Annotated in this window: 58 protein-coding genes and 1 tRNA gene (1 of these 59 only partly in view); 40 read left to right on the forward strand and 19 right to left on the reverse strand. The window is 64.0% G+C overall.

Annotated elements, in window-relative coordinates; all coding sequences use genetic code 11:
• A partial coding sequence (locus RIA72_RS02615) for an NAD(P)(+) transhydrogenase (Re/Si-specific) subunit beta (protein ID WP_350030814.1) occupies positions 1 to 145 on the forward strand: 145 nt, incomplete at its 5' end.
• A 108-nt stretch (positions 146 to 253) separates the two neighbouring features.
• Positions 254 to 952 (forward strand): aspartate/glutamate racemase family protein, encoded by a 699-nt coding sequence (locus RIA72_RS02620; RefSeq protein ID WP_350030815.1) that lies wholly within the window; start codon positions 254 to 256, stop codon positions 950 to 952.
• A gap of 97 nt (positions 953 to 1,049) precedes the next feature.
• On the opposite strand, the gene RIA72_RS02625 is transcribed toward RIA72_RS02620, so the two are convergent.
• The gene (locus tag RIA72_RS02625) at positions 1,050 to 1,463 is read right to left on the reverse strand and encodes a DUF2147 domain-containing protein (protein WP_350030816.1); all 414 of its coding nucleotides are present in this window, start codon (positions 1,461 to 1,463) and stop codon (positions 1,050 to 1,052) included.
• 95 nt (positions 1,464 to 1,558) lie between these two features.
• On the opposite strand from RIA72_RS02625, the gene RIA72_RS02630 reads away from it, so the two are divergent.
• From RIA72_RS02630 to RIA72_RS02675, 10 genes are all read left to right on the forward strand, one after another.
• Positions 1,559 to 2,761, forward strand: coding sequence for a parallel beta-helix domain-containing protein (locus RIA72_RS02630; RefSeq protein ID WP_350030817.1), 1,203 nt, complete (start codon positions 1,559 to 1,561; stop codon positions 2,759 to 2,761).
• On the forward strand, positions 2,758 to 3,795 hold the full coding sequence (locus tag RIA72_RS02635; protein ID WP_350030818.1) for an SO2930 family diheme c-type cytochrome: 1,038 nt from the start codon (positions 2,758 to 2,760) through the stop codon (positions 3,793 to 3,795). The genes RIA72_RS02630 and RIA72_RS02635 overlap by 4 nt, the downstream gene beginning before the upstream one ends.
• Positions 3,796 to 3,862: 67 nt before the next feature.
• A complete protein-coding gene (gene maiA / locus RIA72_RS02640; RefSeq protein WP_350030819.1) occupies positions 3,863 to 4,495 on the forward strand; it encodes a maleylacetoacetate isomerase in 633 nt (210 codons plus the stop codon).
• Positions 4,492 to 6,531, forward strand: a complete 2,040-nt coding sequence (locus RIA72_RS02645; protein WP_350030820.1) for a TonB-dependent receptor — start codon at positions 4,492 to 4,494, stop codon at positions 6,529 to 6,531. Before maiA ends, RIA72_RS02645 begins: the two co-directional genes overlap by 4 nt.
• Positions 6,532 to 6,602: 71 nt before the next feature.
• Positions 6,603 to 7,049: a MarR family winged helix-turn-helix transcriptional regulator gene (locus RIA72_RS02650; protein ID WP_350030821.1), complete on the forward strand. Its 447-nt coding sequence runs from the start codon at positions 6,603 to 6,605 to the stop codon at positions 7,047 to 7,049.
• A complete protein-coding gene (locus RIA72_RS02655) occupies positions 7,042 to 7,323 on the forward strand; it encodes an HPr-rel-A system PqqD family peptide chaperone (protein ID WP_350030822.1) in 282 nt (93 codons plus the stop codon). The genes RIA72_RS02650 and RIA72_RS02655 overlap by 8 nt, the downstream gene beginning before the upstream one ends.
• Complete coding sequence (locus RIA72_RS02660; RefSeq protein ID WP_350030823.1) at positions 7,320 to 8,186, forward strand: HprK-related kinase A; 867 nt, start codon at positions 7,320 to 7,322, stop codon at positions 8,184 to 8,186. Before RIA72_RS02655 ends, RIA72_RS02660 begins: the two co-directional genes overlap by 4 nt.
• A complete protein-coding gene (locus RIA72_RS02665) occupies positions 8,183 to 9,214 on the forward strand; it encodes a nucleotidyltransferase domain-containing protein (protein WP_350030824.1) in 1,032 nt (343 codons plus the stop codon). The genes RIA72_RS02660 and RIA72_RS02665 overlap by 4 nt, the downstream gene beginning before the upstream one ends.
• A gap of 225 nt (positions 9,215 to 9,439) precedes the next feature.
• Positions 9,440 to 10,801 (forward strand): glycosyltransferase family 2 protein, encoded by a 1,362-nt coding sequence (locus RIA72_RS02670; protein WP_350030825.1) that lies wholly within the window; start codon positions 9,440 to 9,442, stop codon positions 10,799 to 10,801.
• Entirely contained in the window at positions 10,798 to 11,736 is a 939-nt protein-coding gene (locus tag RIA72_RS02675; RefSeq protein ID WP_350030826.1) for a hypothetical protein, read from the forward strand. The genes RIA72_RS02670 and RIA72_RS02675 overlap by 4 nt, the downstream gene beginning before the upstream one ends.
• Before the next feature lie 109 nt (positions 11,737 to 11,845).
• On the opposite strand, the gene RIA72_RS02680 is transcribed toward RIA72_RS02675, so the two are convergent.
• Positions 11,846 to 12,508: an HAD-IA family hydrolase gene (locus RIA72_RS02680; RefSeq protein ID WP_350030827.1), complete on the reverse strand. Its 663-nt coding sequence runs from the start codon at positions 12,506 to 12,508 to the stop codon at positions 11,846 to 11,848.
• A gap of 160 nt (positions 12,509 to 12,668) precedes the next feature.
• On the opposite strand from RIA72_RS02680, the gene glmU reads away from it, so the two are divergent.
• From glmU to RIA72_RS02715, 7 genes are all read left to right on the forward strand, one after another.
• Positions 12,669 to 14,036 (forward strand): bifunctional UDP-N-acetylglucosamine diphosphorylase/glucosamine-1-phosphate N-acetyltransferase GlmU, encoded by a 1,368-nt coding sequence (gene glmU, locus RIA72_RS02685; RefSeq protein WP_502957925.1) that lies wholly within the window; start codon positions 12,669 to 12,671, stop codon positions 14,034 to 14,036.
• Positions 14,033 to 14,341: a hypothetical protein gene (locus RIA72_RS02690; protein WP_350030829.1), complete on the forward strand. Its 309-nt coding sequence runs from the start codon at positions 14,033 to 14,035 to the stop codon at positions 14,339 to 14,341. The genes glmU and RIA72_RS02690 overlap by 4 nt, the downstream gene beginning before the upstream one ends.
• Positions 14,342 to 14,366: 25 nt before the next feature.
• Positions 14,367 to 14,612 carry a ribbon-helix-helix protein, CopG family gene (locus tag RIA72_RS02695; protein ID WP_350030830.1) on the forward strand — a complete coding sequence of 82 codons (246 nt, stop codon included), beginning with the start codon at positions 14,367 to 14,369 and terminating at the stop codon, positions 14,610 to 14,612.
• A 3-nt stretch (positions 14,613 to 14,615) separates the two neighbouring features.
• The gene (locus RIA72_RS02700) at positions 14,616 to 14,981 is read left to right on the forward strand and encodes a type II toxin-antitoxin system VapC family toxin (protein ID WP_350030831.1); all 366 of its coding nucleotides are present in this window, start codon (positions 14,616 to 14,618) and stop codon (positions 14,979 to 14,981) included.
• A gap of 18 nt (positions 14,982 to 14,999) precedes the next feature.
• Complete coding sequence (gene glmS, locus RIA72_RS02705; protein WP_350030832.1) at positions 15,000 to 16,823, forward strand: glutamine--fructose-6-phosphate transaminase (isomerizing); 1,824 nt, start codon at positions 15,000 to 15,002, stop codon at positions 16,821 to 16,823.
• Positions 16,820 to 17,485, forward strand: coding sequence for an HAD family hydrolase (locus RIA72_RS02710; RefSeq protein ID WP_350030833.1), 666 nt, complete (start codon positions 16,820 to 16,822; stop codon positions 17,483 to 17,485). Before glmS ends, RIA72_RS02710 begins: the two co-directional genes overlap by 4 nt.
• A gap of 162 nt (positions 17,486 to 17,647) precedes the next feature.
• Positions 17,648 to 18,514: a dienelactone hydrolase family protein gene (locus RIA72_RS02715; protein ID WP_350030834.1), complete on the forward strand. Its 867-nt coding sequence runs from the start codon at positions 17,648 to 17,650 to the stop codon at positions 18,512 to 18,514.
• Between the two features lie 19 nt (positions 18,515 to 18,533).
• Here RIA72_RS02715 and RIA72_RS02720 read toward each other — a convergent pair whose 3' ends face one another.
• The 8 genes from RIA72_RS02720 to RIA72_RS02755 form a co-directional block, all read right to left on the reverse strand.
• A complete protein-coding gene (locus RIA72_RS02720) occupies positions 18,534 to 19,385 on the reverse strand; it encodes an HpcH/HpaI aldolase/citrate lyase family protein (protein WP_350030835.1) in 852 nt (283 codons plus the stop codon).
• Entirely contained in the window at positions 19,385 to 19,837 is a 453-nt protein-coding gene (locus RIA72_RS02725; RefSeq protein WP_350031024.1) for a MaoC family dehydratase, read from the reverse strand. The genes RIA72_RS02720 and RIA72_RS02725 overlap by 1 nt, the downstream gene beginning before the upstream one ends.
• A 132-nt stretch (positions 19,838 to 19,969) precedes the next feature.
• The gene (locus RIA72_RS02730; protein ID WP_350030836.1) at positions 19,970 to 21,811 is read right to left on the reverse strand and encodes an acetyl/propionyl/methylcrotonyl-CoA carboxylase subunit alpha; all 1,842 of its coding nucleotides are present in this window, start codon (positions 21,809 to 21,811) and stop codon (positions 19,970 to 19,972) included.
• A complete protein-coding gene (locus RIA72_RS02735; RefSeq protein WP_350030837.1) occupies positions 21,808 to 22,647 on the reverse strand; it encodes a hypothetical protein in 840 nt (279 codons plus the stop codon). The genes RIA72_RS02730 and RIA72_RS02735 overlap by 4 nt, the downstream gene beginning before the upstream one ends.
• 6 nt (positions 22,648 to 22,653) lie before the next feature.
• Positions 22,654 to 24,270, reverse strand: coding sequence for a carboxyl transferase domain-containing protein (locus RIA72_RS02740; RefSeq protein WP_502957930.1), 1,617 nt, complete (start codon positions 24,268 to 24,270; stop codon positions 22,654 to 22,656).
• A gap of 60 nt (positions 24,271 to 24,330) precedes the next feature.
• Complete coding sequence (locus RIA72_RS02745) at positions 24,331 to 24,609, reverse strand: hypothetical protein (protein ID WP_350030839.1); 279 nt, start codon at positions 24,607 to 24,609, stop codon at positions 24,331 to 24,333.
• A complete protein-coding gene (locus tag RIA72_RS02750) occupies positions 24,606 to 24,953 on the reverse strand; it encodes a hypothetical protein (RefSeq protein WP_350030840.1) in 348 nt (115 codons plus the stop codon). The genes RIA72_RS02745 and RIA72_RS02750 overlap by 4 nt, the downstream gene beginning before the upstream one ends.
• The gene (locus tag RIA72_RS02755; protein WP_350030841.1) at positions 24,950 to 26,119 is read right to left on the reverse strand and encodes an isovaleryl-CoA dehydrogenase; all 1,170 of its coding nucleotides are present in this window, start codon (positions 26,117 to 26,119) and stop codon (positions 24,950 to 24,952) included. Before RIA72_RS02755 ends, RIA72_RS02750 begins: the two co-directional genes overlap by 4 nt.
• A gap of 100 nt (positions 26,120 to 26,219) precedes the next feature.
• Here RIA72_RS02755 and RIA72_RS02760 point away from each other — a divergent pair, with 100 nt between their 5' ends.
• From RIA72_RS02760 to RIA72_RS02775, 4 genes are all read left to right on the forward strand, one after another.
• Positions 26,220 to 27,122, forward strand: a complete 903-nt coding sequence (locus tag RIA72_RS02760; RefSeq protein WP_350030842.1) for a LysR family transcriptional regulator — start codon at positions 26,220 to 26,222, stop codon at positions 27,120 to 27,122.
• A 58-nt stretch (positions 27,123 to 27,180) separates the two neighbouring features.
• Positions 27,181 to 28,110, forward strand: a complete 930-nt coding sequence (gene cysD, locus RIA72_RS02765) for a sulfate adenylyltransferase subunit CysD (RefSeq protein ID WP_350030843.1) — start codon at positions 27,181 to 27,183, stop codon at positions 28,108 to 28,110.
• A 118-nt stretch (positions 28,111 to 28,228) separates the two neighbouring features.
• The gene (gene cysN, locus RIA72_RS02770) at positions 28,229 to 30,142 is read left to right on the forward strand and encodes a sulfate adenylyltransferase subunit CysN (RefSeq protein ID WP_350030844.1); all 1,914 of its coding nucleotides are present in this window, start codon (positions 28,229 to 28,231) and stop codon (positions 30,140 to 30,142) included.
• A 2-nt stretch (positions 30,143 to 30,144) separates the two neighbouring features.
• Entirely contained in the window at positions 30,145 to 30,891 is a 747-nt protein-coding gene (locus RIA72_RS02775; protein ID WP_350030845.1) for a 3'(2'),5'-bisphosphate nucleotidase CysQ, read from the forward strand.
• 193 nt (positions 30,892 to 31,084) lie between these two features.
• Here RIA72_RS02775 and RIA72_RS02780 read toward each other — a convergent pair whose 3' ends face one another.
• Positions 31,085 to 32,866: an ABC-F family ATP-binding cassette domain-containing protein gene (locus RIA72_RS02780; RefSeq protein WP_350030846.1), complete on the reverse strand. Its 1,782-nt coding sequence runs from the start codon at positions 32,864 to 32,866 to the stop codon at positions 31,085 to 31,087.
• Positions 32,867 to 33,001: 135 nt separating this feature from the next.
• On the opposite strand from RIA72_RS02780, the gene RIA72_RS02785 reads away from it, so the two are divergent.
• Positions 33,002 to 33,742, forward strand: a complete 741-nt coding sequence (locus RIA72_RS02785; protein ID WP_350030847.1) for an SIMPL domain-containing protein — start codon at positions 33,002 to 33,004, stop codon at positions 33,740 to 33,742.
• Positions 33,743 to 33,795: 53 nt separating this feature from the next.
• Here RIA72_RS02785 and RIA72_RS02790 read toward each other — a convergent pair whose 3' ends face one another.
• Positions 33,796 to 34,491: a prolyl hydroxylase family protein gene (locus tag RIA72_RS02790; RefSeq protein WP_350030848.1), complete on the reverse strand. Its 696-nt coding sequence runs from the start codon at positions 34,489 to 34,491 to the stop codon at positions 33,796 to 33,798.
• A 102-nt stretch (positions 34,492 to 34,593) separates the two neighbouring features.
• Between RIA72_RS02790 and RIA72_RS02795 the strand changes: the two genes are divergently transcribed.
• The 16 genes from RIA72_RS02795 to RIA72_RS02870 all read left to right on the forward strand — a co-directional run bounded on the left by RIA72_RS02795 (position 34,594) and on the right by RIA72_RS02870 (position 48,284).
• Positions 34,594 to 34,670, forward strand: a tRNA-His gene (locus RIA72_RS02795).
• A gap of 107 nt (positions 34,671 to 34,777) precedes the next feature.
• Positions 34,778 to 35,830 (forward strand): Glu/Leu/Phe/Val family dehydrogenase, encoded by a 1,053-nt coding sequence (locus RIA72_RS02800; RefSeq protein ID WP_350030849.1) that lies wholly within the window; start codon positions 34,778 to 34,780, stop codon positions 35,828 to 35,830.
• A gap of 51 nt (positions 35,831 to 35,881) precedes the next feature.
• A complete protein-coding gene (locus tag RIA72_RS02805) occupies positions 35,882 to 36,235 on the forward strand; it encodes a YbaN family protein (protein ID WP_350030850.1) in 354 nt (117 codons plus the stop codon).
• Between the two features lie 294 nt (positions 36,236 to 36,529).
• Positions 36,530 to 37,261 carry a heme ABC transporter permease CcmC gene (ccmC, locus tag RIA72_RS02810; protein ID WP_350030851.1) on the forward strand — a complete coding sequence of 244 codons (732 nt, stop codon included), beginning with the start codon at positions 36,530 to 36,532 and terminating at the stop codon, positions 37,259 to 37,261.
• Between the two features lie 3 nt (positions 37,262 to 37,264).
• On the forward strand, positions 37,265 to 37,420 hold the full coding sequence (locus tag RIA72_RS02815; protein ID WP_350030852.1) for a hypothetical protein: 156 nt from the start codon (positions 37,265 to 37,267) through the stop codon (positions 37,418 to 37,420).
• Complete coding sequence (ccmE, locus tag RIA72_RS02820) at positions 37,417 to 37,854, forward strand: cytochrome c maturation protein CcmE (protein ID WP_350030853.1); 438 nt, start codon at positions 37,417 to 37,419, stop codon at positions 37,852 to 37,854. Before RIA72_RS02815 ends, ccmE begins: the two co-directional genes overlap by 4 nt.
• Positions 37,855 to 37,997: 143 nt before the next feature.
• A complete protein-coding gene (locus RIA72_RS02825) occupies positions 37,998 to 39,968 on the forward strand; it encodes a heme lyase CcmF/NrfE family subunit (RefSeq protein WP_350030854.1) in 1,971 nt (656 codons plus the stop codon).
• Entirely contained in the window at positions 39,965 to 40,495 is a 531-nt protein-coding gene (locus RIA72_RS02830) for a DsbE family thiol:disulfide interchange protein (protein WP_350030855.1), read from the forward strand. Before RIA72_RS02825 ends, RIA72_RS02830 begins: the two co-directional genes overlap by 4 nt.
• Positions 40,492 to 40,923: a cytochrome c-type biogenesis protein gene (locus RIA72_RS02835; RefSeq protein WP_350030856.1), complete on the forward strand. Its 432-nt coding sequence runs from the start codon at positions 40,492 to 40,494 to the stop codon at positions 40,921 to 40,923. The genes RIA72_RS02830 and RIA72_RS02835 overlap by 4 nt, the downstream gene beginning before the upstream one ends.
• Complete coding sequence (locus RIA72_RS02840) at positions 40,920 to 41,582, forward strand: tetratricopeptide repeat protein (RefSeq protein WP_350030857.1); 663 nt, start codon at positions 40,920 to 40,922, stop codon at positions 41,580 to 41,582. Before RIA72_RS02835 ends, RIA72_RS02840 begins: the two co-directional genes overlap by 4 nt.
• Before the next feature lie 39 nt (positions 41,583 to 41,621).
• Positions 41,622 to 43,583 (forward strand): potassium transporter Kup, encoded by a 1,962-nt coding sequence (locus RIA72_RS02845; RefSeq protein WP_350030858.1) that lies wholly within the window; start codon positions 41,622 to 41,624, stop codon positions 43,581 to 43,583.
• A gap of 99 nt (positions 43,584 to 43,682) precedes the next feature.
• Positions 43,683 to 44,513: a hypothetical protein gene (locus RIA72_RS02850; RefSeq protein WP_350030859.1), complete on the forward strand. Its 831-nt coding sequence runs from the start codon at positions 43,683 to 43,685 to the stop codon at positions 44,511 to 44,513.
• A complete protein-coding gene (locus RIA72_RS02855; protein WP_350030860.1) occupies positions 44,513 to 45,022 on the forward strand; it encodes an AHH domain-containing protein in 510 nt (169 codons plus the stop codon). Before RIA72_RS02850 ends, RIA72_RS02855 begins: the two co-directional genes overlap by 1 nt.
• A gap of 79 nt (positions 45,023 to 45,101) precedes the next feature.
• Entirely contained in the window at positions 45,102 to 45,842 is a 741-nt protein-coding gene (locus RIA72_RS02860; RefSeq protein ID WP_350030861.1) for a gamma-glutamyl-gamma-aminobutyrate hydrolase family protein, read from the forward strand.
• A gap of 106 nt (positions 45,843 to 45,948) precedes the next feature.
• A complete protein-coding gene (locus RIA72_RS02865; RefSeq protein ID WP_350030862.1) occupies positions 45,949 to 47,322 on the forward strand; it encodes an aspartate aminotransferase family protein in 1,374 nt (457 codons plus the stop codon).
• Positions 47,323 to 47,342: 20 nt separating this feature from the next.
• A complete protein-coding gene (locus RIA72_RS02870) occupies positions 47,343 to 48,284 on the forward strand; it encodes a DUF808 domain-containing protein (RefSeq protein WP_350030863.1) in 942 nt (313 codons plus the stop codon).
• Positions 48,285 to 48,386: 102 nt separating this feature from the next.
• Here RIA72_RS02870 and RIA72_RS02875 read toward each other — a convergent pair whose 3' ends face one another.
• From RIA72_RS02875 to RIA72_RS02905, 7 genes are all read right to left on the reverse strand, one after another.
• Complete coding sequence (locus tag RIA72_RS02875) at positions 48,387 to 49,517, reverse strand: ABC transporter ATP-binding protein (protein WP_350030864.1); 1,131 nt, start codon at positions 49,515 to 49,517, stop codon at positions 48,387 to 48,389.
• Between the two features lie 2 nt (positions 49,518 to 49,519).
• Positions 49,520 to 50,362, reverse strand: coding sequence for an ABC transporter permease (locus tag RIA72_RS02880; protein WP_350030865.1), 843 nt, complete (start codon positions 50,360 to 50,362; stop codon positions 49,520 to 49,522).
• Positions 50,362 to 51,267: an ABC transporter permease gene (locus tag RIA72_RS02885; RefSeq protein ID WP_350030866.1), complete on the reverse strand. Its 906-nt coding sequence runs from the start codon at positions 51,265 to 51,267 to the stop codon at positions 50,362 to 50,364. Before RIA72_RS02885 ends, RIA72_RS02880 begins: the two co-directional genes overlap by 1 nt.
• A 161-nt stretch (positions 51,268 to 51,428) precedes the next feature.
• Positions 51,429 to 52,535 carry an ABC transporter substrate-binding protein gene (locus tag RIA72_RS02890; protein WP_350030867.1) on the reverse strand — a complete coding sequence of 369 codons (1,107 nt, stop codon included), beginning with the start codon at positions 52,533 to 52,535 and terminating at the stop codon, positions 51,429 to 51,431.
• 92 nt (positions 52,536 to 52,627) lie between these two features.
• The gene (locus RIA72_RS02895; RefSeq protein ID WP_350030868.1) at positions 52,628 to 54,019 is read right to left on the reverse strand and encodes a glutamine synthetase family protein; all 1,392 of its coding nucleotides are present in this window, start codon (positions 54,017 to 54,019) and stop codon (positions 52,628 to 52,630) included.
• A 12-nt stretch (positions 54,020 to 54,031) separates the two neighbouring features.
• Positions 54,032 to 55,300 carry an NAD(P)/FAD-dependent oxidoreductase gene (locus tag RIA72_RS02900; protein WP_350030869.1) on the reverse strand — a complete coding sequence of 423 codons (1,269 nt, stop codon included), beginning with the start codon at positions 55,298 to 55,300 and terminating at the stop codon, positions 54,032 to 54,034.
• A gap of 13 nt (positions 55,301 to 55,313) precedes the next feature.
• Positions 55,314 to 55,971, reverse strand: the 3' end of a protein-coding gene (locus tag RIA72_RS02905) for a glutamine synthetase family protein (protein WP_350030870.1). It continues 689 nt past the right edge of the window; the window shows 658 of its 1,347 coding nt (coding positions 690-1,347); its start codon lies beyond the right edge, outside the window; the stop codon is at positions 55,314 to 55,316.

Genomic DNA, 55,971 nt, shown 5'->3' on the forward strand with positions numbered 1-55,971 from the left:
GTTCGTGAAGCGTTCGATGGGCGGCGTCGGCTATGCCGGCGTCGACAATGACGTCTTCTACATGGATCAGACGATGATGCTGCTCGGCGACGCCAAGAAGATGGCCGACGACATCGTCAAGGCGCTGAGCGGCAGCGGGCACTAGACAAGAATCGTCGCCCCTGCGAAGGCAGGGGCCGCTGGCAGCCTCGCGCTACCTCGACAGCGGCCCCCGCCTTCGCGGGGGCGACGTGTTTTTGAGACAGGGAACCTTATGCGCAAAATCGGCCTGATCGGGGGGATGAGCTGGGCGTCGACCGAGCTATATTACCGCCACCTCAACAAAGGCGTGCAAAAGCGCCTCGGCACCGCCTGTTCGGCGCCGATCTTGATGGAGAGCCTGAACTATTGCGAGCTGTCGCGGATCACCACTGACGAGCAATGGGCCCATGCAAAGGATGTGCTGATCGAATCGGCCCGGCGGCTGGAGGGTGCGGGCGCGACCGCGCTGATGATCGCCGCAAACTCGATGCACAAGGTGGCCCAAGACGTCGCGGCTGCAATCACGATCCCGCTCCTCCATATCGTCGACGAAACGGGCGAGAAGATGAAGGCCGACGGGATCAAGTCCGCGGCGGTGATCGGCACACGCAACGTGATGACCGAACCCTGGTTTCGCCAGCGGCTTGTCCGCCACGGGCTGACGCTGGCCCCTTATGATGCGACCCGGGCCGAAGAGATCGACCGGATCATCTACGAAGAGCTGATGGTCGGCAAGGCGAACGAAGCGTCGCGCCGGACGATGAAGACCTTTATCACCGACATCGCGAAACAGGATATTCAGGCGATCGTCCTTGCCTGCACCGAACTGGTGATGCTCGTCGATCCCGATGCCAACCTGTTGCCGATCTATGACACCACGCGCATTCACGTCGCGGCGGGGGTCGACTGGATTTTGGGCGAGGGGGCTTAGATATCATCATGTCACCCCGTCGGAGGCCGGGATCTCGCCCTTGCGTCACGAAGCGCGAGCGAGACCCCGGCCTCCGCCGGGGTGACGGCATTTTGTATCACCCCACCCGCGTCCACGTCACCGTGCGGCAAAAGACCGCGACGCATCCCTTCATCGTCATCTTGTCGCCCTTCGCGCGAAGATACGCCTTGTAATAACGGCCATCCTCGGGACTATAGCCCTCGCCCTTCCAGCCATCGCCGTCGGGGGCCAGATCCCAATAGATGCGCAGCCCCGTCACCTGGCGGCCCCGTTTGGCCTTATCGGGGTTGCGTTCGTCGAGCTGGCCGCCCGCGGGCTGTTTGATGAGCAGCCGGTCGATGTGCCCGCACATCCTGGCGCCGCACGGGGTCATCATGACAATCCCCTTGCCGTCATCGGTTTTCCAGCGGCCCGCGATGGAGGCTGGCGCCGCGGCGAGCGACGGCGCGGCGACGCAGGCGACGAGCGCCCCGGCAAATCTGTAAAGCAATGCGACCTCTCCCCGATTAGCTACAAGCCTGTCAGTAACCGGCTTGGCATCGCGCCAGTCTTGCATCATGCTGTCAAAAAACAAGGGAGAGTCTGATGCGATTCCATCATCTCGTCGTGCCGTTTTGCGCCGCGCTGTCGGTCGCCGCGCCCGCGTCCGCCAAGACGATCAGCGTGACCGCCGACACCGCCGACGCTAACGAGAAGCTGCAGGAGGCGCTGATTCTGGCCGAACCCGGCGATGTCGTCGAACTGGGACCGGGGGTCTGGAAGCTGAGCGACGGGCTGTCGCTCGACGTCGACGGGGTGACGCTGCGCGGTGCGGGCACGGGTGAGGGGGGATCGATCCTCGACTTTTCGGGGCAGCAAGGCGCGGGCGAGGGGCTGCTCGTCACCAGCGACGATGTGCTGCTCACCAATTTCGCCGTACTCAATACCAAGGGCGACGGCATCAAGTCGAAGGGCGCCGATCGCATCGTCTATCACAAGCTGCGCGTCGAGTGGACCGCGGGACCCAAGGCGACCAACGGCGCCTATGGCATCTATCCGGTCGAAAGCACCGACGTGCTGGTCGACAGCGTCTACGTCCGCGGCGCGTCGGATGCGGGCATTTATGTCGGCCAGTCGAAAAATATCGTCGTGCGCGAATCGGTCGCGACCGAAAATGTCGCGGGGATCGAGATCGAGAACAGCTACGACGCCGACGTCCACGACAATATCGCCAACCGCAACACGGGCGGAATCCTGGTGTTCGACCTGCCTAGCCTGCCGATGCAGGGCGGGCATAATGTCCGCGTCTTTTCCAACATCGTCAGCGACAACAGCGTCCCCAATTTCGCGCCCGCGGGCAATATCGTCGCGAGCGTGCCGACGGGCACGGGCGTGCTGGTGATGGCGAACCGCAATGTCGAGATTTTCGACAATATCTTCGACCAGAACGGCACCGCCAATGTGATGATCGTCGGTTATCGCTACGAACATAAGGACGCGAATTACCAACCGTTGCCGCGCCAGATCGTCGTGCGCGATAACCAGCATGGCAAGGCGGGCTACGCCCCTGCCTTTCCCGGCGGCGCCGAGATCGCGGCGGCGATCGGCGGCGGCATTCCGCCGGTACTGTGGGACGGGTCGGGCGATGCGATCGTCAACGACGATGTCGGTGTGCTGTCGCTGAACCTGCCCGATATGGCGATGCCGCAAAGCGCGGCGAAGCCGTCATCCGCCGACCTTAAAGGCACGGCGCCCGCGCCGCTGCCGGGCATCACGCTGCCCGCGAGCATGGAGGCGAAGGTCCGGTGAGACGCGTTTTTGCTGCGTTGGCAACGGCATTGCTTTGCGTCAGCGGTAGTGCAACCGTGCCGTTGCCCGACGGCAAGCAAAGTGTCATCGAAAGCGATGCAATCCCGCAGAAACTATCGGTATTCGGGCTGTTCCCCTTCGGTCCGAAAGCGCCGCTGGTGAGTTTCGGCTACACGCTGCGCACAGCTCTGTTCAGCGATTATACCGACAAGCATCGCTTCGTTTCGATTCCCGACGGCAAGCGAGCAAAGATATTGTCCGACGGAACGATCGAGTTTCCGGTCGGGACCGTTCTGGTCAAGAGCTTCGGTTGGAGCGATGTGAACGGCGGCCGACCTGTCGAGACGCGCCTATTGATCCATCGCGCATCGGGCTGGGTGGCGCTGCCCTATATCTGGGACGACGACGGCAAGGATGCGACGCTGGCGCTCGGTGGTCGTCGCGTTCCGGCGAGTTTCAAGAGTCCTGACGGCGATGCTCACACGATCCGATATGCCGTGCCGAACAAGAATCAGTGCAAGGAATGCCATAGCTTGAATGGAGAGATCGTTCCCATCGGTCCGAAAGCGCGTAATTTCCTTCTCGAGCCTGAGGTCGCAAAAGCTGTGCGGTCGCTTTATTTCGAGAATCCGGAGGCGCTGAGGTCTGTGATGCCGCAATGGGACGATCCGGCGAGCGGCAGCGTCGTGGACCGCGCGCGCGCCTATCTCGACGTCAATTGCGCGCATTGCCACAATCCGGCGGGCAGCGCGTCGAACAGCGGGTTGTTCCTGCGCTGGACCGACGATCCCGCGGGCGTGAATTACGGCATCGGCAAGCGCCCGACCGCGGCGGGGCGCGGTAGCGGGGGGATGGATTTCGCGATTGCGCCCGGCAAACCCGACCACAGCTTTATGATCTACCGCCTCGAAAGCACCGATCCCGGCATTGCGATGCCCGAGGTGGGGCGCTCGACCGTGCACAAGGAAGGCGCGGCCCTGCTCCGGCAATGGATTGCGGAAATGCCCAAGGGTGGGCATGACACGCCCGACTGAACACCAACCAGCCGTCATCCCGGCCTGCGCCCGGATGACGGTGGAAAGAAGCGGCGCACCGACTCCCATGACCCAGCTCGTCCTCCACGATTATTTCCGCTCCTCGGCCAGCTTTCGCGTCCGTATCGCGCTCAATCTGAAGGGCCTCGATTACCAGCGCGTCGAGGTCAGCCTGATCGCGGGCGAACAGCGCAGCGATGCCTATCTGGAGCAGAATGCGCAGGGTTTCGTGCCGATGCTCGTCGTCGATGGCGAGCCGATCATCCAGAGCATGGCGATCATCGACTGGCTCGACCGCAGCTTCCCCGAACCGCGGCTGATTCCCGACGAGCCGATGCCGCGCGCGGTCGCGCTGGCGCGTGCGCAGGTGATCGCGAGCGACATCCACCCGCTCAACAATCTTCGCGTGCTCAAATATCTGAAGCGCGACCTGGGATTGAACGAACAGACCAAGGACCGCTGGTACCGCCACTGGATCGCACAGGGTTTCGACGCGCTGGAGGCGATGGCGGGCGAGGGCAAATTCCTCGGCGGCGACGCGCCGGGCATCGCCGACTGCTGCCTGGTGCCGCAGATGTACAACGCACGGCGGTTCGACACGCCGCTGGACGATTATCCGCGGCTGGTCGCGATCGACGCGGCGTGCATGGAACTGGACGCGTTCCAGAGGGCGCATCCCGACGCGGTCAAGCCCGCGTGATCCGGCTGCTGGTGGGGACCGCGCTGCTGGCGATGCCGGCGGCGGTGATGGCGCAGACCAAGCCCGAAAAAGAGATCATCATCCCCGCTAGGGTCGTTCCGCGCGAAGAAATCGTCGTATCGGGGAGCGGTCTGCTGCGTGAATCGGGAAGCGACCTCGCCCAATCCTACGATATATTGCCGGATGTAAGGCCGGGTTTCGGTACCCGCGTGGAGAACCGGCTGCGCGACGAGGCGGGCATCGTCCAGTTCCGCCGCAGCGACGGGCGCAGCGCGCATTCGACTAGCCAGGGCGTGACCTTGCGCGGGCTCGGCGGCAATGCGTCGAGCCGCGCGCTGGTGACATTGGACGGCGTGCCGCAGGCCGATCCCTTTGGCGGTTGGGTCGCATGGTCGGCCTATGACGCGATCAACCTCGGCGGCATCGTCGTGGCGCGCGGAGGCGGGAGCGGCGCCGATGGTTCCGGCGCGCTCGCGGGGACGATCGGGCTGCATTCGGAGATGACCGATGGCGTCGAGGCGAGCCTCGCCTATGGCAGCCGCAATGGTTGGGATGCGTCGGCGAGCGTTGGCGGAGCCGTCGGCGCCGGGCACGTTGCGGTCGACGCGCGTTACGGTCGCGGCGACGGTTTTGTCCCTGTGGTGAAGGCTCAGCGCGGTGCGGTCGATCGGGCCGCGCCCTATGAACAAGGCGGGCTCGGCCTGCGACTGCGCTTCGACGCGGGCGACGACAGCCGGATCGAGGCGAGCCTGCGGGGCTTTGCCGACCGCCGCGACCGCGGGACCGATTTCAGCGCGAGCAAGATCGACGGCGTCGACGCCAGCGTTCGATTCGTCCACGATCCCGGCGGCAGGGCGCAATGGCTCGCGCTCGCCTATGTCCAGCTTCGCGATTTCGAAAGCGGCTTTGCAAGCGTCGCGGCGGGACGCAACAGCGTCGCGCCGGCGCTTTTTCAGCGTATCCCGGCGACCGGCCTCGGCGCGCGTCTCGAGTTTCGCCCGGCGATCGGCGGGGCCAATCCGCTGCGTATGGGCATCGACTGGCGACGGACGAGCGGCCGCACCGAAGAAGATTTCTTCTTTGCCGGGGGCGTCCCCCGGCGCCATCGCACGGCGGGCGGCGAGAGCGACACGGCGGGGGCGTTCGCCGAATGGACGTCGGGTGACGCGAACGATGGCTTGCTCTGGACGCTGAGCGGCCGGATCGACCGCTGGTGGCTGGGGGCGGGTTATCGCCGCGAACGCAATATCGGCGGCGCGCCGATCAGTCATGCACGCTTTGCCGCGCGGCAGGGGTGGGAGGGCAGCGGGCGCGCCGGGGTGCGCTGGACGTCAGACGCCTTTGCGTTGCGCGCCGCCGCCTATCGCGGCTGGCGCCTGCCGACGCTCAACGAGCTTTACCGCCCGTTCCGCGTCGGCGCCGAGACGACGATGGCGAACGAGGCGCTGAAGCCCGAACGGCTGTGGGGAGGCGAGGTCGGGGCGGACTGGGAAAGCGGCGGGACCAGATTGTCGGCGACGCTGTTCACGAACCGCCTCACCAACGCGATCGCCAATGTCACGCTCGCGCCGAACCTCAACCAGCGGCAGAATCTCGAGGCGATCGACAGCAAGGGCGTCGAGGTCGCTGCCGAGCAGCGGATCGGGCCCGCGTCGCTGCGCGCGACCTATGCCTATACCGATGCCGATGTCGACGCATCGGGCGCGGCGGCGGTGCTCGACGGGCGGCGTCCGGCGCAGATCGCCCGGCATGGCGGCAGTGTCTCGCTGCGCAGCGCGGGCGACGGCCCGCTCGGCGGCTTTGCCACCTTGCGCTATATCGGGACGCAGAATGAGGACGATCTGGGGCTGCAGCGGCTGGGCGATGCGCTCACGCTCGACGCCGGCCTGTCGTGGCGCTTGGCGGGCGGGATCAGCGTCGAGGCGCGCGGCGAGAATCTGTTCGACGAACTGGTGCCCGCGGCCATATCGGCGTCGGGGATCGTCGAGCGCGCCACGCCGCGAACGCTGTGGATCGGCGCGCGGGTCGGTTTCTGACCTTCACAGCGCCGAAACAGGCGATAGGATACCGCGACCGGGTAGGACGAGGGGCATGGGACATATCTGGCATGGCAGCGAAGAAGCTTAATCTCGACAATTTCCTTCCCTATCGCCTGTCGATCGCGTCGAACGCGCTGTCGAGCCGGATCGCCGCCGAATATGAAAATCGCTTCGGGCTCAAAATTCCCGAATGGCGGTTGATGGCGGTGCTGGGTGAGGGGAAGCCCAAGACACAGCGCGAACTGGTGCAGGCGACGCGGATGGACAAGGTGACGGTGAACCGCGCCGCCAAAGGCCTGGCCGACCGTCAGCTGATCGCGCGGCAGGCGCATGAGGCCGACGGGCGTTCGCATCATCTGGCGCTCACCGAGACCGGCCGCTCGCTTTATGATGCCATCGTGCCCGCCGCGCTCGCGAGCGAGGCGCGGCTCGAAGCGAACCTCAGCGGCGACGAGCGCGCGGCGCTCATGGCGCTTCTCGCCAAGCTGATCGCCGCCGCCGAAACCTATGACTGACCGCGTTTTTCGCGCTGCGCCCGCAGACGCCCTGTGCATCGAGCCGCTGGGTGCGATCACCGCGATCTTCGACCGCCGGTCGATGCAGACGCATCTGGTCGCGCCGCCGCTCCCCGAAATGCTGGCGCTGATGGGCGAGGGGCCGTGCGATGCAGCGCTGCTCACGAAACGCCTGGAAGCCGCGTTCGACCTTGGCGATACGGGCGATGTCCGGGAGCGCGTGGCCGAACGCCTGGACGAGCTGGCGGCGATGGGGTTGGTGACCGCCGCGTGAGATATTGCGCGCGCATTGCCGTGGGGCCCGTGCAGTTTCGCGTGGGCAGCGACTGGCGCCGCCCGATCGCGGATCTCGACCGGCTCTATTCCGCCTACCCAAAAGACGAAGCGCGTCCAGCCGACGCCACGGTGCGGCTGTTCGCGGCGCGGCCATGGCGTCGCTGGCTGCGCCCTTCGGTGCATATCGGCGGCGATTTCGTCGTGCCCGACGCGCTGCCGCTGCCGTTGTCGATGGGGCTCCTCGCCGCCGAGATGGCGATGAACCTGCAGGTTGCGCTCGGCTGGCGGCGGCACCTGTTGCTCCACGCCAGCGCGGTCGCGCGGGACGGGCGCGCGCTGATCCTGTCGGGCGAGTCGGGGTCGGGCAAATCGACGCTCGCGGCGCTGCTGGGCGAGGGCGCGTGGCGGTTGATGGGCGACGAATTCACGCTGATCGAGCCCGTGCGTGGCGCAGCCTTCGCCTTTCCGCGCGCGGTGAGCCTGAAAAATCAGGCAATCGACGAAGTCGCCGCGCGCGTCGATGCCGCGCGGCTGGGGCCGCGGCTCACCGGCACGCCCAAGGGCGACATCCGCCACCTGATCCCACGAGCCGACGCGATCGCCGCGATGCACGAACCCGCGCGCCCGGCGCTTCTCCTCTTTCCGCGCTTCGGCGGCGAAGCGGCCATCGAGCCGATGGGCGAGGGCGAGGCCTTTGTGCGGCTGACAGAAGCCTCGACCAACTATGTCGCGCTCGGCGAGGCGGGGTTTTCGGCGCTGACGCGGCTGGTACGCGAGGTTCCGGCGTTCGGCGTGACCTATCCCGACAGCGCCACCGGCATCGCGCTGGCCGAGGATCTGTGGACCGAGGCGACGGCATGAGCCCGGCACAAACGCTCGTCGACCTGCTCGCCGGGCGATGCGAGCCCGGCGAGCTCCCACCCCGCGCGTGGGAGGGTGTGATCGGCGTCGCGCGGGCCGAGGCGATGCTGGCGACGCTGGCGCACCGGCTGGAGGGCGCTTCGCTGCCACCTTCGGTCGCGGCGCTTTTCGCCGACCAGCGCGCCGCGGCAAAGGTTGCAACCGCGCAGGCGCTTTGGGAAGCGGAGATGGCGCGCCGCGCGCTGGCGTCCGAGTGCATCGAGTTTGTGCTGCTGAAGGGCGCGGCCTATGCCGCCGCCGGCCTTTCGTGCAGCGCGGGGCGCCAGATCGGCGATCTCGACATATTGGTGCTCGCCGCGGACATTCGCCGCGCGGAGAATGAACTGCTCGAGGCGGGGTGGGAGTGGGTGAAGTCCGACCCCTATGACGACCATTATTATCGCGCGCATATGCACGAGCTGCCGCCGATGATTCACAAGACCCGCGACCGGATGATCGACGTGCACCACACCATTCTGCCGCGCACGCACCGGATCACGCCCGACGCGCTCGCGCTGGTCAGCGATGCGGTGACGACCGAAGGGGGGTTTGCGGTGCTTTGCCCCGCCGACATGACGGCGCATTGCGCGGCGCACATGCTCGCCGACGGCGATTTGCAGGGCGGCCTCAGGAACCTTTGGGATTTTCACTGCCTGACGCGCGATTTTGCCGCCGCCGACGCGGGCTTCTGGGGCAGGCTCGACGCGCGGGCGGAGCTCCATGGGCTGCGCGCTGCCGTTCGCCGGGCGGCGCGGCTGGCGCGCGACCTTTACGGCAGCGCGCTGCCACCGGGCTGGGACGAGCAAGTTGGCGGCGACGCCTGGTACCGCCGCCGCCTACTCGCGCGCGACGATTGGGGACGGCCGACCGACCGGTGGCTGGAGCAGGTCTTCTACATCCGTTCCCACTGGCTCCGAATGCCGACGATGATGCTGGCCAGGCATTTGTGGACGAAGTGGCGGAGGCGCCGGCATCATTTCGCTGGTTGAATCGGTACTTATTCGGTCCGCGACATCCATCTCATAATGCGCTGGAAGTTTTCATTCGGCCGCCTCGGCGCCGACGAATGCGGTTCATCCTGCTTTCATGTGACAGGTTGCATGCGCCACGCCCGCTCGTGACGGACCCAAGCGAGCGGAGTGGGGACTGCTAACGTGTTGGAAAGAAATATCGGGAAAAAATGGCCGCTCGGGGGCGCTGTGGATGGCAAAGCTATGGCCGATATGCCCGCGAACGAAGCACAATGGCGCCGTCTTTACTTGGGCGTCCGTGCGAAATTTCTTCTCGCTCTGACGATTGCAATAGCATGGACAGCACTCAGCGTGTGGTTGTCGCAGCGCTGGCTCGTTGACCTGGCGGAAGTAACAAACTGGCCTTTCGCACTGATTGCGATCATTTTTATCGCCTATGTTCCGGGCTTCATGAACGCTTTCCTTATAGCGACGCTGTCGCTGGATCGCAGGCCCGTGGCTTGTGTGTCGCCAAGCCGGGCAATGCCGGGCGTAACGGTGCTGGTTGCCGCCTATAATGAGGCGGCGGGTATTCGGGATACTCTGACAAGCCTCGCCCGGCAGGATTATCAAGGACCGCTCGAAGTCCTTGTCCTCAACGACGGATCGACGGATGAAACCGCGGCTGTCGTGCGCGACCACCTTGCATCGCTAAGCTTGCCGGGCACTGCAACCATCACCTTGCACGATTTTCAGGTGAACCGCGGGAAATCGGCCGCCCTGAACGATGGCTTGAAATCCGCGTCGCACGATTTGGTCGTGACGATCGACGGTGATTGCTGGGTTCGCAGCAATGCTTTGACGCAGATCGTACACCGTTATTTGTCGGACCCCGACCATACGGTCGCGGTTGCCGGCGCCGTGATGGTCCGTAATTCGCGGCGGAATTTGCTAACTCGTGCGCAGGAGTGGGATTATTTCCACGGCATAGCGTCGGTAAAACGCATGCAGGGCATGTATCACGGTACTCTTGTCGCGCAGGGCGCCTTCTCGCTCTACCGGCGTGATGCGCTCGAGGAAGTCGGTGGTTGGCCTGAATGCGTGGGGGAAGACATCGTCGTTTCATGGGCCTTGCTCGAACGCGACTATCGCATCGGGTATGCGGATAGCGCCTTGGCCTTCACCAACGTTCCTGAACGTATCCGGCAATTTGCGTTGCAACGCAAACGCTGGTCACGCGGTCTTATGGAGGCCTTCAAGGCGCATTGGCGGCTGCTCTTCAAACGGCGTATGACGACGTTGTTCATCTGGTGGAACGTCGCCTTCCTGCCGCTGGACCTCGTATACAGCTTCATTTTCATACCCGGCATTGTCCTGGCCTTTTTCGGATATTTCTATATCGCCGGGCCGCTGACGCTCGCCGTGTTGCCTTTGGCCGCGCTTTGGAATGTCGTGATTTTTCGTATCCAGCGCGGCGTGTATCGTAACGAGGATCTGAAGGTACGGCGAAACCCGATGGGATTCCTCTTTTACGCGCTTGCCTATAGCCTGCTGATGCAGCCGGTTTGCGTATGGGGTTATGTCGCCGAAATCATCGGTCTGAGGAAAAAGTGGGACACCAAATGAAATACGCTGCCATGACGCTAGTTGCGGCCCTCAATATTCTGCCGTCAAATCCGGCAGCCGCACAAGCAAGCGCGAGCGGGGCCGGTGACGACCTGCCGACGCAACACCATGCGATCGGCGTGGATGTTTTTGCATCGACCGACGCAGACGACACGGATGTCATTCGCGTCGGCGTCAATCTCGACCCCATATACGAGAGTCCGGATGATTATTTCGGTCTGCGCGTCGAAAAGGCTTGGTACCGGCCCCTCGGTCTCGCGACGGCCGAAAGGGAACGCGTCTTTCTGCGCTATGCCAACGGATCGACCGATTGGAAATGGAATGCGCAGATCGGTACCGATGGCGACACCGTCATCGGTTCCGCGTCGATTCACGACGAATCCAGATACCGCAAAGAATTTTTCGTCGAACGCGATATCGTCGAAACACCCCGCGGCGTTGAGGAAGGCATCTATTATACCTTTGTAGGTGCGGCGCTCGATGTTCCCGTCGATGATCGGAACAGCTTCACAGTCATGGCCGGCGCACAGGAGTTCACTGGCAAGAATGTCCGCCTTCATGCCCGCGCCAACTATGTTCATGTTCTCAAGCCCGAATGGGGTCTGAGCGCACAGCTCCGGACCCGCTATTTCCACAGCTCAAAGCCACGCGAATATGACTATTATTCACCGCGGTGGTACGTGCAGGCGCTGCCCGTTCTACAGCTTCGCCGATACAGTGGTGGTTGGCGCTATTTGGTAGCAGGCGGCGTCGGAGCCCAAAGGGATGCTGCCAGCGACTGGAGGGCCTCCTATTATGCTGCCGCCGAAGTCTCCAGCCCGGCCTCCGGCCGCGGCTGGTATTTTAAGGCTGCGGCGCTCTATAATAATATTCCCCAGAACAGCGGCGCTTATGATTATGGGCAGCTGACTATCGGGCTGACCAAAGCCTTTTGACATGCCCTGCAAGGCAGCCTGCGTCGGCATCGTCGGCCTATCCGGCGCGATGGCGGACTGTGAATGTTTGGGACGACGCTGTCTTGGCGGTTGCGAAACGGCAGAATATCTAAAGCTCCACCAGCAGCGGGACCAGTTCGTCAAAATGGCCAACGACATGATCGGCGCCGAGCGTGTCGACCGGGCGGTCGAGAAAGCCGAAACCCACCGCGACGCTGACGGCCCCCGCGCCGCGCGCCGCCTCGACGTCGAAAATGCTGTCGCCGACGAACGCCGTCCGGCCCTTGCCGCATTGTTCGATCATCGCGCGGATCGGCGCGGGGGAGGGCTTGCGCGCTCCCACCGTGTCGCCGCCGACGATCGCCGCCATACGGTCGGCCAGCCCCAGTTCGCCGAGCAGTTTGCGCGCCAGATGCTCGAGCTTGTTGGTGACGACCGCCACGCGAACGCCCAGCGCGTCGAGGCGATCGAGCGCGGCGACGGCGCCGGGGAAGGGGCAGCTCCGCACCGCGATATGCGCGCCATAAAAGTGAAGCAGTTCGGGATAGAGCCGTTCCACCATATCGGTCGGCGCGCCGCCGGTCGCGATCAACCCTTGTTCGAGCATATGCTTTGCGCCGCGCCCGATCATCGGCCGCACCGCCGCCTCGGCGAGCGGCGGACGGTCCAGCAGCGCGAGCGTATGATTGACCGCCGCGGCGAGGTCGCCCAGCGTGTCGACCAGCGTGCCGTCAAGGTCGAAACCGACGATCGCAAAAGGGAAATCTGTCATCCAACCTCCGTTTCCGTTCGTGTCGAGCGAAGTCGAGACACCCATTCGGACTACGCCAGTCAGTGGGGTGTCGCGACTTCGCTCGACACGAGCGGGATTTGAACGCGCGCATGGCGCGATGTGCTGGAAACCGCAATGATTTGCTGGCATGGCAGCGCGCATGAGCAACGCAATCGCCGCCCCCCTTGCCGCCATCGTCCTGGCCGCGGGCAAGGGCACCCGCATGAAGTCCGACCTGCACAAGGTGCTGCACCCGATCGCCGGGCGGCCGATGCTGCTGCATCTGCTTGGCGGACTCGCGGGTCTGGTGCCCACTGCGACCGTCGTTGTCGTCGGTGACAAGCGTGACCAGGTCGAGGCGGCGCTGGTCGGGGCCGGCGCAAAGGTGGTCGTGCAGGACCCGCAACTCGGCACGGCGCACGCCGCACTGCAGGCGAAGGATGCGCTTGCCGGATTCGACGGCATCGTGCTCGTCTGCTTCGGCGACTGCCCGATGTTGACTGCGGGCACGGTCCGCCGCCTCTGCGAAGCGCTCGATGGCGGAGCGGCGGTCGCGGTACTCGGCTTCCGCCCGCCCGATGCCGCCGCTTATGGCCGGATCATCGCCGACTCCGACGGGACGGTGCGCAAGATGGTTGAATATAAGGACGCAAGCGAAGACGAACGCGCGGTCGGTCTTTGCAATTCGGGGGTCATTGTTGCGGGGGCCGCGGACATGTGGCGCCTGCTCGAAGCGGTTGGCAACGATAATGCGCAGGGCGAATACTATCTCCCCGACGTCGCGACAGGTGCGATTGCCGAAGGAAAGCGCGTCGCGGTGATCGAAACCGATGCCGCCGAGGTTGCCGGGATTAACAGCCGCGCCGAACTCGCCGCTGCCGAGGCGCAGTGGCAGGCCTTCAAGCGCGAAGAGGCGATGGCCGCGGGTGTGTCGCTGCGTGCCCCCGACACGGTCTGGTTTTCCTGGGATACCGAGATTGGCCGCGACGTCACGGTCGAACCCCATGTCGTTTTCGGTCCCGGCGTCCGGATCGCCGACGGCGCGACGATCCGCGCGTTCAGCCATATCGAGGGCGCGGTGATCGGCGCGGGGTGCGAGGTCGGGCCTTTCGCGCGCCTTCGCCCCGGCACGGTGCTCGGCGAAAAGGCGAAGATCGGCAATTTCGTCGAGACGAAAAAGGCCGTGATCGGCGACGGCGCGAAGGCGAACCACCTGACCTATCTCGGCGACGCGACGGTCGGCGCAGGGGCGAATATCGGCGCGGGTACGATCACCTGCAATTATGACGGCTATTTCAAGCATCAGACGCAGATCGGCGAGCGCGCCTTCATCGGATCGAACAGCGCGCTGGTTGCGCCGGTGAAGATCGGTGCCGACGCGATCGTCGCGGCGGGCAGCACGGTGACGCTCGATGTCGCCGACGGCGAACTGCGCCTCGTGCGTGGCGAGCAGCTGGTCAAGCCCGGTTGGGCCGACCGCTTCCACGATACGATGCGCAAGAAGAAAGCAGCAGAATCAAAGAAATGAGCGACCGTTATACCGACAAGCCCTTCCTGCGTTTCGTCGATGCGTGGGTGCTGAAGGCGATCGGGCATCTCGACGAAGCGACCGAAACCTATTGCAAGGCGATGGTGCCGCAGCTCGAACAGAGTTTTGGCGTGAAGGGAAGCTGGGACGAGATCGTTGCGCAGCAGATGAACTTCGACCCCGAACTGCCGGGACAGATTCGAAAAATCTGGACCGATGGACAGGAACGGTTCGCGGCGGCAAACGGGGCTCCCGCCGATCCCGTCCAGTTCGCGATGATCTTCGTGGACCGCAACTTGACATGATATCGCGATATGATATCAATATATCATGCGGATTCTGACCGACATTCCCGAAGACGATATCGAAAAGCTGGACGCACTCGCTGCGAAAGCGAAACGCTCGCGCGCTGCGGCGATCCGGGATGCGGTCAAGCTGTACCTCGCCCAGAACGACACCAGCAACGACTGGATCATGCGCGGGGCCGGATATTGGAAGGATCGCGGCGATATTGGCGATGGCGTCGATTATCAGCGCGCCATGCGCGAAGACCGCCGCCCCTATGAAGATATTTGAACGGTGTCGGATCCCTTTTTCGACACCAATATCCTGATCGACTGGCTGTGCGGCGAGGCGCCGGCGATTGCGGAGATATCGCGGTACAAGCGCCACCGGATCAGCCGCATCGTATGGACCGAAATTCTGGCGGGCGAACCCCTGGAGCGACGCGACACGATCAAGCAGTTGATCACGCCGTTCGACGTGGTGGAAATCGATCCCAGGATCTCGCTGGCTGCCGCCGACATTCGCGTCCGTTCGCGAATGAAGCTGATGGATGCCTATATCCTCGCGACGGCTCAGGTGAACGGCGCCATTCTCATTACCCGAAACACCAAGGATTTCCCGGCGTCGATGCCGGGTATTCGCGTCCCCTACACGCTCTGAAACGAAAGCCAGGCCCACATGTGCGGAATCATCGGAATCATCGGCAAGGATCAAGTGGCGGACCGCCTCGTCGATGGCCTCAGACGCATGGAATATCGCGGCTATGATTCGGCGGGCGTATGCACGGTCGAGGGTGGGCAGCTGATCCGCCGCCGCGCCGAAGGCAAGCTGAACAATCTCGTCAAGGAACTGGCGGGGAACCCCGCGCCCGGTACTGTCGGCATCGCGCATACGCGCTGGGCAACGCACGGCGCGCCGACGACAAGCAACGCGCACCCGCACGCAACGGGCGAGGTCGCGCTGGTTCACAATGGGATCATCGAAAATTTCAAGCCGCTCCGCGAGGAACTGACTGCGCGCGGCCGCATGTTCGAAAGCGAAACCGATACCGAAGTCGTCGCGCATCTTGTCAGCGAACAGATCGAGGGCGGCAAGTCGCCGACTGAGGCGGTGCAGGCGGTGCTGCCGCAGCTGCGCGGCGCCTTCGCGCTCGCCATCGCGTTCCGCAACCATCCCGACCTGCTGATCGGCGCGCGGCTCGGCTCGCCGCTCGTCGTCGGCTATGGCGAGGGCGAAACCTATCTCGGCTCCGACGCGCTCGCGCTCGCGCCGCTGACGCAGCAGATCGCCTATCTGGAGGAGGGCGACTGGGTTGTCATCACGCGCGACGGCGCGCAGATTTACGACGCTGAAAACAATCCCGTAACGCGCGAGATCACCACCTCGGGCGTCACTGCCGCGGCGGTCGAGAAGGGCAATTATCGCCACTTCATGCAGAAGGAGATTTTTGAGCAGCCCACCGTGGTCGCCCAGACGCTCTCCTCCTACATCCGCCCGCTCGAACAGACGGTCGCGCTGCCGCAGATGGATTTCGACCTGTCGACGATCGACCGCATCACCATCGTCGCCTGCGGCACCAGCTTCTACGCCGGCATGGTCGCCAAATATTGGTTCGAGACCTTCGCGCGCGTGCCGGTCGACATCGATGTCGCGAGCGAGTTCCGTTACCGCGACCCGGTGCTGCAACCCGGCGGGCTCGCGCTTTTCATCTCGCAATCGGGGGAGACGGCCGACACGCTCGCGGCGCTTCGCCACTGCAAGGCGAATGGCCAGACGATTGCGGTGGTGGTCAACGTCCCGACCAGCAGCATGGCGCGTGAAGCCGACCTCCTGCTCCCCACCCATGCGGGGCCGGAGATCGGCGTCGCCTCGACCAAGGCCTTCACGTGCCAGCTCGCGGTACTTGCTGCGCTCGCCGCGCACCTCGCGCTCAAAAAAGGCAAGCTCAGCGCCGCCGAAGAGCGCGACATCGTGAAACATCTGATCGAGGCGCCCGCCGCCTTGAACGCCGCGCTCGCGCATGACGAGGAAATCGCCGCGATGGCCCACCTCGTCGCCCCGGCGCGCGATGTGCTCTACCTCGGCCGCGGTCCCGATTATCCGCTCGCCCTCGAAGGCGCGCTCAAACTCAAGGAAATCAGCTATATCCACGCCGAAGGCTATGCGTCGGGCGAGATGAAGCACGGCCCCATCGCGCTGATCGACGAAGCGGTCCCGGTCATCGTCCTCGCCCCATCGGGTCCGCTGTTCGAAAAGACCGTCAGCAATATGCAGGAAGTCATGGCACGCGGCGGCAAGGTCGTGCTGATCAGCGATGCCGAGGGGCTCGCCGAAGCGGGCGAGGGCTGCATGGCGACGATCGAAATGCCCAAGGTCCACCCGCTGATCGCGCCGCTCGTCTATGCGGTGCCGGTGCAACTGCTGGCCTATCATGTCGCGGTCGCGAAGGGGACCGACGTGGATCAGCCGCGCAATCTGGCGAAGTCGGTGACGGTGGAGTGAATCCCGCCGCCATCATCTTCGACTTCGACGGTGTCATCGCGGACAGCGAGGTTCGTGCCAACCAGTCGCTCGCCGAAAGCCTGACCGCGGTGGGGATGCCCGCGACTTATGAGGAATGCCTGCGCGACTATTATGGCCATAATTGGCAGGAGACGCAGCGACGGATCGAGGCGCGCTACGGGCGGCCGCTTCCCCCCGATTTCCGCGAAACGCACCGCGAGCGAGCGCGAGCGCGCTATACGGCGGGTTTCGACGCCGTCCCCGGCGCCGCCGACTTCCTCGACCGCCTGGGGCCGATGCCGCGCGCAATCGCGTCGTCGAGCCGCGCCGAATATATCGGCTGGGCGCTCGGCCTGTTCGGGCTCGATCATCATTTCGGCGACCATATCTACAGCGCCGACGGCTGGGATCGCGGCAAGCCGCATCCCGACATCTATCTGGCGGCGGCAAAGGGGCTGGGCGTCGAACCGGCGCGCTGTCTTGCCGTGGAAGATTCTCCGACTGGGGCGCAGGCGGCGCTTGCCGCGGGGATGACCGTTATCGGCTTCTGCGGCGCCGGTCATATCCTCGACCGCGCGGCGCATGGGGCCATGCTGCGCGAAACCGGGGTGCACCATGTGGCGATGGTTTTCGAGGACATCGAAATCCTCCCTGTCGCGTAGCGATGGGGAGGATAGCGAGCCAAAAACCGCTGTCCTACAATAGAATGCCCGACTAACCTTGCGCCCGGTTCGATCCCGAAGACGGGACGACGATGTGAATCGCGAGTAAAGTTGCGCAGTTTTCTGCGGCTTATCCCCAAAGCCCCCAAGGAGAGATCCTCTATGTGTACCGAAAAGATGGAAGCCGATCGCGACCGCGCCGGAATGCCCGTCGCGCGGCGCAGCTTTGCCGCGCTTGCCGGGGCGGGCGCGTTGATGGCGGCGCTTCCTGCGCGCGCCATCGCGGGCAAGCCGGTGAAGGGACGCGACGTCACCATCGCGACCGTCGACGGCATTTGCGACGCCTATTTCGTCGCGCCGGCCGAGGGCAAGCACCCTGGCGTGATCGTGTGGCCCGACATTCGCGGGCTGCGTCCCGCCTTTCGCCAGATGGCCGAGCGGCTGGCGGGGGAGGGTTATGCGGTGCTGTGCGTCAATCCCTTCTACCGCTGGCAAAAGGCGCCGGTGGTCGATGCCGAGAATCATTGGGGCGTCGCCGCGGTGCGCGAAAAGCTGTTCGGTTATCTGAAGCAATTGACGCGGCCGCTGGTCGAAACCGATGCTGCGGCGCATATCGCCTTTCTCGACGCGCAGGCAGAGGTCGACGCCGCGCGGGGGATCGGCACCAGCGGTTATTGCATGGGCGGGCCGATGACCATCTATACCGCCGCGCTGAAACCCGACCGCGTGCGCGCGGCGGCGAGTTTTCACGGGGGCGGCGTCGGCACCGCCAAGCCCGACAGTCCGCATCTGCTGATTCCGGGAACCAACGCCGGCTATTTGTTCGCAATCGCCGAGGATGACGACAAGGAATCGCCGAATGAGAAGGTCTTGCTGAAGGCCGTGCTCGAACCGCGCCCGCAATGGCACGAGGTCGAAGTCTATCCGGCGCAGCATGGCTGGTGCCCGCCCGACGGCCGCGTTTACGACGAAGCCGCGGCCGAAAAGGCGTGGGCCCGCCAGCTCGCGCTGTTCAAGGCGAGTTTGTAACGCAGTATACGCCGTTCGGTCAGTCCGCCAGCGACAGGATATGCCGCGCCTGTTTCAGATGCGGGGCATCGACCATCTTGCCATCGACCTGAAGCACCCCCGCGCCGGGATTGGCGGCGAAGGCATCGACGATCGCCTGCGCGCGCGCGGCTTCGTCAGCGCTGGGGGTGAAGGCGGCGTTGATCGGTTCGACCTGCGACGGATGGATCGCCATCATGCCGGTGAAGCCGTCGCGGCGCGCGCGCGCGGCATAGGCGGCGAGGCCCGCTTCGTCCTGGATCGCGGGGAAAACGGTATCGACGGCCGCGACGCCCGCGCCATGCGCCGCAAACAGTGTCAGCGCGCGCGCAACCTCATAAGGCTGGGTGTAACTGCCGTCCGCGTTCCGGCTCGTGGTCGCGCCGATCGCGGCGGGCAGGTCCTCGGCGCCCCAGGTCAGGCCGAGCAGGCGATTCTTCACCTCGCGGTAGCTGCCGAGCGTAAAGATGGCGGCGGGGGTTTCGGTCGCAATGGGCACGATCGGCGGCAGCGAGGCATCGCTCCCCGATTCACTGCGCAATATCGTATCGATCTGCGCGATACTCGGTGCGCCTTCCGCCTTGGGCAGCATGATGGCGTCGGGGCGCGCTTCGATCACTGCGGCGATGTCGGCCGCGGTCATATGTCCGTCGAGCGGATTGACGCGAACGAGCGTCACGACGTCGCGCGCGCCCGCCAGATAGTCCGCGATGGCAGCGCGCGCCGCATCCTTGTTGGCGGGCGCGACCGAATCCTCAAGGTCGAGGATGATCGCGTCGGCGCCCGACGCTGCGGCCTTGGCAAAGCGTTCGGGCCGGTCGCCGGGAACGAAAAGAAGCGAGCGCAGGCGCATCAGGGGGCTTTCTTCTTGATGAGGGCGGAGCGTTCGCATTGGCAGACGATCTCGCCCCGCTGGTTGATCGCGCGGTGGAGGAAGGTGACGATACCCGCATTCGGCCGCGATTTGGACTCTTTGAGGCCGATCACCTCGGATTCGGCGCGAAGCGTGTCGCCGATGAACACGGGTTTGGGCATGACGAGCTTGTCGTAGCCGAGGTTGGCCACGAGCGTGCCCAAGGTCGTGTCGCCGACCGACAGGCCGACCATCAGGCTGAAGGTGAAGGTGCCGTTGACGAGGATCTGACCGAATTCCGACGCCTTCGCGGCCTCGATGTCGAGGTGGAGCGGCTGCGGATTGTGCGTCATCGCCGTGAAGAGCAGATTGTCGGTCTCGGTCACCGTGCGGCGAATCTCGTGCGTCAGCGTGTCGCCGACCACCCATTCGTCAAAATATTTGCCGACCATAATCTCAACTCCAAAATTCGTCATGCTGAACTTGTTTCAGCATCCACGGTCTGTTCTTGCGGCTGGCGCGGCGTGGTTGTCGAGGCCGCGCCATGGACCCTGAAACGAGTTCAGGGTGACGAAGAACAGAAGTTAGTTGTCGCTCTTCTCGATCTTCACCAGCAGCGCCTCGACCTGCACTTGCGCGCCAGTGGCCGCGTTGAGTTCGGCGACGACACCGTCGAAGGGTGCCGTCAGGCTGTGCTCCATCTTCATCGCCTCGAGGGTCAGCAGCTTCTGCCCCTTTGTCACCACATCGCCCGCGGCGACCTCGACCGCGATGATCTTGCCCGGCATCGGCGACAGGATCGCGCCATCGCCTGCAGCGCCGCCCACGCCGCCTGCGGCGCGCCAGGGCGTGAGTTGCCACACCGAACCGGCTTCGGCGACGAGCATTGCCGGGGCGGGGGCTTCGGCACCGGGCCCGTGAAGCGCCACCTCGACGCGCTTGCCATCGAGCAGGAAGGGCGCGCTGCGAACATCGGGAGCGTTGAGGCGAAAGCCCGCCTGCAACGACCGCGGTACCATCGCCATCGCGGCGTTAGTGAGCGCCTGCGCCGACGGTTCGGGCTCGGCGGTCATCGCGTCACCGTCGCGGCCGATCAGGCCGGTGTCGACGCTGCCCGCGACGAAATCGGGGTGGTCGAGTGCATTGATCAGGAAGGCCGAGTTGGTCTTCACGGGCCAGATCGCACTGTCCTCCAGCATCTCGGACAGCAATTCGCGCGCTTCTTCGCGGTCCTCGCCCCATGCGATGACCTTGGCGATCATCGGGTCGTAGAAGGGCGAAACCTCCGCTCCCTCATAAACGCCCGTGTCGACGCGGCCCATATGCTCGGGCAGCTGGAAGAGTTCGAGCGTGCCGATCGAGGGCAGGAAGCCCTTAGCGGGGTCTTCGGCATAAAGCCGCGCTTCCATCGCCCAGCCGTTGATCGCGAGTTCGTCCTGCGAAAGCGGGATCGGCTCTCCGCTCGCGACGCGCAGTTGCCATTCGACGAGGTCGACGCCGGTGATTTCCTCGGTCACGGGATGCTCAACCTGAAGCCGCGTGTTCATTTCCATGAACCAGATGCGGTCGGCGCGCAGTCCTTCGCTCGCGTCGGCGATAAACTCGATCGTGCCCGCGCCAACATAGTCGACGGCTTTCGCCGCGCGCACCGCGGCGGCGCACAGCTCGGCGCGTGTCGCTTCGTCCATGCCTGGGGCGGGCGCTTCCTCGATCACCTTCTGGTGGCGGCGCTGGAGCGAGCAGTCGCGCTCGAACAGGTGGACGACATTGCCGTGGGTGTCGCCGAAGACCTGCACCTCGATATGGCGCGGGGTCAGGATATATTTTTCGATCAGCACATGATCGTTGCCGAAAGAGGCCGCCGCCTCGCGCTGACATGAGGCGAGCGCGTCGGCGAAATCGGCCGGGCTATCCACCTTGCGCATCCCCTTGCCGCCGCCGCCTGCGACCGCCTTGATGAGTACGGGATAGCCGATCTGCGCAGCCTGCTCGGCGAGAAAGGCGGGGTCCTGATTTTCGCCCATATAACCTGGCGTCACCGGTACTCCGGCATCGGCCATCAGCTTCTTCGCGGCGTCCTTGAGGCCCATCGCGGTGATCGACGACGGCTTCGGTCCGACCCAGACGAGCCCGGCATCGGCGACCGCGTGCGCGAACTCGGCATTTTCGGAAAGGAAGCCATAGCCCGGATGGATTGCCTCGGCGCCGGTCGCCTTCGCCGCGGCGATGATCTTCTCGCCGACCAGATAGGATTCGCGCGCCGGAGAAGGCCCGATATGCACGGCCTCGTCGGCCTCACGCACATGCAGCGCCTTGGCATCGGCATCCGAATAGACCGCAATGGTCCTGATGCCCATCTCGCGCGCGGTGCGGATGATCCGGCAGGCGATTTCGCCGCGATTGGCGATGAGGAGGGAGGTGATCATAGCGTTTTGCGCTTCCAGTTAGGGTCAGAGCTAGGGGCTTGCCGATGAAAATAGGCGGTCATCACGTCCCTGAGCTGGGTCAGGCTTGCCTCGTATTTTTGATGCTCACCCGAGGATCCCTTGGGCAAGATCGCTTGGAAATGTTGCGCGGCACTGCCTTCCCGCTTCTCCAAAACGTAATGATCCGCGTTTGAAAGAGCCTGAAGATACTCGTCCGGTGCGAACTCCAGAACGGCAAAGTCGCCAATCGATAGCGCAGAAAGAGCTTCATCTAATTGGTCAGCGGATACGTCGACACGCTCTTCACCATTTACGAAGAAGCGAACAGGGTTGGACTGCATAGGCAACGAAGGCGTTGAACCGCGTACGCTTCTGTCGGTCGGCGCTAACGTCTTACGGACAAAATGCACTAGTGCGTCGGCTTCACGGCGGTCGGCGGAATTGATCCAGAGTGTCAACGGCAAGCCAAGGCCAAATATCGCGCCAATGACCAAATAGGCCCGCAGCGAGCCCTGACCGGCTTCGGCCATCTTGTAAGTCACCCAAGCCATGAAGGGGACAAGCAAAATGAACATTGCCGTCCCATTTAAATCAGCGCCTGCGCGTCCCACCACTTTGCTTCCCAAGCCATCTTTCCTGACGATTCCGACAACCATCGGTCCGTGCTGATTGAATGCGCTTAGCCATAGGCAAAGAAATGGGCCGACGATCCAACCTCGCGCACCGTTCTGCGGATCGAACCACCCCTTCTTCTTCTGCCGAATTCTGTTCTTCGCTTTTTCGAGCGGAAGCGCTGATGTGATTGCAAACCTATAGCCGAGAGGCTGGAACGCCATGATAATTCACATCCTGAAAACGCCAAAACCGCGATCCTCGATCGGGGCGTTCAGCGTTGCCGCGAAAGCCAGCCCGAGTACATCGCGCGTCTGGGCGGGGTCGATGATGCCGTCGTCCCACAGGCGCGCGGTGGCGTGATAGGGATTGCCTTCATCCTCATATTTCTGGCGGATCGGCGCCTTGAAGGCTTCGGCCTCTTGCGGAGTCCATTTGTCGGCGTCGCGGTGAACGGTCGCGAGTACGCTCGCCGCCTGCTCGCCGCCCATCACGCTGATCCGGCTGTTCGGCCAGCTGAACAGGAAACGCGGCGAGTAAGCGCGCCCGCACATGCCGTAATTGCCCGCGCCAAAGCTGCCGCCGATCAGCACCGTGATCTTCGGCACCGTCGCCGTGGCAACCGCCGTCACCAGCTTTGCGCCATGTTTTGCGATCCCCTCGGCTTCATATTTGCCGCCGACCATGAAGCCGCTGATATTCTGGAGGAAGAGCAGGGGAATGCGGCGCTGCTGCGCCAGCTCGATGAAATGTGCGCCCTTGACCGCGCTCTCGCTGAACAGCACGCCATTGTTGGCGAGGATCGCGACGGGGATGCCCCAGATATGCGCGAAGCCGCAGACGAGCGTGCTACCGTAATTCGCCTTGAATTCGTGAAACTCGCTGCCGTCGACGATGCGCGCGATGACCTCGTGGACGTCGTAGGGCGCACGCACGTCCTGCGGAATGATGCCGTATAGCTCTTCTGGATCATATTTCGGCGGCCTTGGCTCCCGTATTCCGTTCGCATCGAGCGAAGTCGAGATGCCGATGGGTGTCTCGACTTCGCTCGACACGAACGGACCAGAGAGGTGCGACATGATGTCGCGCACGATCGTCAGCGCATGTTCGTCATTTTCGGCAAGATGGTCGACGACTCCCGATTTCTTCGCATGGAGGTCGCCGCCGCCCAGATCCTCGGCGCTGATTTCCTCGCCCGTCGCGGCCTTTACCAACGGCGGGCCGGCGAGGAAGATCGTGCCCTGATTGCGCACAATCACGCTCTCATCGCTCATAGCCGGGACATAGGCGCCGCCGGCGGTGCAGCTTCCCATCACGCAGGCGATCTGCGGGATGCGCTTGGCGCTCATGTTCGCCTGATTGAAGAAGATACGCCCGAAATGGTCGCGGTCGGGAAAGACCTGATCCTGATGCGGCAGGTTCGCGCCGCCGCTATCGACCAGATAGATGCAGGGCAGGCGGTTCGCCTCGGCAATCTCCTGCGCGCGAAGATGCTTCTTCACCGTCATCGGATAGTAAGTGCCGCCCTTTACCGTCGCGTCGTTACAGACGATCATCGCCTGCCGCCCCGACACGCGGCCGATGCCGGCGATCATCCCGGCGCCCGGCACCTCGCCGCCATAAAGGTCGCACGCCGCAAGCTGGCCGATTTCGAGAAAGGGCGATCCCGGATCGAGCAGCCGTTCGACGCGCTCGCGCGGGAGCAGCTTGCCGCGGCTCACATGGCGTTCGCGCGACTTTTCGTTGCCGCCGAGCGCTGCCGTGGCGACGCGCGCATAAAGCTCGTCGCGCAGCGCACGGTTATGTTGGGCGTTGGCGCGGAACATCTCGCCATCGCGATCGACCATCGTTCCCAGGACCGGGGCGCTCACCTTGCCAATTCTCCCTTTGAATGCGTTATCAAGAGGCTATTCCTGCGCGACGGGCTTGTCGCCGGGTTTCTTGCGAATGAGGTGGCGATAGACGCCGACGCAGTTGATGCCGAGCAGCGCGATATTCTGCCATCCGATACCTTCGCTGTCCGACTGAAGGAATCCCCACGCGATCAGTGCGAGGCTGCTGGTGACGAAAATGACGAAGGCCCAGCCGGTCCAGCGCTCGCCGAGGTTGAGCGAAACGATCAGCGCCGCAAAGGTCGCCGCGGCGGCGCCATAATATTGAAGCGCATCGAGCAGGGTCTCGCTCATGCCGCCCCCAACAGCGCGAAGGCGCCCGAAGCCGCCAGAAAAGGCCAGCCGATATGGCGCCCGCGCGTATAGGCGGCATCGAACAATCCTGTTGCCAGCCACGCGGCGCCAATCAGCCGGATCAGCCCGCGCGGTGTACCCGGCCAGACGATCGACGCCGCCGACACGAGCATCAGCAGCGACAGCGCGTGCCAGGCAAGGCGGAACACGCGGCGTGCCAGATCGACGCCCATGATGCCATTATCAAGCGTCATCAGCGGCCCCATCAGCCGCCGCTCGCCAAGAATGGCGTGGATCGCGGCCGTCGTCGTCATAAACGCCGCCGACAGCCAGAGCCAGATCATGCGCCGGCGCCGATCAACTCGCGGCCGATCAGCATCCGGCGGATCTCGTTCGTGCCCGCGCCGATATCGAGCAGCTTGGCATCGCGCCAATAGCGTTCGACCGGCCAGTCCTTCGTATAACCCGCGCCGCCGAGTGCCTGGATCGCTTCGCCCGCAACCTTTACCGCGCTTTCGCTGGCGAGCAGGATCGCGCCGGCGGCGTCGAAGCGTGTCGTCTGTCCCGCGTCGCACGCCTTGGCGACGTTGTAGACATAGGAGCGCGCCGACTGGAGCATCACATACATGTCGGCGACCTTCGCCTGCATCAGCTGGAACGACCCGATGGGTTTGCCGAACTGCTTGCGGTCGCGGACATAGGGAATGACGGTATCGAGGCACGCCTGCATGATACCGAGCTGGAGCCCGGCGAGCACGACGCGTTCATAGTCGAGCCCCGACATAAGCACGCCGACGCCGCCATTTTCGGGTCCCATCACCTGTTCTTCGGGCACTTCGCAATCGGCAAAAACCAGCTCGGCGGTCGGCGAGCCGCGCATTCCGACCTTGTCGATCTTTTGTCCGATGCTGAACCCCGGCATATCCTTTTCAATGAGAAAAGCGGTGATGCCGCGCGACCCCGCTTCGGGGCTGGTCTTGGCATAGACGACCAGCGTGTCGGCGTAGGTCGCATTGGTGATCCAGAATTTGGTGCCGTTGAGGACATAGCCGCCCTGTACCTTGTCCGCCTTCAGCTTCATCGACACGACGTCGCTGCCCGCGCCGGCTTCGGACATGGCGAGGCTGCCGACATGCTCGCCACTGATCAATTTGGGCAGATATTTCGCCTTTTGCTCGGCATTGCCCCACCGGCGGATCTGGTTGACGCAAAGGTTCGAGTGCGCGCCATAGGAGAGGCCGATTGCGGCGCTGGCGCGGCTGACTTCCTCGACCGCGATGACATGTTCCAGATAGCCGAGGCCAAGGCCGCCAAACTCTTCCTCGACAGTGATACCGTGCAGGCCGAGTTCGCCCATTTGCATCCAGAGTTCGTCGCGGGGGAACCAGTCCTCTGCGTCGGCGCGCGCCGCCAGGGGCGCGATCTGTTCGTCGGCGAAGCGGGCAGTGGTTTCGCGGATCATGTCGGCGGTTTCGCCCAGAGAAAAGTCGAAATCGGGGGTGGCGCGCATGGTTTACCTGTCGATCGAGAGCGGGATGGTCCGGGATACTGCCCCAAAAAAGCTGCATATGGAAATTGAAAGAGACCGCGTTTCTGCATAAGAAAAATTTATGATAAAACGGACGCACATTCGGCAATTTCTGGCGGTCGTCGATGCAGGCAGCTTTACCCGTGCCGCGCAGCGCATTCGCGTTACCCAACCCGCGCTCTCGGCCGGGATTGCCGAGCTCGAACGCCTTGCTGGTACGCCGCTGTTCCTTCGCAACCGTCGGCAAATTCGCTTGACCGAGGCGGGCGGCCGCTTCCTGCCGCTCGCGCGCGATCTCGACCGCGGATTCCGCGCGGCGGACAGCTTCGGCCGCGAAAGCGAACCGCAGGCGGCCGAGCTCAAGCTCGGTGTGATCCGGTCGGTCCCCGGCGAATTGCTCCAGGCAATTGCGGCGGCGCTGCGGCCGAGCTTTGCGATCGAGCTGATCGAAAATAGCGATGCCGAGCTGCGCGCGGCGCTGGGAAGCGGTCGCATTCATATGGCCATCACGGTCTTGCGCCCCGGCGAGCGCGGCGGGCATATCGTACCCCTTTATGAAGAGCCGCTGACGATGTTCGTTGCGGCCGATCATCCGCTGGTGGGCCGGATCGAAGTGACGCCCGACGAACTCGCCGCTGAAACGATGATCGCGCGCCGCTCGTGCGAGTTTCTGGGCGCGACAAGCCGCTTCTTCACGCGCCATGGTGTGCGGCCGCGCTTTGCCCTGCGCAGCGAAAGCGATGAGCGTTGTCTGCGGATGGTCGCGGCGGGCATCGGCATTACGACCGCGCCGGTGTCGCTGGCGATCGATGGCATCGTGCCGCTCAAAGTGGCGGGCTATGATTTTCGCCGCGAGCTGGGATTGATCGCTGATCCGGCGTGGACCGCGCTGCCCGACATCGCGCCGCGCTGGGCCCATGGGGGCGAGACGATCGGCGCGATCGCCGCCGAGTGGCGCCAGTTCAAGGTCGACGCGGCTGCATAAGTGCCGATCCGACAAGTCTGGCTTGCAGCGCCAAAAGGCCATACTGCTTGATCGCGAAATGGAGGGACGGCAAGGGCAGGGCATGACCGATACGCTGACCCATCTCGACCGGCTGGAGGCCGAGAGCATCCATATCATGCGCGAAGTGATGGCCGACGCGGCGAAGCCCGTGATGCTTTACTCGGTCGGCAAGGACAGCGCGGTGATGCTGCACTTGGCGCGCAAGGCCTTTTATCCTTCGCCGCCGCCCTTTCCGCTCCTTCACGTCGACACGACGTGGAAGTTCAAGGCGATGTATGAGCTTCGCGACCGCATGGCGGCGGAGAGCGGGATGGAACTGATCGTCTATCAGAATCCGGAAGCGAAGGCACGCGGGATCAACCCGTTCGATCATGGTCCGCTCCATACCGATATGTGGAAGACCGAGGGGCTGAAGCAGGCGCTCGATCTTCACGGCTTCGACGTCGCCTTTGGCGGCGCGCGGCGCGACGAAGAAAAGAGCCGCGCGAAGGAGCGCATCTTTTCGTTCCGCACCGCAAGCCATGGCTGGGACCCGAAGAAGCAGCGCCCCGAGCTGTGGAACCTCTACAATGCGAAGAAGGCGAAGGGGGAGAGCATCCGCGTCTTCCCGATCTCCAACTGGACCGAGCTCGACATCTGGCAGTATATCGCGCGTGAGAACATCCCCATTGTGCCGCTCTATTTCGCGGCGCCGCGTCCCACCGTCGAGCGCGATGGCCTGTTGCTGATGGTCGACGACGAGCGCTTCCCGCTGAAAGATGGCGAGATTCCGGTGGAGCGTTCGGTGCGCTTCCGCACGCTCGGTTGCTATCCGTTGACCGGCGCGGTCGAGAGCGAGGCATCGACGCTGTCCGAGGTCATTCAGGAAATGCTGCTCACCACAACGAGCGAACGTCAGGGCCGCATCATCGACAAGGACGGCGGCGATGCGTCGATGGAGAAGAAGAAGCAGGAGGGGTATTTTTGACCCGTCGCGTCAATCTTCAGATTGACAAAGGGTCAACCCCCGCGAAGGCGGGGGCCGCCAGCGGCGGAGTACCCACGCCAACGGCCCCCGCCTTCGCGGGGGCGACGAGCAAGGCCATATGACCAAAACATCTACAGACCCCATCTATGTCACCGACGCGCTGATAGCAGAGGACATCGACGCCTATCTCGCGCGGCACGAACAGAAATCGCTGCTGCGCTTCATCACCTGCGGCTCGGTCGACGACGGCAAGTCGACGCTGATCGGGCGGCTGCTCTACGACAGCAAGATGATCTTCGAGGACCAGCTTGCCGCGCTCGAAGCCGACAGCAAGCGGGTGGGCACGCAGGGGCAGGAGATCGATTTCGCGCTGCTCGTCGACGGCCTTGCCGCCGAGCGCGAGCAGGGGATCACGATCGACGTCGCCTATCGCTTTTTCACCACCGAAAAGCGCAAGTTCATCGTCGCCGACACGCCGGGGCACGAGCAATATACGCGCAACATGGTGACGGGCGCTTCGACCGCCGACTTGGCCGTCATCCTGATCGACGCGCGCAAGGGCGTGCTGACCCAGACGCGGCGGCACAGCTTCCTCGCGCATCTTCTCGGCATCCGGCATATCGTGCTCGCGGTGAACAAGATGGACCTTGTCGGCTATGACAAGACGGTCTTTGAACGCATCCTGCTGAGCTATCGCAGCTTTGCGAGCGAGATCGGGATCACCGACTTTACCGCCATTCCGATTTCGGGCTTCAAGGGCGACAATATCACCGCGCTTTCGGCCAACACGCCCTGGTACAAGGGACCGGCGCTGGTCCAGCATCTCGAAAATGTCGAGGTCGGCGACGTGGCGGATGCCGACAAGCCATTCCGTATGCCGGTCCAGTGGGTCAACCGGCCAAATCTCGATTTTCGTGGGTTTTCCGGACAGCTAGCGAGTGGATCGGTGAAGCCGGGAGATCCGGTGCGCGTCTTGCCGAGCGGCAAGCAGACAGTGATCGAGCGCATCGTCACACTCGGCGGCGACCTCGATGAAGCCGTTGCCGGCCAGTCGGTGACGCTGACCTTTGCCGATGAAGTCGATTGCTCGCGCGGCGACGTCATCGCGGCGGCGGACAATCCGCCTGAGGCCGCCGACCAGTTCGAGGCCACGCTCGTCTGGATGGCCGACGAGGCAATGATCCCCGGACGCGCCTATTGGCTGAAGCTCGCGACGCAGAGTGTCTCGGCGACGGTGCAGGCGCCGAAATATGAGATCAACGTCAACACGCTCGACCATCTCGCGGCAAAGACGCTGGAGTTGAACGGCATCGGCGTTGTCGAGCTGTCGACCGACAAGCCGATCACGTTCGAGGCTTATGGCGACAATCATACGCTCGGTGGGTTCATCCTGATCGACAAGCTGACTAACGCGACGGTCGCCGCGGGGATGCTGCATTTCAGCCTGCGCCGCGCGCAGAATGTCCACTGGCAGGCGACCGACATCGATCGCGACATGCGCGCGAACCTCAAGAATCAGCGCCCGGCGCTGCTCTGGTTCACCGGTCTCTCGGGATCGGGCAAGTCGACGATCGCCAACCTGGTCGAAAAGAAGCTGCACCGGATGAACCGGCACAGCTTCCTGCTCGACGGCGACAATGTCCGTCACGGGCTCAACCGCGACCTCGGCTTTACCGAGGCCGACCGGATCGAGAATATCCGCCGCGTCGGCGAGGTCGCGAAGCTGATGACCGACGCGGGGCTGATCGTCATCACCGCCTTCATCTCGCCGTTTCGGGCCGAGCGCGAAATGGTGCGCGGCATGATGCCCGAGGGCGAGTTCCTCGAAATCTTCATCGACACGCCGCTCGAAGAAGCCGAGCGGCGCGACGTGAAGGGCCTCTACAAAAAGGCGCGCGCGGGGCAGCTCAAGAATTTCACCGGCATCGACAGCCCTTATGAAGCGCCCGATCAGCCCGAGATCCGCATCGACACGACCGCGATGACCCCCGACGAAGCGGCCGATCTCATTATCGACCGTTTGCTGGGATAGACATGATCGCGGGGGAAAGCGACGAACAGCTCGCCGGACGGCTTGCCACCGCAGCAGGTGCGATCCTGCTCGACCTGCGCGCGCGCGAAGGCCTTGACGGCAAGGCGTTGGGGAGGGCGGGGGACGAGCAGGCGAATGCGATGCTATGCCGCGAAATCCGCGCCGCGCGTCCCGCCGATGCGCTTTTGTCCGAGGAGGAGAAGGACAATCCGGCGCGCCGCGAAAATGCGCGTGTGTGGATCGTCGATCCGCTCGACGGTACGCGCGAATATGGCGAGGGCCGAAGCGACTGGGCCGTGCATGTTGCGCTCGCGATCGACGGCATCGCCGCGGTCGGCGCGGTGGCGCTGCCGGGGTTGGGGGTGACGCTGACGTCGGCGTCGCCGCCACCGCTCGCGCCGCCGGGCGACCCGCCAAAGATGCTGGTCAGCCGCACGCGTCCCGCCGCCGAAGCGCTGTTCGTTGCCCAACATCTGGGCGCCGAGCTGGTCGCGATGGGTTCGGCGGGCGCGAAAGCCATGGCGGTGGTGCGCGGCGAGGCCGACGTCTATCTCCACACCGGCGGCCAGTATGAATGGGACAATTGCGCGCCCGTCGCGGTCGCTGCGGCTGCCGGACTCCATGTAAGCCGAGTGGACGGCTCGCCACTGCGCTACAACAATGCCGATACTTATCTTCCCGACCTTCTGATCTGCCGCAAGGAACTGGCGGACGAGGTGTTGCGGCTGGCGCGGGAGTTTGTCGGCTAGCGACCGAAAGCCGCGCTCAACTCTATCGTCATCCCGGCGAAGGGTGTTAAGAGGCACGTGACTCTGAAACACGATCTCACCCTATCGGTTTACCGCGACGGCGAGATCCCGGCCTTCGCCGGGATGACGGATAAAGGAAGGTCGGGAAACCCACCCCAAAACGGTCGTTTGCTTCGGTCAGGGCCAGCCCCGCTTATTGCAGCCCCTCGACCTCTTCCGCCAGCGCCAGCCAGCGGTCTTCGGCAGCGGTCTTTTCGCGGCGTAGCGCATCAAGCTGAGCGGTCAGCGCATTGAAGCGGGCATTGTCGCGCGTGAACAGCGCGCCGTCGGACAATTCGATCTCGATTGCCGCCATCTCGGCCTCGATCGCCTCGATCCGAGCGGGGAGGAGATCGTAGTCGCGCTGGTCCTTGTAAGAGAGTTTCTTGCGCGCCTGTGGGGGCGCGGGCGGCGCGGCTTCGCTGGCGGGGGATTTGGTTTTGGCCGTCGAAGGCCGGACGCGCTTCGCTTCCCAGTCGGCATAGCCGCCCGCGACGATGTCGACCCTGCCCGATCCGTCGAGGCCGAGCGTGACCGTGACGGTACGGTCGAGGAAGTCGCGGTCGTGGCTGACCAGCAGCACGGTGCCGGCATAATCGGCGATGACCTCCTGCAACAGGTCGAGCGTTTCGAGGTCGAGGTCGTTGGTCGGCTCGTCGAGCACGAGCAGGTTCGATTCGCGGGCGAATTCGCGCGCCAGCAAAAGCCGCGACCGCTCGCCGCCCGAAAGCGCGCCGACGCTCGCCTCGACGACGCCGGGATCGAAAAGAAACTCCTTCAGATAGCCCTGAATATGCTTTTTGACCCCGCGCACCTCGACCCAGTCGCCGCCGTCGGCAAGCACGTCGCGAACACGCTTTTCGGGCGAAAGCAGGCTGCGCTGCTGGTCGATGACGATCCCGTCGAGCGTCGGGGCGAGGGTGACGCTGCCGCTGTCGGGCTGAATCTCGCCGGTCAGCAGTTTGAGCAGGGTCGATTTTCCCGCACCGTTGGCTCCCACGATGCCGATGCGGTCGCCGCGCTGGACGCGGAAGTCGAAATTTTTGATGATCGTACGATCGCCAAAACTCTTCGAGATATTCTCAGCGACGATCACCGATTTCGAGCGGACATCGTCGTTGGCGAGGCCCAGTTTGGCGACGCCGGGGCCGCCGACCATCGCGGCGCGCGCGGCGCGCATCTCCTTGAGTTTTTCGAGCCGCCCCTGGTTGCGCTTGCGCCGTGCGGTGACGCCGCGTTCGAGCCAATGCGCCTCGAGCCGCAGTTTCGAATCGAGCTTTTGCGCCGCGCGCGCTTCCTCGGCATAGACCGCCTCGGTCCATTCCTCGAAGCCGCCGAAGCCGATTTCCTTGCGGCGGATGCTACCGCGATCGAGCCACAATGTCTGGCGTGTCAGCCGGGTAAGGAAGGTGCGGTCGTGACTGATGACGACAAAGGCGCCCGTATAACGCGACAGCCAGCTTTCGAGCCAGTCGATCGCGGCGAGGTCGAGGTGGTTGGTCGGCTCGTCGAGCAGCAAAACGTCGGGGTTCTGCGCGAGTGCGCGGGCGATCGCGGCGCGGCGGCGTTCGCCGCCCGACGCGCTCGCGGCGGTGCGGTTCATGTCGATGCCGAGCTGATCGGCGATCGCGGCGACCTCATGCGCGGGCGGGCCGTCCTTTCCGGCGACCGCAAAATCCATCAGCGTCGCGAAAGGCCCGAAATCGGGTTCCTGTTCGAGCATGACCACATGCGTACCGGGAACGATCGTGCGCTTGCCCTTGTCGGGGTCGATCCGCCCGGCGAGCAGCTTGAGCAAGGTCGTTTTGCCCGCACCGTTGCGCCCGATCAGCGCGAGCCGATCGCGCTGGCCGACATAGATGTCGAGATCCTGGAACAGCCAGCCACTGCCCTGCACAAGGCCGAGGCCTTCATAAGATAAGATCGGTGCTGCCATGATGAACGGCCCGCTACCGATACGTTCAGTCTGATGCAAGCGTCGTCGGTGCAAAGGCCGGAACGCGCCCGCTTCGTCTTGCGTTAGGGGTGGGTAAAGCAACCGGCCGCACATACGGCCGCACAGGAGATTGAAATGAAGAAGCAAATGCTCGTCGCGCTGGCCGCTGGTCTTATGACCGCTGCCGCCCCCGCCATCGCCCAGCCAGGAGGATCGACCGTGACCACCGCGACCGCGCAAGGCCCGATCCTGTCGTTCGGCGTCACCAAGGAGGTGCGCTCGCGCCCCGACGAGGCGACGATCGGCGCGGGCGTCACCACGACGGCGCCCACCGCGGTCGAAGCGATGCGGCTTAATGCTGCGGCCATGGACAAGCTGATCGCTGCCGCCAAGGCGCGCGGGATCAAGGCCGAAAACATCCAGACGAGCGGTATCAACCTGTCGCCGCAATATGACTATAACAATCGCAGCGATGGCCAGCCGCCGCGTTTCATCGGCTATCAGGTGAGCAATTCGGTGCGCGCGACCACCGGAAACATCGCCGACATCGGCCCGCTGCTCGACGCGCTCGTTGCGGCGGGGGGCACCAATGTCGACGGGCCGTGGTTCGGGGTGAAGGATCCCGACGCCGTTCTCGCCGGCGCGCGCGGCGAGGCAATCAAGACGGCCGAAGCGAAGGCTGCGGACTATGCGCGGCTCGCGGGCTTTCGCAGCGCCGAGCTGGTGTCGATCAGCGAAGGCGGCTTTGGCGGGGGACAGCCCCCGATGCCGATGGCTCGAATGGAAATTGCCGCCGACGCCAAATCGACGCCAGTGGAGCCGGGGCGCGTGTCGAACAGCCTGACGCTCAATTTTCAGTATCGATTGGTACGGTAACTCGATCTCGTCACCCCGGCCCATGCCGGGGTGACGAGACATTGAAGATCACCTCATCCTGCCGAGGGTCGCCCCAACTCCCCTTCGGCCCACGGCCAGGGGCGTTCGCGGAACCATTTGGTGATGATATATTTGCGGCCCTTGCGCACCTTCATTCCGTGATGAAGCGTGTCGGGGTTCGCCGTTCCGTCGGGGCGGATATTATTCCAGGCGAGCAGCTTGCCGACCTCCGGCTGGTGCATCTTGCCCGTCGAAAGGAAGCGGGTCGCTCCGCCCGCTGCCGGTTCGTTGAGATAGATCATCAGCGTCCAGCTCCGCTGCCCCGGCACTGCGCAATAGGTCTCCCAATCGCCGCCATGCGGGTCGAAATAGTCGGTATGCGCCTTGAATTCCTGTCCGACGTCATAACGCTGGCCCTGCATCGGTTCGCCATAGGCGAGCGGTATCCCCGTGAGGTCGTGGAGACGTTCGTTCACCGCGATCACCAGCGGGTCGCGATGATCGAGGTCGCAGGTCGTGCTGGTGCGGAACGCCTCGTCGCCGTTCGGGTCGGCGATGGTCGAGGGGTGCACGTCGCGATCGATCTGGGCGATCAGCGCGGCGCAGCTTTCAGGATCGAGGAAGCGCGAAAGCATGAACTGCTGAAGCTTCGGCGTCGGAGCGCGGCGGATACCGGGAACGGCGGCGAGCCGCTCGGCGGTGCGGTCGGCGCCCGAGGTCGCCAAGTCGACATGATCTTTGCCAGCCATGCGGCGCTTTTACAGGCCCGGCTCGGCGCGAACAATGCTTGACGAAGGGTTGGGTCACGCCTATCGCCGCGCGCTGTCGGACGCGTTTCCGCCCGACATGTGGCGATCATAGCTCAGTTGGTTAGAGCGCCGGTTTGTGGTACCGGAGGTCGCGGGTTCGAGCCCCGTTGATCGCCCCATTTCCCTGTCGCCGTGCGTCCGAAATTTTGGGACGCTTTTGAGGTGACTCGACCCCCCTGTTTGATTATTACGCCTTCACGTAATTTTTTAACGTGAGGATGAGCCAATGTCCGCTGTCTGGGATTTCGCCGATTTCGACGACCATGAACATGTCCACATGTTCCGCGATCGCGCGAGCGGGCTTACGGCGGTCATCGCGGTCCACTCGACCCACCTCGGCCCCGGTGCCGGCGGCGTTCGTTACTGGCATTATCCGCAGCGCGCTGCGGCGATCACCGACGCGCTGCGCCTGTCGCGCGGCATGAGCTATAAAAATGCCATGGCGGGGCTGCCGATGGGCGGCGGCAAGGGCGTGATCCTCGCCGACGAACAGGGCGCGAAGAGCCCCGAACTGCTCGCGGCGTTCGGACGCGCGGTCGAATCGCTTGGGGGCGCTTATGTGACCGCCGAAGACGTCGGCATCACCGACGCCGACATGGTCGAGATTGCGAAGCAGACAAAGCATGTCAGCGGCCTGCCGGTGGCCAGCGGCGCCGATGCCGGCGGCGACCCGGGACCGTTTACTGCGCTCGGCGTCTATCTGGGCATCAAGGCGGCAATTCGCGAAGGGCTGAAAACCGACAGCGCCAAGGATGTCCGCATCGCGATCCAGGGCGTCGGCAGTGTTGGCGGCGGCGTCGCGCGGCGGCTCGCGGCCGAAGGGGCGAAGCTCACGCTCGCCGACGTCAATCTGGCGCGCGCGAAGGCGCTCGCTGAGGAACTCGGGGCCGAACTCGCCGATTCGGCAGCGATCATGGAGGTCGAGGCCGACGTGCTGAGCCCCAACGCGCTCGGCGCCATCCTGACCGAACACAGCATCGCGAAGCTGCGCGTGCCGATCGTTGCGGGCGGCGCGAACAACCAGCTTGCGACCGCGCTCGACGGCCAGCGCGTGCATGATCGCGGGATCGTCTATGCTCCCGATTATGTGATCAATGCCGGCGGGATCATCAACGTCGCGCTCGAATATCTCGGGCAGGGAAGCCGCGAGGAAGTCGAGAGCCGCATCCATCAGATTCCCGGCCGCCTCGCGGAAATCTGGGCCGAGAGCAAGGCGAGCGGAACGCCGGCGTCGGTCGTTGCCGACCGCATGGCGCAGAAGCTGATCGGCCGCGGCTAACCCGTTGCAAGGGCTGGCGCGGGATGGGAAATCCGCTAAGCCAGCCTTCGCATGAAACGGCATTTCTATCTGGTCGCGGGCTGGTTGTCGCTCGGCCTGGGGGCGATCGGCGCGGTGCTGCCGTTGCTGCCGACGGTGCCTTTCGTCATCTTCGCCGCCTTTTGCTTCGCGCGTTCGTCACCGCGGCTCGAGGCGTGGCTGGTCGAGCATCCGGCTTTTGGACAGCACATCGTCGCCTGGCGCGACCGTGGCGCGATCAGCCGCAAGGGCAAGATCGCGGCGACGCTGGCGTTCGCGCTGAGCATTGGGCTCGCGGTCGCCTTTGCGCCCTGGCCCTGGATGATGGCGCCAATCGTCGCGGCGGCGGTCGGCGGCAGCTGGATCTGGACACGGCCGGAAGGGTGAGTCTGGTTAGGAGGTGAACGGACAACTTCCGTTCGGTCATCCCGGCGAATGCCGGGATCTCGCCGGTGCTGTAAATCATTAGGGTGAAATCCCGGCCTTTGCCGCGAGGACGAGGGCAGGGATGTCCTGTTTCGGCCGAAAGCCGTCGTCCGGTGTGCACGCTCGGTCGCCGGGCCAGGATGGTGATCGCAGAGTTGACCTGTCGCGCGCAGCAAGCAACATATCCGTGCCGGGTCGCGCCGGGCAAATTGCTGGACCCTCATCTCCGGCTCGCCTAAGGACGACGCCGAACCGATGCACGCCTACGCCAATCCGACCCGCTTTCTGGCGATCGCCAAACCTTTGACGCCGTGGCTGCTCGGCGCCGGGTTGCTGCTCGCGATCGGTGGCGCCTTCGCCGGACTGACGATGGTGCCGGGCGATTATAAACAGGGCGAAACCGCGCGGATCTTGTATGTACATGTCCCGTCCGCGTGGCTCGGCATGGGGGGCTGGACGGCGCTCGCGATTGCGGGCCTGATCCAGCTTGTCTGGCGCCATCCTTTGTCGGGCATCGCGGCACGCGCGATTGCGGTGCCGGGGATGCTGTTCACCGCGCTCTGCCTTGCGACCGGGTCGATCTGGGGCAAGCCGACCTGGGGCACCTGGTGGGAATGGGACGGGCGGATGACGTCGATGCTCGTCCTCTTGTTCCTCTATGCGGGCTTTATCGCACTGACGAGCGGCGATGATGGGCAGCGGCAGGGCGGTTCACTGACGCGCGGCGCGGCGATCTATGCGCTGGTCGGCGCGATCAACATTCCGATCATCAACCGCAGCGTCGTGTGGTGGAACAGCCTGCATCAAGGACCCAGCATTACGCTGCGCGGATCGAGCATCGACGGAGCGCTGTTGTGGCCGCTGGGCTTGACGCTGATCGGTTTTTCGCTGCTGTTCGGCGCGATCGTTCTGATGCGGATGCGGCGGATCATCGCCGACAACCGCGTTGCGGCGCGACTGCGGCGATTGGCCGACGAGGAGGATTGACGCGTGACGGGGGTGATCAGCGGGAGCGGCCAATGGGCATTCGTTGCCGCAGCCTATGCGCTGACGGCGGCGCTTACCGGCGCGGTACTTTGGGCGAGCTGGCGCGCGATGACGAAGGCCGAGAAGCGCAGCGACGCCTTGCGGAGGGATCGCGCGTGAAGGCCAAGCATCAACGGCTGGTGCTGGCGCTGGTCGCGCTGGCGGGCGTGGCCGGCGCGGGCGTGCTCGCGGCGAGCGCGCTGCGCGACGAGGCCGCCTATTTCCGCACGCCGGTCGAGGTGCAGGGGGGCAAGGCCGCGGTCGGGGAGGCGATGCGGCTGGGCGGCATGGTCGCGAAGGGCAGCATCGACAGGCAGGCCGACGGGCTGACGATCCGCTTCGTTGCGACCGACGGCCGGGCGTCTGTGCCGGTCGAGTATAAGGGCATCGTCCCCGACCTTTTCGGCGAAGAAAGCGGCATGGTCGCCGATGGGCGGATGCGCGCCGATGGTGTTTTCGTCGCCGATCGCATCCTCGCCAAGCATGACGAGCGTTACATGCCGCCGCAGATGGGCGATATGCCCAAGGATATGAAGGCGGCGCCGGGGGTATGAGCGACGTCCATTCTATCGTCATCCCGGCCCTTCGACTGCCTTGGCAGGCGCTCAGGATATTGGCTGAAGGCCGGGATCTCAACACCGCGTATGAACGCCAAGGGCGAGACCCCGGCCTTCGCCGGGGTGACGGAGGTTAGGTTGTGATCGCCGAACTCGGCCTCGCGCTGCTGTGGATCGCGGCTGCGCTCGCGTGCCTTTCGCTGGTTGCGGGCACAATGTTCCTGCGCGGGGGACCCAAGGATTTGGGGGCGCTCGTGCGGCCCGCGAGCGTCGCCCAGGGATTGCTGACAACCGCTGCCTTCGCTTTGCTGATCGCGCTTTTCGTACGATCGGACATGTCGGTCGAGCTGGTCGCACGCAACAGCAACAGTCTGAAGCCGATGATCTTCAAGATCGCGGGAACGTGGGGCAATCACGAAGGATCGATGCTGCTGTGGCTGATGATCCTGTCGCTGTCGGGCGCGCTGATCGCATTGTTCGAAAAAAGACTGCGCGAGGATACGCTGGTGGCGACACTCAGCGCGCAGGCGGCGCTGAGTCTGGGGTTTTTTGCCTTTCTGCTTTTTTCGTCCAACCCGTTCAAGCGCTTGTCCGTCGCGCCGCCCGACGGGCAGGGGCTCAACCCGCTGTTGCAGGACGTCGGTTTGGCCTTTCACCCGCCGACGCTCTACGTCGGTTATGTCGGGCTGTCGGTCGCGTTCAGCTTTGCCGTCGGCGCGCTGATCACGCGCGAGATCGGCCCGGCCTTCGCGCGCGCGATGCGGCCGTGGGTGCTCGGCAGCTGGATTTTCCTGACGCTCGGGATCACCGCGGGGAGCTATTGGGCTTATTACGAACTGGGCTGGGGCGGCTGGTGGTTCTGGGACCCGGTCGAGAATGTTTCGCTCGTGCCGTGGCTCGCGGGCGCGGCACTGCTTCATTCGGTTGCGGTGACGGCAACGCGCAATGCGCTGCGCGCATGGACGGTGATGCTCGCGGTGATCGGATTCTCGATGTCGATGGTCGGCACCTTCATCGTCCGGTCGGGGCTTTTGACCAGCGTGCACAGCTTTGCGGTCGATCCCGAGCGGGGTACCTTCCTGCTCGTGCTGATGGCGATCTATATCGGCGGCGCGTTGACGTTGTTCGCGCTGCGTGCCGGGGCGGTCGCCGAGGGCAAGAAATTCGCACTGCTGAGCCGCGAAGGATCGCTGGTGATCAACAATCTGCTGCTGACGACGATTCTCGCGCTCGTCCTGCTCGGCACGCTCTATCCGATCGTGGCCGAAGCGATGGGTGAGAAAATCTCGGTCGGGCCGCCCTATTATAACCGTGTCGCCGGGCCGCTCGCGCTGATCCTCTGCCTCGTCATGGTCGCTGGACCGCTGCTCAGTTGGCGCAGGGACGACGGCAAGCGGCTGTGGTCGCGCTTGCCCCCGGCGGTCCTTGTCGGGGCGGTGGTGCTGTTCGCCTTGGTCCTGTTCGGCGGCAAGGTCGGCATCCTGCCGCTGCTCGGCATGACCGTCGCCGGCGTCGTCGCGGTCGCCAGCCTTGCGCCGCTGTGGGGACGCAATCTTCGCCGTACGCCGCTCCCCACCTGGGGCATGGTGGTGGCGCATTTCGGGGTCGCCGTCTGTCTGGCCGGAATGGGCGCCGAAAGCGCCTTCATCAAGGAACGGCTGGTCGCGGCGGCGCCGGGCGAAACCATCCGCATTGCCGATTTCGCGGTGCGGTTCGAGGGGGTGAAACCTGTCGCCGGGCCGAACTTCACGTCGATCGAAGGCACGTTGGTCGCCACGACATCCTCGGGCGACCGCTTTGTAATGAAGCCCGAAGCTCGAACTTTTCCGGGGTTGATGGGCACGGCGCCGACCGAAACGAACGAAGCGGCGCTGCTGACGCGTCCTGGCGGGCAGCTTTACGCCGTGCTGGGCCAGCCGGTAACGGGCGTCGACGGGCGCACCGACCGCTACCAGATTCGCCTCTGGTGGAAACCTTTGGTGTGGTGGATATGGCTAGGCGGCGGACTGATCGCGCTCGGCGCCGCGCTGTCGCTGCTCGGCCGCGCGCAATTGCTGACGCTGTGGCGCGCACGCCGGTACCGCAAATCGCAGGAGGCTTTTGCGCCATGAAGAACCGCTGGGTCCTCTTCGTTCCGCTGGCGATCATGGGGCTGTTGTTCGGCGCCTTCATCTATCGGCTGGTGACGCCGGCCGAGACGCTGATCCAGTCGCAATGGATCGACAAGCCGATGCCGCTGTTCGACTTGCCGCCCGCGACCGCGGGGGTTTCGGGGCTGAAGAGCAGCGAGCTTGCCGACGGGCGGCCGCGGCTGGTCAATGTGTTCGCAAGCTGGTGCATCCCGTGCCGTGCCGAGGCGCCGCAGCTCGAGGCGCTGAAGGCCGCAGGCGTCCCGATCGACGGTATCGCGATCCGCGACCGGCCCGAAGATGTCGCGCAGTTCCTGAAGGAATATGGCAATCCGTTCGACCGCATCGGCGCCGATATGCAAAGCAGCGTTCAGATCGCTCTGGGGTCGTCGGGCGTCCCCGAAACCTTTCTGATCGACGGCAAGGGGATCATCCGCGAGCAAATCCAGGGCGTGATCCTGGCCGATCAGGTGCCCGAGATTGTCGCGAAGCTCGAGGCGATGAAGTGAGCTGGCGGCTCGCACTCCTAGGCCTGCTGGCAGCGCTGGCGTTTCCGCTGGCGGCGCAGGACCGGCTGCCGCCCGCACCCTATGCTTATGAGCAATTGAACGATCCTGCAAAGGAAGCGCGCGCCAAGGCACTGATGGAAGAGCTGCGCTGCCTTGTCTGTCAGGGACAGTCGATTGCTGACAGCGACGCGCCGCTCGCCGGCGACATGCGGCACGAGGTTCGCAGCAAGATCGCCGCGGGCGAAAGCCCCGAGGAGATCAAGGCATGGCTCGTCGCGCGCTATGGCAATTGGGTGACATATGACCCGCCGTTCGACGGCGCGACGGCGCTGCTCTGGCTGGGCCCACTGTTGTTCCTCGGCATCGGCGGCTGGCTCGCCTTCGGGCGGTTCCGGCGCGGCGAGGGCGATGCGGAGGACCGGCCGTGACGTGGCTGGGGGTCATGCTGGCTGCGGCGTTCACGATCGGCGGCATTTTCTGGCTTGGCCGACTGCCTGTCGCGGCGCGTCCGCTGGTGGGGGCCGCAGTGATGCTGGGTCTTGCGGGCTATGCCTTGCAGGGAAGCCCGGCGCTGCCCGGCAAGCCGGTGGCTGCCGCCACCGAGCCCGAGGGGTTTGGTGAAGCGCTGACCGATCAGCGGCAGGGGATGGCCGAACGCTTTGGTCCCGCGGCGCAATGGCTGGGCATGTCCGACGGATTTGCGCGCACGGGCAAGACCGAGCTCGCGGCGAAGACGCTGGAGAAGGGGCTGGAGAAATACCCCGACAATGTCGACCTTTGGGTCGGACTCGGCAATGCGCTTGCGGCGCATGGCGGGGGCATGATGTCGCCTGCGGCGGCGCTGGCGTTCGACGAAGCGGCGCGGCGCGACCCGTCGCATCCCGCCCCACCCTTTTTCGCCGGGCTGGCGCTAGCGCAGGGCGGCGACCTTAAGGGCGCGGAGGCGGTGTGGAGCGAATTGCTCGCGCGCAGCCCGGCGGATGCGCCCTGGCGCTCCGATCTTGAAATGCGCCTCGCGCAGTTGCGGCAGGCACTCGGACCGCCGCCCGTCCCGGTGGATCGCGGCGCGGAAGGCGTCCCAAATTGAAACCTGTTCCTACCCGCCGGGCTCGGCTAAAGGCGCGCGATGACTGCTGAGTCGCAACAGGCGGCCGACGGTGCGCAAAGCGCCATCGAAGCCGCCGCGGATAACGGCCATCACGGCCATGGGCATCAGGGCGACGGCAGGCTGAAGCTTGCCGTCGGCGCGATCGGCGTCGTGTTCGGCGACATCGGTACCAGCCCGCTTTACGCGTTTCGCGAAACCTTTGCGGGGCATCATTCGATCGAACCCGACCGGCTGCACATCTATGGCGTGCTCAGCCTGGTTTTCTGGTCGATGATGCTCGTCGTCACCTTCAAATATGTGATGACGATCATGCGCGCCGACAACAAGGGCGAGGGCGGCAGTCTGGCACTGCTCGCGCTGATCAGCCGATCATCGGAGGGCAAGCGCTGGACCTGGCCGATCGTCCTGCTGGGCGTGTTTGCGACCGCGCTTTTCTATGGCGACAGCATGATTACGCCCGCGATGTCGGTTCTGTCGGCGACGGAGGGTTTGAGTTACGTCAACAAGGGGTTTGAACCCTATATCGTGCCCATAGCGCTAACCATCCTGATCGGGCTCTTCGCGATCCAGGCCCGCGGCACGTCAAAGGTAGGCGCGCTCTTCGGACCGATCATGCTCTGCTATTTCCTGATGCTCGCGACGCTGGGCGTTATCCATATAGCAGGCAACCCGTGGATCATCGTCGAAACGCTGAATCCGATCAATGCGCTGCGCTTCTTCTATTTCGACGGGTTCACGGCCTTCATCGCGTTGGGGGCGGTGGTGCTCGCGGTGACGGGGGCGGAAGCACTATATGCCGATATGGGGCATTTCGGCCGCGGGCCGATCGGCTTGTCGTGGCTTGCGTTCGTGCTGCCCGCGCTGATGCTCAACTATATGGGGCAGGGCGCGATGGTGCTCGCGGCCGAGGCGGGGCCGCGCACCGAGCTTATATCCGACCCCTTTTTCCAGATGATGCCCGACATGTGGCGCATTCCGGTGGTGATCCTGGCGCTGCTGGCGACGATCATCGCAAGCCAGGCGGTGATTTCGGGCGCCTTCTCACTGACACAGCAGGCGATCCAGCTCGGGTTCATGCCGCGCCTGCGCGTCGAGCATACGAGCGCGTCGGCGCAGGGACAGATTTATATCCCGGTGGTCAACTGGGGGCTGATGGTGATGGTCATCATCCTCGTTCTCTTTTTCGGTTCGTCGAGCAACCTTGCTGCGGCCTATGGCATCGCCGTGACCGGCGCGATGTTCATCGATACCTGTCTGATGAGCGTCGTGCTTTTCGCGCTCTGGAAATGGCCGGCGTGGAAGGCGCTGCCGATCCTTGCCGTCTTCTTCATCGTCGACATCGCCTATTTCGGCGCAAATCTGATCAAGGTGCCCGACGGCGGCTGGGTGCCGCTGGCGATCGGCCTCACCATCTTCACGCTGCTGACCACCTGGTCGCGCGGTCGCAAGCTCATGCAGCAGGAAATGGCCGAAGGCGCGATGCCGATCCCGATTTTCGTCAAATCGGCGGCGAACAGTGCGACGCGCGTTCCCGGCACAGCGGTGTTTATGACGTCGAGCAGCGACGGCGTGCCGCACGCGCTGCTCCACAATCTCAAGCACAACAAGGTGCTGCACGAACGGATCATCCTGCTCACGATCAAGATCGCCGACATTCCGTTCGTTCCCGAAACCAAGCTCTGCCAGCTTGAAGATCTGGGCAAGGGCTTTCACCGGCTGGTGCTGAACTATGGCTTTATGCAGCCGATCGACGTGCCCGAAGCCTTGGGGCGCGTCACGAGTTGTGGCGGCGAGTTCAAGATGCTGGAAACCAGCTTTTTCCTGTCGCGCCAGACGCTGATCGCCGCAAAAACCCCCGGAATGCCGATCTGGCGTGAAAAGCTGTTTGCATGGATGCTGCGAAATTCGGAAAGCGCGATGGAATATTTCCGCCTCCCGACCAACCGCGTGGTCGAACTGGGGAGTCAGGTCGCCATCTGACCCGCGGAATTAACTTTCGGACATACGGCGAATAAGCGTTTGAACATTACCGCCAGTCTTGCGATGCAAGGGTGCGAACCCAGCAACGGCATGCAACATATGGATCCCGGGGACTACGACGATCTGATCCTGCCGGTACCACCGGAACCATTTGCTTTGATCGTCGGGGCGTTGGCGGCGTCTGTCGATTCCAACGCGATCGAGGCGTTGATGCGTCGGATGGGATTGCAACCCGAGCCGCTGAACGACGGCGAGGGGAACGAAACGGTCCTTTTGGCACCGCGCTTTCGTTTGCGTTTCGGCGGCGGCGTGTCGGTGCTCGCGGGCACGGCGGCGCCATCGATGCTGGATTTCGCCGATCCGACCGATCCCGCCACCAGCCTGCTAGCCGCGAGCCTGCCACCCGGCTGGCGCGATGCAGGGGCATGCTGGCTGTTCTTTCCCGATCGCGACAATGCCGCGGCGGGGACCGCGTCGCCGGTTCAGATGCGCGAATTTTTCAAGACGACGGTGCTATTGATCGACATGTTCGACGCCAGCCACATCTTCTGGTCGCCTGCGCGGCTATGGTCCGACGCGGTGCAGTTTCGCGCCTCGATTGCCGAGATGTTGGCGAGCGGGATGCCGCCCGTCCTTCATCTCGTCGCCTTTCGGCGGAGGGAGGTCGACGGCGTCGACAGCATCGGAACACGCGGGCTCGCCCATTTTACGGGTCAGGAACTGGAAGCGCCTATTCCGCCAGCCTGGACTGTCGCGGACGTGGTACGCCGATTGTCCCGGCTGGCGCTCGATGCAATGCTGAACGGTCCGATACGCTATCCGCGGACGATGCGGGGGCTCGACGCAGGCGAGCGGATTGGCGTGCTGCCTCCGACCGGTCGCGCGGCCCCTTATGCGACGGTGCGCGTCGAATTCGGCCGCGACGCTTGATGCAATGCGGCCGGTGGCACGGCGCGCCGCCGCCGCGACTTGGCTTTCAGCGCCATCACCTGATTCCGGTTGCACTCGCTCGCAGGCCCCAGATGGCGGAGATGTTCGGCGAACTGGTCGCCGAAGGATTTGCGTTGCAGAATTTCCGTGCGAACGGCGTCGTGCTGCCCGCGTCCGAACGGGCGGCGCTACAATCGGGCCACGCGCTGCATCGCGGGCCGCATCACGGATATAGCGATGTGGTGGCGGCGCGTGTCGAGCGTATTCGTTCCCATTTTGCGCGGCAAGCGCCGAATGAGTTGCGCGCGGCGCGGCGTACCGCGGTGATGCGGTTGCGGTTGTTGCAGGACACGACGCGCCGCGCGCTGACCGACGGGCACGGCAGCGGCCTTTGGCTTAACCGTCACGATCCGATGCGCCTGTTCGAAGATCGGCCCTATCTCGATGACGCCATTGAGAGATTGTTCGGGGGCGGCCAAGCGGAGGCAATGATCGCCTGCGGCCGTTAAGGCAGTTCGCCCGGCGGTCGTCACGACCTATCCGCAAATTTCGCTGGCACCCGCCCCCAAAACGCGGCAGCGTGATCCCATGTCGCAACGCCCCGTCCTCGGCATCATCGCCTGCAACCGCGCCGTCGGAACCGAAATCGCACAGACGGTGATCAATCGCTATGCAACCGCCGCGATGCGCCATGCCGATTGCGCGGCGCTGATCATCCCGTCGCTGCCCGACTATATGCACGCGCGCGAGATTGTCGGGCGGCTCGACGGGATATTGCTGACCGGAACGCCTTCCAACGTCGAACCCGCACGCTATGGCGAGGCAAGCGAAGGCGAGGGGCCTTTCGATCCCGATCGCGACCGGACGATGGCCGAACTGGTCGACGCGGCGATCGCGGGACAGCGGCCGCTGTTCGGTATCTGCCGCGGCTTTCAGGAGATCAACGTCGCCCTTGGCGGGACTCTGCGCCGCGATACGTCGACGAACGCGGCGCTGCTTCCTCATCATGCGCCCGAAGGGGTTTCGTTCGACGCGATGTTCGACCATCGGCATCGGGTCGAGCTGGTCGAAGGAGGGCTGCTTGCCGGGGCCTATGCGGTGCCGTCGCTGGAGGTGAACTCGGTTCATTATCAGGGTATTGGCGAACTGGCGCGCGGGCTCGCGGTCGAGGCGCGCGCGCCCGATGGGCTGGTCGAAGCCTATAGCGCGCGTCCGAACGGCGCGCCGCTGCTCGCGGTGCAGTGGCACCCCGAATGGGGAACCGACGGCGACAGGCAAAGCCAGACCTATTTTCACCTCCTGGGCCGCGCGCTAAGAGGCGAATTATGAACTGCCGCGTCACCCGCTATGACCGCTACCTCGCGCGGATCAGCTTTTCGCCCTGATTATCGAGGATCCGGTTTCTTTCCGTTTCCAGGCAATCAGGAGTTTTGACATGCCCCGCAATCACGATATCGCTGAACTCAAGCGCCTTGACGTTGCGCATCACCTTCCTGCGCAGGCCGACTGGGCCGAGATCGAGGCCCTGGGTGGCAGCCGCATCATCACCCACGCCGAGGGCGCCTATATCACCGACGGTGACGGCCACCGCATCCTCGACGGCATGGCGGGCCTCTGGTGCGTCAATGTCGGCTATGGCCGCGAGGAACTGGTTGAAGCGGCGGCGGCGCAGATGCGTGAGCTGCCCTTTTACAACACCTTCTTCAAGACCGCGACGCCGCCGACGGTGACGCTGGCTGCGAAGATCGCTTCGCTGACCGAGGGTCGCCTGCCGCACATCTTCTTCAACGCCTCGGGCAGTGAGGCGAACGACACGGTGTTTCGCATGGTGCGCCATTACTGGAAGCTGAAGGGCGAGCCCCAACGCACGGTCTTTATCAGCCGCTGGAACGCCTATCACGGATCGACCGTCGCGGGCGTGTCGCTGGGGGGCATGAAGGCGATGCACGCGCAGGGCGACCTGCCGATCCCCGGTGTCGAGCATGTCCGCCAACCCTATGCCTATGGCGAAGGGCAGGGGATGAGCGAGGAGGAATTTTGCGACGCCTGTGTGCAGGCGATCGAGGACAAGATATTGGAAGTCGGTCCCGAAAATTGCGCAGCCTTCATCGGCGAGCCGGTACAGGGCGCGGGCGGCGTGATCATTCCGCCAAAGGGCTATTGGCCAAAGGTCGAGGCGGTGGTCCGCAAATATGGTCTGCTGCTCGTGTCGGACGAAGTGATTTGCGGCTTCGGGCGCACCGGCCGCATGTGGGGCCATGAAACCATGGGCTTTACCCCCGATCTGATGCCGATGGCGAAGGGGCTGTCGTCGGGCTATCTGCCGATTTCGGCAACCGCCGTTGCGTCGCATGTCCTCGAGGTGCTGAAGACCGGCGGCGATTTCGTTCATGGCTTCACCTATTCGGGGCATCCCGTGTGCGCCGCGGTGGCGCTCAAGAATATCGAGATCATCGAGCGCGAGGAGCTGGTCGAACGCACTGCCCAGGTTACGGGGCCGCATCTGGCGCAAGCGCTCGCGACCCTGAACGATCATCCGCTGGTCGGCGAAACGCGTTCGGTCGGGCTGCTCGGTGCGGTCGAGATCGTCGCCGACAAGGCGACCCGCGCGCGCTTCGGCGGCGCCGAAGGCACCGCGGGCCCGATGGCGCGCGACGCGTGCATCGCGAACGGGCTGATGGTGCGCGGCATCCGCGACAGCCTGGTCATGTGCCCGCCGTTGATTGTTACCACCGAACAGATCGAAGCGATGGTTGCCATCATCCGCCAGTCGCTCGATGAAGCGATGCCCAAACTCCGCGCGCTCTGAACTGGAAAGACCAAGACTCTATGCCCTCCGGCCTTTTTGCCCTCCTCGACGACGTCGCCACCATTGCCAAGGTCGCCGCGGCTAGCATCGACGACATTGGGGCCGCCGCATCGAAAGCGGGGGTGAAGGCCGCGGGGGTGGTGGTCGACGATGCCGCCGTGACCCCGCGCTATGTGACCGGCTTTCAGCCGAACCGCGAACTGCCGATCATCTGGCGCATCGCCAAGGGGTCAATGTTCAACAAGCTGGTGCTGATCCTTCCTGCGCTGCTCTTGTTGTCGGCCGTCGCGCAATGGGCGATCACGCCTTTGCTGATGGTCGGCGGCGCCTATCTGTGTTTCGAAGGTGCGGAGAAGGTCTGGCATTCGCTACGCGCCGACAAACAAAGTCTGGTCGAACACGCCGCTGAAGTCGTCGATCCGAACCATGAGGAAGTGATGGTCAAGGGCGCGATCCGCACCGATTTCATCCTGTCGGCCGAAATCATGGTCATCGCACTCAACGAAGTGCTCGATCAGGCGATATTGTTGCGCGCGGCGACGCTGATCGTGGTGGCGATCGCCATCACCATCGCCGTGTATGGCGTCGTCGGACTGATCGTGAAGATGGATGACATCGGGCTCCACATGGCAAAGGCGGGGAGCCGTGCGCGCCGGGCGATCGGGCGCGGGCTCGTCGCCTTCATGCCCAAATTGCTCGCCGCGCTCGCGACAGTCGGCACCGCGGCGATGCTGTGGGTCGGCGGGCAGATTTTCCTCCACGGGCTCGACGAATATCATATCGGCAATATCGGTCACGCGCTGCACGATTTCGCTCATGCGGTCGCGGGCGGACTGCCGGGTGCGGGGGTGTGGGAGTGGCTGATCAACGCAGGCGGCGCGGGCGTGTTCGGGCTCGTGCTGGGTGGCGTGATCGTCGCTGTGCTGCATGTGATCCCGCGCAAGAAGAAGGCGGCGCATTGATTGATGCTGAACTTCGTCATCCCGACGGAGGCCGGGTTCTCGCCGTAGCGTCCTGAAGGGACGCGGAGACTCTGGCCTACGTCTGGGTGACAACCGAATGAGTCAGCCCAGCAATACCACCGGGCTATCGGCGCGCCAGTGCATCGACACCTTGTCGTCCCAGGTAAAATCCTCCTGGTCGTGGCGCGACAGATTGGGGCGCGAGACGCGGATGCGGGCGCCGCTTTCCAATTCGATCTCGAACAGCGTGATGTCGCCGAGGTACGACATGCCCTTGATCGTACCGCGCGCGAAATTATGGCCTTCGGGGGCGTCCTGCGCCGCAGCCGTGACCGCCTTGCCCGCGCCGGGGACATGGAGATAGATTTTCTCGGGCCGCAGCGCGACCCACACGTCGGCGCCGTGCGGCCCCGTGACGCCATGGTTGAGATAGACTTTGCCGAGACCGGGGCAATCGACCGCGGCCTTGTCGGGTTCGTCCAGCGTCAGCTTGCCTTCGAAAATGTTCACCGACCCCACAAAGTCGGCGACGAAGCGATTGGCGGGATATTCGTACAGGTCCGACGGGGTCGCAAGCTGCGACACCTCGCCCTTGTTGATCACCGCAATCCGGCACGCCATCGACAGCGCTTCGTCCTGATCGTGGGTGACAGTGACAAAGGTGATTCCGACCTTTTCCTGCAATTCCGACAATTCGAACTGCATCTGCGCGCGCAATTTCGCATCGAGCGCAGAGAGTGGTTCGTCGAGCAGCAGCACCTTGGGCCGCATGACAAGACTGCGCGCGAGCGCAACGCGCTGGCGCTGTCCGCCTGACATCTGGTCGGGCATTCGATCCTCGAACCCGCCGAGCTTGACCAGGTCGAGCGCCTCGGCGACGCGATCTTTGATCTCGTCCCTGTTCACGCCGGCGATCTTCAGGCCATAGGCGACATTGTCCTCGACGCTCATATGCGGGAACACGGCATAGCTTTGGAACACCATGTTCACCGGGCGCTTGTTCGGGGGGATGCCCACCATATCCTGCCCGTCGATCAATATCTGCCCTTCGCTCGGCAACTCGAAGCCCGCGATCATGCGCAGCAGCGTCGTCTTGCCGCAGCCCGACGGGCCGAGCAGCACGAAAAATTCGCCAGCGTTGATGTCGAGGCTGACATTGTCGACGGCCGTGACCTTGCCAAAGCGTTTGGAGACGTTCCGGATCTGGATGATCGGTTTCGCGGGATCGGTCATGGTCAGTGGGTTTCCGCAATCGCTTTCACGCCCTGGAGCTTGAGCGCGATGAAGGTGAGGACGACGGTGAGGAGGATGAGCAGGGTGGATGCCGCGTTCACCTCGGGCGTCACGGAGAAACGGACCATCGAATAGACTTTCACCGGAAAGGTGATCGTATCGGGACCGCTGGTGAAATAGGTGATGACGAAATCGTCGAGGCTGAGCGTGAACGACAGGAGCGCGCCCGCGACGAGCGCGGGTTTCATGTGCGGGATCAGCACGTCACGGAACACCTGCCATTCGCTCGCCCCCAGATCCTTGGCCGCTTCCTCCTGTTCGCGATTGAAGCTCGCGAGGCGCGAGCGCACCACCATGGTGACGAAGGGGAAACAGAAGGTGATGTGCGCGATCGTGATCGCCCCCAGATTGAGCGGCCAGACGAGGTTGGTGGGCCAATCCACCGCGGCGAAGAACATCAGGAACGCGACGCCAAGGCAGATTTCGGGGACGATGATGGGGAGCGAGATCGTACCGTCGACCGCGGCCTTCAACGGAAAGCGAAAGCGCCAGAGCATCACCGCGGCGATCGCGCCGAGGATGAGGCTGGCGATCGTTGCCAGCGCCGCGATGGTGAGCGAGTTGACGAGCGCTTCGACCAACTGGTTGTTGTCCAGTGCCTTTTCATAATATTTGGTCGTGAAGCCGCGCCAAACGACGTTGCGCTTGCTGTCGTTGAAACTGAAGATCATCAGCACGACCAGCGGCGCGTAGAGAAAAAGCATCACCGCGCCGACCCAGAGGCGCATCCAGAGGGTGCGGCTATATTCGAGCGGCGCGCGTGGGGTACGGACGAAAAGGGCCATCACCGCGCCTCCGGCGCGCGGCGGCGCAGCGATTGGAGCGCGATCAGGATGAACATCGCGTAGATGAGCAGAAAGGACAGTGCAGCGCCGAAGGGCCAGTCGTTCGCCTTCTTGAATTGGCGCTCGATCACATTGGCGATCATCTGGCTGTCGGTCCCGCCCATCAGGTCGGGGGTGAGATAGGCGCCAAGCGCCGGGATCAAGGTGATCATCACACCCGCGACGATACCGGGCGCCGCCAGCGGCACCACGATGCGCATGATCGTGCGGAAGTGACCTGCTCCCAGATCGAGGCTCGCTTCGATCAGGCTGCGGTCGAGCCGGTCGAGCGCGGCATAGAGCGGCAGCACCATGAAGGGCAGGTGCACGTAGACAAGTCCGAAGACGACCGCGAAATTGTTGAACAGCAGCTCAACCGGCTCCCATGTCGCGAGCGGCTGAAGCCCCACGAGCGTCTTGAACCAGCTTGCTCCCTCCCACAAAGCGCCGAGCCCCTTATTCGCAAAACCCCGCGTGCCGAGCAGCATCATCAGCGCATAGGTGCGGATGAGCAGATTGGTCCAGAAGGGCAGCATGATACCGAGCAACAGCCACGGCCGCCATTTCTCGCTGGCGAAGGTGATCGCCATCGCGACCGGAAACCCGACGATCAGGCAGATCAGCGTCACGAGCGCCGCGACCGCGAAACTCTTGCCGAAAATGGTGAGGTAGAGCCATTCGGTCGCGCGCTTGTAATTGTCGAGCGTGCCCGAAATCGCGATGTCGGTGAGCCCCCGGTTCTCGCCGAAGCTGTACAGCCAGACGATCGCCATGGGCACGAGGAAGAAGAGCAGAACCCACAGCAGGGTAGGCAACGAGACCGCGGCAAAGACCCTTTTGTTCGTTTTCCAGTCCTGTTCGGCCACCCCCCGATGCCTCCTTGGGCTTCATGAAACGAACGCTACGTTATTTGAAGCGTCATCCCGGCGAAGGCCGGAATCTCACCATCCCGTTACGGTGCGAAGCCGAGATCCCGGCCTTCGCCGGGATGACGAAAAGCGAGTACCCTTTTCAACGCGATCGCATCTTACGCCGCCCGGACCCGCGTGAAAGCCTCCTCGTAAAGCGGCTGCAACTCGGGATTGAAGCGCGCATATTCACATTTGGCCAGCACGTCGGCGGGTGGGAAGATCACGGGGTTGTTCTTGTAGCTGTCGGGCATCAGCGCCTTCGCCGCGCTGTTCGGCGTCGGGTAGAGGATCGTCTCGGTGATGTGCTTGTCGACGTTCGCGTCGAGAATATAGTTGATGAAGGCATGGGCATTTTTCGGATGCGGCGCGCCCTTCGGAATACACAGATTATCCGAATTGAGCTGGCTGCCTTCCTTGGGAATGACGAAATCGATGTCGTCATCCTCGACCATCGCCTGTGCGATGTCGCCATTATATTCGAGCACGACGTCGACATCGCCCTTCAGCAGCAGGTCCTGCCCGTCATCCTCGTGGAATTTCTTCACATTGGGCTTTTGCTTGATCATCATCCGCTCGATCGTCGCGACATCGGCGGGGGTGAGGGCGTTGACCGACTTGCCCAGATATTTGCCGTAGAGGCGGAACATGTCACCCGCCTCCGACAGCCACGCCATGCGGCCGGCATATTCGGGGCTGTCGAACAGTACTTTCCAGCTGTCGGGCGTCGCCGACACCTTCGACTTGCGATACCCGATGCCGAGCGCGAGCCAGGTGTAAGGCATCGAGAATTTGCGCTGCAGGTCATATTCGACGTTGATATAGGCGGCGTCGATATTCTTCTTGTTCGGGATCAGGCTGTGATCGAGCGGCATCAGCATGTCGGCCTTGCTCATCCGTTCGACAAAATCGTTCGACGGCACGATCACGTCATAGCCCGGATTGCCCGCCTTGAACTTGGCGAACAGCACGTCGTTGCTGTCGAACAGGTCCATCGTCACCGCGACACCCGTTGCTTCCTCGAAATCGGCGAGCGTCGTTTCGCCGATATAGGTATCCCAGTTATAGAAGTTCAGCTTGCCTTCTTCGCCATTGGCAAGCGTCTTGCCGCCTTCCTTGCTGCACGCCGCGAGACCGCCGAAACTGATGCCCACCGCCGCGACGCCCAGCGCCTGAAGAAGCGAGCGGCGCCCGCGGGTCTGCTTGATCAGTTCGTTGAAATCCATGGCCGGCCTCCCTGTATGAAAAGGCAAGCTGACTCATAAGACGCGGCTTGAAAAGAGGCTTTTTTGCGCCGGACCCGGTTTGCGTGAAACTTTCATGCGTTGCGCAGATACCAATCATAGTCGAGCGCCGGTACGACGCTGAAATAATTGTCCTGTTCGACGCGCTTGACGATGCTGAACATGTCGACGAAGCGGTCGCCCAGATAATCGCGCATCAACGCCGATCCGTGAAAGCGATCGACCGCTGCGAACCAGTTGGAGGGCGGCTTGTCGTCGCCGCTATTGGCGCGGTTATAGCCGTTGCCGACGACCGCCGGGCCGGGATCGATGCGGTTCGTCAGGCCATGGTGCATTCCGGCAAGCACCGCCGCGACGGCGAGATAGGGGTTGGCATCGGCTCCGCACGCGCGATGTTCGACATGGCGGCTCGATGGCGGGCCGGCGGGGATGCGGAACGAAACCGTGCGGTTGTTGACGCCCCACGTCGGTGCGACGGGGGCATAGCTGTTCGCCTTGAAACGGCGATAGCTGTTCGCGTGCGGGGCAAAGAGCGCAAAAGCGTCGCCGACGCTGCCGATCATGCCCCCGATCGCATGGCGCAGCGCATCGGTGCCTTCGGGGTCGTCGCTGGCAAAGATATTGTTGCCGTCCGTATCGTTCACCGAAACATGGATGTGCATCCCGCTGCCCGCCTGGCCCGCGAACGGCTTGGCCATGAACGTCGCCTCGAGCCCGTGCTGCTGCGCGATCGCCTTGACCAATCGCTTGTACATGATCGCATCGTCGGCGGCGCGCAGCGCGTCGGGTTTGTGGCGCAGCGTCAGTTCGAACTGCCCCGGCGCAAACTCGCTGATCGCACTTTCGAGCGGCAGCTCTTGCGCGTCGGTTGCGGCGTAGAGCGCATCAAAGAAGGGACGGAAATCGTCGAGCTCGCGCAGGCCATAGACCTCGACATTGCGTGGCGTGCCGCGGCTGTATCCAGGACGCGCCGGTCGGACGCCGCCATCGCGCGCGCGGCGCGGATCGACCAGATAGAATTCCAGCTCGACCGCGAGCACCGGGGTGAGGCCGTCGTCGGTAAAGCGATCGACCACGCGGCCGAGGACGTGGCGCGGATCGAGGTCGTGCGGGGTGCCGTCGAGCTCGTAAAAATCGACGAGAAACTGCGCGGCATAGTCGCCGCCCCAGGGCGTGCGGACGAGCGTGCCGGGAATCGGCTTCATCGAACGGTCGGCGTCGCCATCCTCCCATACAAGGCCGGTTTCGACCGTATCCTGCCCGGTAATATCGACCACGGTGATCGACCCCGGAAACATGCGGCCGCTTTCATAAACCGCCAGCACCTCGTGCTGGCGCAGCCGCTTGCCACGCGGCACGCCGCCCATGTCGGTATAGATCATCTCGATCGAATCGACGTCGGGGTTGGCCTTGAAAAAGGCCTCGGCTTCCGACCGGGGCGCGATGAGACCCGACGATTTCGACATGCAATTGCTCCTTCACCCCAACCGGTCGCGCAGCGCATACCAGAGCAATCCCAGCGTAGCGAGGGGGCGCCGCAGCCACTTGCCGCCGGGAAAGGGCCGCGACGGAAGATTTGCGAGCACGTCGAAGCGTTCGGCGGTCCCCGCCATCGCTTCGGCAATCAGCTCGCCCGCGAGCGTTGTCACCAGCGCGCCATGCCCCGAAAAGCCATGCGCGTAAAAGACGTTCCCGCGCCGCCCGATATGCGGCAGCCGGTTCATCGTCACCGCGACCGCGCCGCCCCAGCCATATTCGATTTTGGCGTCGGCGATCTGGGGGAACACGTCGGCCATGAACGGTCGGACAAAGGCGGCGATGTCGCGCGGCGGCGTCTGTGAATAACGCTCGCCCCCGCCAAAGATCAGCCGCTTGTCGGCCGAAAGGCGGAAATAATTGAGCACGAAGCGGCTGTCGGCGACCGCGGCGTCGCTGGGCAGCAGGGCGTCGGCGTTCGCAAGCGGCGCGGTCGCGACATTATAGTTCATGATCGGCACGGTGTAGCGGCCGAGGTCGGGTTCGAGGTCGCCGATCCAGCTGTCGGTCGCGTCGATCACATAGCGAGCGCTGACGATCGCTCGTTCGGTGAAAATCTGGCTCGACCCGTCGCTGCAATCGACGATCCGCCGAACGGGTTCGCCCTCCCAAATGCGAACCCCTTCCGCTTCCGCCGCTCTAGCCAGGCCGATCGCATAGTTGAGCGGGTGGAAATGGCCGGCCGCAGCGTCGTGGATTCCGCCATGATAGAGCGGACTGGCGATATGCCTGCTCATTTCACCTTTTGCGACAACCACCGTTCGATAATTGAATCTATTCGCAAGATATTCGGCCTCGTGCCGCATGGCGTCGAAGTCTTTGGGTGTCCACGCCGCCTCAAGATGACCGGCCTTCAGATCGCAGTCGATGCCATGCTTGGCGATCCGCGCCTTGACGCGGTTGTCGCGCCAGCAAAGGTCGAACAGCGCGTCGGCCCGCTCGCGGCCGAGTTCATCCTCAATTTCGGACGCTGTCCAGCGGAGACCGGGAATAAGCTGTCCGCCGTTTCGCCCCGATGCGCCGAACCCGATATGTTCGCGTTCGATCAGGATAGCTGAAAAACCGCGCTCGGCGCAGGCGAGCGCGGCGCTAAGCCCGGTAAACCCGCCCCCGATGACCGCAACGTCGCATTCGAGATCGCCTTCGAATGCGCGCGGCCGCCATTCGTGCGCGGTTGCGGCGTAATAGCTGTGGTTCAGCGGATCGGTCATGGCGTTCGGCGGATCAGACCCGCATCAGCAGATGTTCGCGTTCCCAGCTCGACACCACCGACTGATAGTTGAACAGCTCATAATCCTTCACCGCATAGAAAATCTCGAAGAAATCGTCGCCGAGCAGGTTGCGGACCTTCTTGCACGACGCGAAACGGTCGAGCGCGGCCTCCAGCGTGCGCGGCAGCGTGCGCGCGCGGTTATAGGCGCTGCCCATGATCGGCTTCGGCGGAACCATGCGGTCTACCATGCCGATATAGCCGCAGACGAGCGAGGCGGCGATCGCGAGATAGGGATTGCTGTCGGCTCCCGGCAGGCGGTTTTCGACGCGGCGGTTGTGCTTGTCCGACACTGGAATGCGAAAGCCGCACGACCGGTTGTCGGCGCCCCATTGGACGTTGATCGGCGCCGCGCTATCGGGCCGCATCCGGCGAAAGCTGTTCACATTGGGCGCCCACATCGGCGAGATTTGCGGCATGAAGCGGATAAGGCCCGCGACATAGGAGCGAAAGGCGGCGCTGTCGCGGCCGTTGGCGGTGGCAAAGAGGTTGCGCCCCGTCTCCGCATCGACGACCGACTGGTGGATGTGCATCGCGCTGCCCGGCTGTCCCGCCATCGGGTTGGCCATGAAGGTTGCGTAAACGCCGTGCGTCTTGGCAACGTTGCGCACG

The sequence above is a fragment of the Sphingopyxis sp. genome, from assembly GCF_040216815.1.
Lineage (GTDB): Bacteria > Pseudomonadota > Alphaproteobacteria > Sphingomonadales > Sphingomonadaceae > Sphingopyxis.

What these genes read in the sequence shown, in the direction of transcription:
- RIA72_RS02715 (WP_350030834.1), top strand. Translation starts at nt 17,648, where the DNA reads ATGTGTACCGAAAAGATGGAAGCCGATCGCGACCGCGCCGGAATGCCC.
- RIA72_RS02845 (WP_350030858.1), top strand. Translation starts at nt 41,622, where the DNA reads ATGACTGCTGAGTCGCAACAGGCGGCCGACGGTGCGCAAAGCGCCATC.
- RIA72_RS02785 (WP_350030847.1), top strand. Translation starts at nt 33,002, where the DNA reads ATGAAGAAGCAAATGCTCGTCGCGCTGGCCGCTGGTCTTATGACCGCT.
- cysN (WP_350030844.1), top strand. Translation starts at nt 28,229, where the DNA reads ATGACCAAAACATCTACAGACCCCATCTATGTCACCGACGCGCTGATA.
- RIA72_RS02675 (WP_350030826.1), top strand. Translation starts at nt 10,798, where the DNA reads ATGAAATACGCTGCCATGACGCTAGTTGCGGCCCTCAATATTCTGCCG.
- RIA72_RS02740 (WP_502957930.1), bottom strand. Translation starts at nt 24,270, where the DNA reads ATGGTCGATCGCGATGGCGAGATGTTCCGCGCCAACGCCCAACATAAC.
- glmU (WP_502957925.1), top strand. Translation starts at nt 12,669, where the DNA reads ATGAGCAACGCAATCGCCGCCCCCCTTGCCGCCATCGTCCTGGCCGCG.
- RIA72_RS02870 (WP_350030863.1), top strand. Translation starts at nt 47,343, where the DNA reads ATGCCCTCCGGCCTTTTTGCCCTCCTCGACGACGTCGCCACCATTGCC.
- RIA72_RS02665 (WP_350030824.1), top strand. Translation starts at nt 8,183, where the DNA reads ATGAGCCCGGCACAAACGCTCGTCGACCTGCTCGCCGGGCGATGCGAG.
- RIA72_RS02720 (WP_350030835.1), bottom strand. Translation starts at nt 19,385, where the DNA reads ATGCGCCTGCGCTCGCTTCTTTTCGTTCCCGGCGACCGGCCCGAACGC.
- glmS (WP_350030832.1), top strand. Translation starts at nt 15,000, where the DNA reads ATGTGCGGAATCATCGGAATCATCGGCAAGGATCAAGTGGCGGACCGC.
- RIA72_RS02760 (WP_350030842.1), top strand. Translation starts at nt 26,220, where the DNA reads ATGATAAAACGGACGCACATTCGGCAATTTCTGGCGGTCGTCGATGCA.
- RIA72_RS02750 (WP_350030840.1), bottom strand. Translation starts at nt 24,953, where the DNA reads ATGATCTGGCTCTGGCTGTCGGCGGCGTTTATGACGACGACGGCCGCG.
- RIA72_RS02850 (WP_350030859.1), top strand. Translation starts at nt 43,683, where the DNA reads ATGGATCCCGGGGACTACGACGATCTGATCCTGCCGGTACCACCGGAA.
- RIA72_RS02865 (WP_350030862.1), top strand. Translation starts at nt 45,949, where the DNA reads ATGCCCCGCAATCACGATATCGCTGAACTCAAGCGCCTTGACGTTGCG.
- RIA72_RS02790 (WP_350030848.1), bottom strand. Translation starts at nt 34,491, where the DNA reads ATGGCTGGCAAAGATCATGTCGACTTGGCGACCTCGGGCGCCGACCGC.
- RIA72_RS02730 (WP_350030836.1), bottom strand. Translation starts at nt 21,811, where the DNA reads ATGATCACCTCCCTCCTCATCGCCAATCGCGGCGAAATCGCCTGCCGG.
- RIA72_RS02880 (WP_350030865.1), bottom strand. Translation starts at nt 50,362, where the DNA reads ATGGCCCTTTTCGTCCGTACCCCACGCGCGCCGCTCGAATATAGCCGC.
- RIA72_RS02725 (WP_350031024.1), bottom strand. Translation starts at nt 19,837, where the DNA reads ATGGTCGGCAAATATTTTGACGAATGGGTGGTCGGCGACACGCTGACG.
- RIA72_RS02890 (WP_350030867.1), bottom strand. Translation starts at nt 52,535, where the DNA reads ATGGATTTCAACGAACTGATCAAGCAGACCCGCGGGCGCCGCTCGCTT.
- RIA72_RS02735 (WP_350030837.1), bottom strand. Translation starts at nt 22,647, where the DNA reads ATGGCGTTCCAGCCTCTCGGCTATAGGTTTGCAATCACATCAGCGCTT.
- RIA72_RS02780 (WP_350030846.1), bottom strand. Translation starts at nt 32,866, where the DNA reads ATGGCAGCACCGATCTTATCTTATGAAGGCCTCGGCCTTGTGCAGGGC.
- RIA72_RS02690 (WP_350030829.1), top strand. Translation starts at nt 14,033, where the DNA reads ATGAGCGACCGTTATACCGACAAGCCCTTCCTGCGTTTCGTCGATGCG.
- RIA72_RS02830 (WP_350030855.1), top strand. Translation starts at nt 39,965, where the DNA reads ATGAAGAACCGCTGGGTCCTCTTCGTTCCGCTGGCGATCATGGGGCTG.
- RIA72_RS02895 (WP_350030868.1), bottom strand. Translation starts at nt 54,019, where the DNA reads ATGTCGAAATCGTCGGGTCTCATCGCGCCCCGGTCGGAAGCCGAGGCC.
- RIA72_RS02860 (WP_350030861.1), top strand. Translation starts at nt 45,102, where the DNA reads ATGTCGCAACGCCCCGTCCTCGGCATCATCGCCTGCAACCGCGCCGTC.
- cysD (WP_350030843.1), top strand. Translation starts at nt 27,181, where the DNA reads ATGGAGGGACGGCAAGGGCAGGGCATGACCGATACGCTGACCCATCTC.
- RIA72_RS02620 (WP_350030815.1), top strand. Translation starts at nt 254, where the DNA reads ATGCGCAAAATCGGCCTGATCGGGGGGATGAGCTGGGCGTCGACCGAG.
- RIA72_RS02755 (WP_350030841.1), bottom strand. Translation starts at nt 26,119, where the DNA reads ATGCGCGCCACCCCCGATTTCGACTTTTCTCTGGGCGAAACCGCCGAC.
- RIA72_RS02655 (WP_350030822.1), top strand. Translation starts at nt 7,042, where the DNA reads ATGACTGACCGCGTTTTTCGCGCTGCGCCCGCAGACGCCCTGTGCATC.
- RIA72_RS02775 (WP_350030845.1), top strand. Translation starts at nt 30,145, where the DNA reads ATGATCGCGGGGGAAAGCGACGAACAGCTCGCCGGACGGCTTGCCACC.
- RIA72_RS02745 (WP_350030839.1), bottom strand. Translation starts at nt 24,609, where the DNA reads ATGAGCGAGACCCTGCTCGATGCGCTTCAATATTATGGCGCCGCCGCG.
- RIA72_RS02630 (WP_350030817.1), top strand. Translation starts at nt 1,559, where the DNA reads ATGCGATTCCATCATCTCGTCGTGCCGTTTTGCGCCGCGCTGTCGGTC.
- RIA72_RS02650 (WP_350030821.1), top strand. Translation starts at nt 6,603, where the DNA reads ATGGCAGCGAAGAAGCTTAATCTCGACAATTTCCTTCCCTATCGCCTG.
- RIA72_RS02680 (WP_350030827.1), bottom strand. Translation starts at nt 12,508, where the DNA reads ATGACAGATTTCCCTTTTGCGATCGTCGGTTTCGACCTTGACGGCACG.
- RIA72_RS02855 (WP_350030860.1), top strand. Translation starts at nt 44,513, where the DNA reads ATGCAATGCGGCCGGTGGCACGGCGCGCCGCCGCCGCGACTTGGCTTT.
- RIA72_RS02695 (WP_350030830.1), top strand. Translation starts at nt 14,367, where the DNA reads ATGCGGATTCTGACCGACATTCCCGAAGACGATATCGAAAAGCTGGAC.
- RIA72_RS02670 (WP_350030825.1), top strand. Translation starts at nt 9,440, where the DNA reads ATGGCCGATATGCCCGCGAACGAAGCACAATGGCGCCGTCTTTACTTG.
- RIA72_RS02800 (WP_350030849.1), top strand. Translation starts at nt 34,778, where the DNA reads ATGTCCGCTGTCTGGGATTTCGCCGATTTCGACGACCATGAACATGTC.
- RIA72_RS02900 (WP_350030869.1), bottom strand. Translation starts at nt 55,300, where the DNA reads ATGACCGATCCGCTGAACCACAGCTATTACGCCGCAACCGCGCACGAA.
- ccmC (WP_350030851.1), top strand. Translation starts at nt 36,530, where the DNA reads ATGCACGCCTACGCCAATCCGACCCGCTTTCTGGCGATCGCCAAACCT.
- RIA72_RS02875 (WP_350030864.1), bottom strand. Translation starts at nt 49,517, where the DNA reads ATGACCGATCCCGCGAAACCGATCATCCAGATCCGGAACGTCTCCAAA.
- maiA (WP_350030819.1), top strand. Translation starts at nt 3,863, where the DNA reads ATGACCCAGCTCGTCCTCCACGATTATTTCCGCTCCTCGGCCAGCTTT.
- RIA72_RS02805 (WP_350030850.1), top strand. Translation starts at nt 35,882, where the DNA reads ATGAAACGGCATTTCTATCTGGTCGCGGGCTGGTTGTCGCTCGGCCTG.